Genomic DNA, 55,567 nt, shown 5'->3' with positions numbered 1-55,567 from the left:
TGCCGGGACGCGGCACGTACAACTTCTCAACTCACCTCCGCCTCGCGGGACTTCTCCCGCCGCACCTCTTGACGGCTTTGGCCTAGACCTTTAGGTTCACCAGCCAACAGGCCTTCCATGCATGCATTCGCCGCACACATATGTGAACACTCACGCTCGTGTTCGCCTCTCACCGCCCTCTCGCAGGCGGCGTCCACCCCCCACCCCAGGACGAAAGGCCCCTCCCCATGCAACGCCTCGCCCTGCGCTGCGCACTCGCCCTCCCCCTCGGCCTCATCGCCGCGGGCACGCTCGCGGCCCCCTCCGCCTCGGCCGCCACCGGGACGATCACCGGCCTGGCCGGCAAGTGTCTCGACGTGGCCGGCGCGAGTCCGGCCGACGGGACGGCCGTACAGCTCTACGACTGCAACGGCACCGCCGCCCAGCAATGGACGGTCGGTTCCGACGGGACCGTCCGGGCTCTCGGCAAGTGCCTGGACGTCACCGGGAGTTCGACGGCGAACGGCGCCCAGCTCCAGCTCTGGACATGCGGTGGCGGCGCCAACCAGAAGTGGTCGGTGAGTGCCGCGCGCGACATCGTCAATCCGGCGTCCGGCAAGTGTCTCGACGCCACCGGCAACTCCTCCGCGAACGGCACCCGCACCCAGATCTGGACCTGCACCGGAGCCGCCAACCAGAAGTGGAACGCGCCCGCCGCCGACGGCGGTACGACCCCACCCGCCTCCGCGCCGATGGCCGTGGCGCCGTACCTCTACAACGGCTGGGGCAACCCGCCCAGCCCCACGACCGTCATGAACGCGACCGGCGTGAAGTGGTTCACCCTGGCGTTCGTCCTGAGCAACGGCTACTGCAACCCGCAGTGGGACGGCGGCCGGGCGCTGACCGGCGGAGTCGACCAGCAGACCATCAACACCGTGCGCGCGAACGGCGGTGACGTCGTCCCGTCCTTCGGCGGCTACAGCGGCAACAAGCTGGAGAGTTCCTGCTCCAGCGCGGGCGAGTTGGCGGCGGCGTACCAAAAGGTCGTCAACGCCTACGCGTTGAAGGCGATAGACATCGACCTGGAGGCCGACGCGTACAGCAACGGGACCGTGCAGCAGCGGACCGTGGACGCGCTCAAGACCGTGAAGGCCAACAACCCGGGCCTCAAGGTGTACGTCACCATCGGCACCGGTCAGAGCGGCCCCGACACGAGCCTGATCAACCGGGCGGCGGCGTCCGGGCTGGCCGTGGACGCGTGGACGATCATGCCGTTCGACTTCGGCGGCGCGGGCCAGAACATGGGCACCCTGACCCAGCGGGCCGCCGAGGGGCTCAAGACCGCGCTCAAGAACGCGTACGGCTACAGCGACGACACGGCCTACCGGACCATGGGCATCTCGTCGATGAACGGCATCACCGACGACAACGAGACCGTCACCACCGCCGACTTCCAGACCATCCTCGGTTACGCGCAGGCCCATCACCTGGCCCGGCTGACGTTCTGGTCCGCGAACCGTGACCGCCCCTGCCCTGGCGCCTACCCCAACGACGACACCTGCTCGGGTGTGAGCCAGAGCAACTGGCAGTTCACCGGCATCCTCGCCCGCTACACCGGCTGACGCGCACGCTCGTCACCCGCACCTCGGGCGACCGCCCGCCGTCCCCATGGAAAGGACCGACCACGAGATGAGCACCGTCAGATCCGGCCCCACCCGCGTACTCCTGCGGGTTCTGCTCCTGTTGGCCACGCTCCTGGGCCTCGCGGCCGTACCACCCGTCGCGCAGGCGGGGCCCGCCGCGGACCCGTTCAAGGTCCTCGCCCTGTACAGCGGGACCTACGACGCGGCGCACATCGACTTCGACAAGGAGGCGAACGTCTGGTTCCCTCAGCAGGCGGCGGCAGCCGGCTTCACCTACACGGCCAGCACCGACTGGAACCTGCTCGCCAACGGCGGAGTCAACGCCTACCAAGTGGTCCTGTTCCTGGACGACTTGCCGCAGACGTCCGCACAACGCAGCGGCTTCGAGACGTATATGCGAGGCGGTGGCGGCTTCCTGGGCTTCCATGTCTCGGCGTTCACGACCGACGCGGCGAGCTGGTCCTGGTACCACAACACGTTTCTCGGCTCGGGGAACTTCGCGTCCAACACCTGGGGCCCGACCGCGGTGACCCTGAAGGTGGAGGACCGCACGACCCCGGCGACCGTGAACCTGCCGGCCACGTTCACGTCGTCGGTCAGCGAGTGGTACAGCTGGTCGAAGGATCTGCGGCAGAACGCGGACATCAAGATCCTGGCGTCGATCGACCCGAGCAGCTTCCCGGTCGGCACGGATCCCAACCAGTCCTGGTACAGCGGCTACTACCCGATCCTGTGGACCAACACGAAGTACAAGATGCTGTACGCGAATTTCGGGCACAACGCGATGAACTACACGACGAACACGCGGCTGTCGTCGACGTTCGCCAGCGCGACCCAGAACCAGTTCCTGCTGGACGGGCTCAAGTGGCTGGGCGGGGGCGGCACCACGACCCCGCCGACCGGTGACCAGATCTCCGAGACCTCCTGGTACACCGTGCAGAACGGCGGCAACGGCACCTGCGTGGACGCCCGTTCGGCGGCGACGGCCAACGGGACGGCGATCCAGCAGTACGCCTGCAACGGCACGATCGCGCAGCAGTACCAGTTCCGCTCCACCGACGGCGGATACACGCAGATCACCGCGCGCGGCAACCCGGCGCAGGCGATCGACGTGACCGACCGCTCGACGGCGGACAACGCGCCGTTGCAGCTGTGGGCCTACGGAGGCGGCACGAACCAGCAGTGGCAGCCGGTGCGTGAGTCGAGCGGGAGCTACCACTTCGTCGCCCGGCACAGCGGCAAGTGCCTGACGGCCGCCGCGGCGGCCACGAACAGCGTCCAGCTCACCCAGCGGACCTGTGACGGTTCGGCCGCGCAGTCCTTCCAGCTCACCGTGCGGTCCTGAGCCGCCGCACGGCGAGGCAGGGGCGCCCCGAGTGCCCGCCCGTTCCGCTCGGCCGGGGCGGTGGACGCGTTCCCGTGTCCACCGCCCCGGCGGCGTAGGGTCGGTGGCGTATCCCTGACGGCACAGGCCCTGGTTCGGGCACCGAGGAGTGGTCGATGCTGGACCGAGGCGGCCCGACGCGCTCGGCGCGCCTCACCGCGTACGGGCACGTGAGCACGCGGCTCTCCTTGCTGAGCGACGGACAACTCGGCGAGGTCGTGGCCGCCGCCACCCCGCTCGGTGAGGGGATCGGCGGCAGATCGGCGGAGGCCGACGTCGACGGGACGCGCGTCTTCGTCAAACGGATCCCGCTGACGGACGTCGAACTGTGCCCGGAGAACGTGAGGTCGACGGCGAATCTCTTCGGACTTCCGCTGTTCTACCAGTACGGCGTCGGCTCGGCCGGGTTCGGAGCCTGGCGGGAACTCGCCGCGCACACCATGACCACGAACTGGGTCCTGGCCGACGACTGTGCGGCGTTCCCTCTGATGTACCACTGGCGGGTGCTGCCCGACTCCCCTCCCGAGGGCTTCACCGACGCGTTCGGCGGGCTGGAGGGGGCCGTCGCCCACTGGGAGGGATCACCGGCGGTGCGCCGTCGGTTGGAGGCCATCGGCCGGTCCGCCTTCAGCCTGACGGTCTTCCTGGAACACGTGCCGCACACGCTGGCCGAATGGCTGGGCGAGCAGGACGCGTTCGGCATCCGGGGAGGCGGGGACGGAGCGGGCCACCGCTGGGCGGAAGAGGCCCTGATGGACGTGGCGGCCTTCATGAGCTCGCGCGAACTGGTCCACTTCGACGCCCACTTCGGCAACATCCTCACCGACGGACACCGGCTGTACTTCACCGACTTCGGACTCGCGCTGAGCGCGCGCTTCGACCTGTCGGCGGACGAGTCCGGCTTCCTGTCGGCCCATCTCGCCTACGACCGCCTCTACATCGCGAGCCATCTGCTCCGCTTCCACCTGCTCGACGGGGTGCGCGGTGACGCGGAACGCGATGTCTTCCTGCGCGACTGGATCGCGGGCGGGCGCCCTGACGGCATCCCACCCGCGATCACGGCCCTCCTCGACCGGCACGCACGCCGCGCCCTCGCCGTGGACGCCTTCTTCCGGCGCCTGTTGACCGAGAGCAAGCGGACGCCGTTCCCGGCCGCGGAGATCGAGCGCCGGTCCGGCTGACGGCCACGGCACGGTCAGCGTCTGCGACCGCCCCGCGACCAGCCGGTCCCCACACCCGCGAGGTGCAGAGCGAGCGCGGTCAGCCCGAGCAGCATCACGTTCGTCGAGCTGAAGACGTCGTTGGTGGAGATCTCGGCGGCGTTGATGAGGAAGGAGATGAAGAACAGCACTGCGGAGATGATGGCCAGCATGAGGGGTTTCCCTTCGCGTCGGAGCTCGTCGCCCGTGTGCCGTGCGAGTGCCCCGCCGCCGCCGGAAAACACAGCCGTGGTCGGACAAGTGTCCGGGAAGGCGTCAGGAGCACACCACGGTGTCGGAAGTGAACGTCCGGGGGTCGACCGCGAGGAAGCGGTCCACGTCCGACCGGCACGCGGAGGCCGCGACGACTCCCGCGATGTACGCCTTCCGGTAGGCGCTGAGGTAGTGCGGGTCGTCCGTCGATCCGGCCGGGTCGGCGGTGAGCCGGAAGGGACGTCCGTTGTCCTTGACGGTCTGGGTGAGCGTCTCGTCGCCGTGCGCGATCCTCAGGTCGACGCTGTACTCGCAGTACTGCCGGTTCGTCGTCGCGAGCAGCACCACGCGGATCTGCTCCCCCTTCCTGAGGGAGATCGAGTGGCTGTCGAAATAGGCCTCGTCCGGGTCGGATTCGGGATCCGTGCTCCCGATCAGCGGGAACTGCTGGTCCAGGTCGGCCGTGAGGATCACGGAGGTGTCCTGGCCCGCGTTCGGGTTGTAGAAGAGGGTTCCGTCCAGCGGCTTGCGGCACTTCTTGTCGATCTCCAGACCGACGACGCGCACGGTACGGTCGGAGTTGCCCTCCAGCAGGATCTGGTCCTGGCGCTGTCCGACCGGGACGGCGTCGCGCTCGAGGAACCAGGAGTCGTAGTGAGCCTGTGACGTCTGGTTCCCGATGGCCGCGAGGTCGTCCGTCGACAGCGTGCGGGGATCCTCGAACGCCCAGCTGTTGTTCCCGGTGTTGAGGCGCCCGACCGAGACCACCTTCACGGGCGCGCCCGCACTGTCCTTGTTCTCGACCCCGACGGCCCTGTCCTTCACGCGTGTGCTGCCGGCGTCCCCCGTCGGGTCGCGGTCGTCCGAGCCCCAGGGGTGCGTCAGCCACAGCACGCCGGCCAGTGCCACGAGCGGGGCGAGCACCAGCAGGGCGGGACGGCGCAGGACGCGTCGCCGATCCGCGACGGGAAGCACGGGTGCGCTCGGTGCGGAAGGCGGGGCGGGTACGGCGCCCACCGGCTGCTCGGGGAACGCACCCGGCCCTGGGTGCGGCGGGCCGTCGGCCTTCTCCGCGAGGCGTCTGCGCCAGGCGTCGGGCTCCGTCAGATGCGCGGGCACGCTCCGGGGCCGGTCACGCTCTCTGGCCATCCGTGTCAGCACTCTCACCACGAGCAGCAGGTGCTTCTCCCGGCGGGGGACGCGACCGTTGCGCAGCCAGCCGTCGACCGTGCTGTCCGCGGGCGGCGCGCCGAGCGCGCGGATCGATTCGTCCACCAGGCGCAGGGCCGCGGCGCGTTCCAGGATCTGGCTCGCTCGCGGCTCGCCCGCGAGTCGGTGCAGCTGTAAGAACGCCTCGGTGAAACCCGTCGGTTGCCCGTGGTCCTGGTGCGGCACGGTTCCCCCCATCGCCGGACATGACATGACTCACCCCGACTCGGCCGACTCGGGTGGTTCAACGTAGCGCCACGACCAGGCCGTTCACCCGGACATTGACGAAGTCGGCGATCCGCCGTGCCCTCGGGCTGGTCCGCTTCCGCCACCCGTCATCGGCGTTCCCGTCGCCGCGGGCCGTGTGAAAGGACCTCCATGCACCAGCACTTCACCCTCGCCCTCACGAGCGCCGGCTCGCCGGTCTGGCCCCTGACGACCGCCGTACTGATCGGCGCTCTGCTCGCGCTGGGCGCCGGTGTGCTGCATCGCGCGGGCGGTGCCACGGTCCCCGCCGCGCTCCAGCGATCCGGCGTGGCCTTCACCGCGGTCACCACGCTCACGGTGAGCGGTCTGTCGGCCTCCCGTCCCCTGCTCGTCCTGGTGGTGCTGCTCCTGGCACTGCTCGGAGGCATCGCGTACGGCACCCTGGACCGGCTGGACGGCGCTCCCCCGCACACCGCCGTGTGGCACGGCGCCGCCGCGTTCACCTCGCTCGCCCTTCTCGGCCTCGCCCTTCTCGCCACGTACGCCGAGAGCGCGGTCGGGCACTGACCACCACGGGGCGCCCGCCCCGCACCAGGGGGCGGGCCGGCCTGGCGGGGAGGACTCAGTGCTCCCGCAGCAGCACCCCGGCCCCCTCCACCCGGTCCGTGATGCCGTTGTCGCGCAGGGCCATCCACCAGGTGGCCGCGTTGATGGCGATGACCGGGAGGCCGAGCCAGCGTTCGGCTTCGTCGGCCAGGCGGACCATGGAGAGGTTGGTGCCGCACTGGACGAGGGCGTCGACGTCATCGAGGGCGGCGAGGTCGCGCAGGGCCTTGCGCAGTTCGTCCTCGGTGACGTGGGCGATGGAGACCGCGGTCGGGCAGCGGAGGCCGACGACGCCGGCCACCTCGAAGCCGAGTTCGGTGAAGAAGCGGCGGACGTTGGCGTCGCCGACGGGCTGGTAGGGGGTGACCACGCCGATGCGGCGGGCGCCGAAGAGCTTGAGGGCGCGTTCGCAGGCCTCGGCGCCGGTGGCGACGTCGAGGCCGGTGATGTCGTTGATCTGCTTGACGAACTCGCGGTTGCCCTCGACGCCGCCCCAGAAGGTCTCCGCGGACATGCCCATCACCATGTAGTCGGGTTCGCAGGTCAGGACCCGTTCGCAGGCGGCGCCGATCTCGTCGCGGATCTGTTCCAGGAGCCGTTCCATGCCGGCGTCGCCGTCCATGTTCTGGTCGCGGATGTGGATGCGGGAGAAGTGGGAGGTGACTCCGGGGACCGTCATACGGGCGAAGTCCGGTTCCACGATGGTGTTGGTGCTCGGCGCGATGACACCGAACTTGCGGCGCCAGCCCAGGGCGTCGGTCATGAGGTCACCGTCCGGTCGTCGGATGCGGGAACGGGCAGGGAGGTGTCCGGCTCCGCGGCCAGGACCGGTGCCAGACGCCAGGCGGCGAGGACGGCGGCGGCCTGGGTGAGGGTGTTGCAGGACTGTTCGATCCACTGGAGGGCCACGCTCTGGTCGGGGCGGGCGGCGAGCGGGCCGAGGACGTACATCCCCAGCAGCCAGAATCCGGCCGCCGACGCGGCGAGCGTGTCTCCCGCGGCGCGGGCCAGCAGGATCAGCCGGATCGCGCAGACGGTGACGGCGGCGATGGCCAGCACCATGACCGGTGCCGTCGAGCCGAGGGCGAGGGACAGCGCCGACACGGCCGTCCACAGTCCGGCGAAGACCCAGCGCAGGCGTGAGGTGTCGGCGGAGGCCGACACGCCCTCGGTCCGGAGCGGGAAGCGCAGCAAGGCCAGGGACAGAAGGAGGAAACCCGCCGACAGGAGGGGGAACAGGGCCTTGTTCAAGGGCTGGATGTCCGGGCCGTCCAGGGCCACGACCAGTTTCCACACCGCCTTCGACAGGCCGCCGGAAGCGATCAGCACCGTTCCCGCGAGGGCCAGGAGCCGCCCGTCGCGTCCGGTGCGGGCCGCGGGACGGACGAGCCGGGCGGCGGCGACGGCCGTCAGGAGCACCGGGACGAAGTCCTCGACGGCCAGGGACACGGGGTAGTCGACGGGGTGACTCATCGTCCGGCCTCCTCGGAACGGTGGGCGTGCGGACCGTCCGGGGCCGCGTCCGGTGGGCGCGGCGGCATGACCGAGCGGTTGCGGAAGGCCGCCGCGGCGAAGCGGGCGGCGGCCTTGCGGCGGGTCAGCCAGGCGACACGGCCACCGTTGCGGGTCCGCCCGGACAGGATGCGGTCGGCGAGCCAGGGCGTCACCGTCTCCACCCGGTCGGCGAGGATGTCGAAGACCTTGCGGGCCTTCTCGTACTCCTCGGCGGTGTAGCCGTGGGTGAGGACGTCGGTGACGACCATGCCGGGCGACAGCGCCATGGCGCGCACGTCGTGCGGCCTGCGTACGGCGTGGTCGCGCAGGTCGGTGGCGAGGGCCCGGGTGAGGTGGGTGACGGCGCGTTTGGTGGTGCCGTAGGCGCCGAGGCCGGGGAGCTGGCGGCCGTCCGAGCCGAAGCCCTCCATGTTCCAGACCTCGCCGCGGCCCAGCCGCAGGAACCCGGCGACGGCCACGGCGGCACCGTTGGCGACACCCAGGAGGTTGGCCTCCACGACGTCCCGGGTCCCGGACTCGCTCAGTTCCCACAGGGGGCGCCGGGCGGTGGCCGCGCCCGCGTTGTTGATCCAGACGTCGACGGTGTCGAAGGCCGTCTCGGTCGCGTCCCACAGGGCGGCGAGCTGCTCCCGGTCGGTGACGTCGGCCGTGCGGGCGAGCAGCCTCCCGTCGGGGGTGTCGAGCGTGGCCGCCGCGGTCTCGACCGCCTTCTCCGTGCGTCCGCACAGGGCGACGCGGCAGCCGCGGTCGAGGAAGGCGCGGGCCAGGCCGTGGCCGATGCCGCGCGTGCCGCCGGTGATGACCACCACCGGGCCGGTGGCGGGGGCGGTCATGTCGTCGTCCAGTCGAGGACCCCGTGGACGACCGCGGCGAGGCTCTGGCCGTCGAACAGCTCGTAGGTGACGGCGAGTCGGCCGCCCGCGCTCATCCCGGGGGTGGCGTCGAGGGCGTACTCGCGGGCGACGACCCGGTGGGGGGCGTCGGTGAAGTGCCAGACGGGGAAGTTGGCGCGGCCGAAGGCCTGGGCGTTGCCCCAGGCACCGGGGCCCTCCCAGAACTCGCGGGTGCCGTCCCGGCGGCGCACCACGGTGGCCTCGCGGTCGAGGCCGCCGCCGCTCCAGGTGAGGTGGTGCTCGGTGCGCAGGAGGTCGAGCGGGGTGAGCCGGTTCTCGACGCGGACGGCGCCGAGCGGTTTCTGGTCGGGGCCGAAGGCCTCGCACTCCCCCGCGAACACGCCCGCCTGTTTGGTGGGCAGGATCCACGGGACCGGGCCGTTGCGGGTCTCGGCGGCGAGGTGGGAGTCGATCATCGCCTGGGTGCCGGGGTCGGTGTCGGGGTCTGTGTCGAGGGTGCGGCGGTAGATGCCGTTGAAGCAGCCGACGACGGTCCAGCCCTGGTAGAGCATCGAGGAGTAGACCTGGACGTCGCCGTCGGGCAGGACGTGGTTCCAGGTGTTGAGGCCGACCTGCCAGCCGGGCCCGTAGTAGCGGGCATCGACGAAGGTGCCGTACGGCTGTCCGCTGCCGTGGAAGTCGGGGCCCTGGTAGATGCGGCTGCTGTCGGAGTCGGTGACGCCGAACGCGAAGGGTGCGGCGAGCCGGAAGCGGCCCGCGAGGGCGCCGCCCGCCTCCAGGCCGCCGTCCATGCGGTAGACGGTGGTGCCGTCGGTGTGTTCGGAGGAGCGGCGGATGTCCTCGTAGCCGCACCAGGTGCCGGTGGCGTCGAACAGGGAGGGCCGGCCGTGCCATTCACCGGTGATGCGCTGCTGCCAGACGCTGGGGCCGGGGGCGGCTTCGGCGGGGCGGATGCCGGTCATGCGGGGTCCTCCGGGGCGGGGCGGCCGGTGATGAGAAGGGTGCGCAGCGCGTCGGTGGTGTCCGCGCCCAGGAGGCGGTCCACCTGTGCCCAGACCGGGTCGATCTCCCGGCTGAACAGGAGGGCGCGCACCCGGCCGTCGCGTTCGGCGAGGTCGGTGTCCTTGACGTCCTCGGCGGCATCCGCGGGGAAGTCGGCGGCGAGGGCGAGCCAGTGGGTGAGGTAGGCGTCGGTGACGGGTCCGATCGCGGTGAGCGCGGCTTCGTCGGCACGGTGCACCAGCATCCACGGCGACATCAGGGCGCGCTGCCGGGGACCCACGTGGGCCGGGGTCAACCCCTCGATGGAGGCGGCCTGTTCGTGGCTCTCGGTGAGCGGGCCGTAGGCGGCGTCGGTGTAGGCGGCGTGTGGGGCGAGGTCGGCGCGCTGGACGAGGTCGAGGTGGAAGGCGTACGCGTCGCCGGTGCGCACGGCGTCGAGGGTGAAGTGGGGCAGCGGGCCGTCGGCGGTGCCGAAGGCGAACACCATGTGGCTGTCGAGGCCGATGGGCGGGACGACCAGGGAGATGTGGACGACGGAGGCGACCGGTCCGTCACCGGTGAAGCAGCGCACCGCTCCGACCGGGCCGGGGAAGGCCTGTCCGGTCAGGACCGCCCAGGGGGTGGGGACCTCCTGGACTCCGGTGGCCGCGACGAGCCGGTCCAGGACGCGTGCGGACAGGGCGGCGGGTGGGCCGTCCTGAGCGGTCGCGGGGTCCGGCGAGGCAGGGGTGTCGGGCATCGTCTCACTCGCTCTCGGACTGAGCGGCGGGCTGGTGGGCGGTGGGGTCGACGGCCTGTCCGCGAGGCTGCTCGGCGGCACGTTCGGTGGCCTGCTCGGCAACGTGCCCAGCAGCCTGCCCGGCGACCTGTTCGGCTTCCTGCTCGGCGTCCTGTTCGGCGCTTTCCACCGTGGGGTGGAACCCGTGGGCCTTCTGTTCCCAGGCGCGGGCGAACTCGGGCACCTCGCGGCGTCCCGGGGAGGCGATGACCGTGGAGGTGCGTTCGGGGACGTCGCCGGTGATGCGGTCGGCGGGGCCCACGGACCAGCCCTTGGCGGCGAGTTCCTGGCGGCGGCGCCGGTAGGCGACGGAGATCAGGTCGGAGCGCAGATGGAGTTCGGCGCCCAGGTCCGCGGGGAGGAGTTCGGGCCGGGTGGCGTCGACGACCGGGGCGTCCTGCCCGAAGATGCGGTAGACCCGTTTGCGGGTGTTGGCGTCCGCCCAGGAACCGGTGAAGAAGTCGCGCAGGGCGACCCACTTGACGAGGGTGGTGGTCTCGTCGACGGGGATGTTCGTGTCGTAGATGATCATGTTGCCGAACGGCAGCCGGACGTGCAGCTTGATCAGGTTGGGCAGCATCCAGCCGGCCGTGGTGACGACGGGCGGGCGCTCGGTGCCCTGGGACCTGCGGTCGGCGTAGAGCTTGGCCCACAGGCCCTTGGCGGTCGGCGGGTGGAGCGCGACGGTCGCGAACGCCGACCATTCGTCGGGCTGTTCGAGGGTGTACTCCTCGACCTCGGGGCGGTCGGGGTTGCCGAAGGAGCCCGCGTGGACGAACGGGGTGTGGGCGATGTCGCAGCCGTTCTCCAGCACCCGCTCGTAGTTGGAGTTCCACAGGTACTCGCCGGTGACGGCGCGGAACCGGCCGCCGTTCTCCAGGAGTTCGTCGAACTCGGGCCACACCGGGAGCGGCGGGCGCTCCCGTTCGGGCAGGTCGCCGAGGAACACCCAGACGAACCCGTACCGTTCCTGGGTCGGGTACGCGTCGACGCGGGCCTTCTTGGGGATGCCGCGGCCCGGCTGGTTGGCGGGGATGAGGGTGCAGGCGCCCTCGGCGTCGAAGCGCCAGCCGTGGTAGGGGCAGACGACCTGGTCGTCGCGGAGGGTGCCGCCGGAGAGGGCGGCCCCGCGGTGGGCGCACAGGTCGGAGAGGGCGACGGGGGTGCCGTCCTTCCTCCGGTACAGGACCAGGCTCTGGCCCAGACAGACCACCTTGACGGGCTTGCGCCCGACGCGGTCGCAGAACTCGACCGCGTACCAGAAGTTCTTGAACATGGCGGGGAAGGCACTCCTCGGTCGTTCGGGGCGGTGAACGGTCAGCGGCGGCGTACGGCCGCGAGGCCCGGGTGCGGAGGGGCGAGCAGGTCGTCCAGGCGCCGGCCCGCGGCGGGGTCGTCGCGCAGCCGGGACACGCAGAACTCGGTGACCAGGCGGCCCAGCAGGGCGCGGGGTGCCGTCGGGTCGGACGGCGCTCCGGAGGGCGGGGTCTCCAGGAAGCCCCGGCCTCCGGTGGGGTCGTGGGGGTCGCAGGCGGTGAAGTGGTTCGCGCAGGACAGCCGGGCCCAGGCGCTGGCACCGCCGCTGTCCGGGACGGCCTCGTCGAAGGTGCGCAGCACCGGGTCGGCGGGCGCCCGGCCGCTCTCGGGGGCGTAGCGGTCGGTGCTGGAGGCGATGACGCCGTCGTGCTCGCCGGACAGCAGCAGCACCGGGATGCCCGGGCCCACGGGCAGGACGGTGCCCTCGGGCCAGCCGAGCATGGTGGCGACCAGGGTGTGGGCGGCGTAGGCGAACACGGCCCGTACGCCCGGGGTGTGGGCGGCGGACTGGAGGACGACGGTCCCGCCGGCGGAATGCCCGCCGAGGGCGATCCGGTCCAGGTCGAGGAGCCCGGCGAGCGGGGACCGGCGGTCCAGGTCGCGCAGGGCGTCCAGGAGAGCGCCGATCAGCGGGGTCGTCGGGCGTGAGCCCCAGCCCTGCGGGGAGGCGGCGTCCAGGTCGATGGCCGGGGTGAGGCCGTGACTGCCCGCGAAGAGCTCGCCCACCAGGTCGGCGGTGACCGCGACGAGTCCCGCGCGGGCCAGCTCGATGGCCAGCCAGCGGTAGGAGTCCTGGCCGACGTTGATGCCGGGCAGCAGCAGGACCACCGGGTACGGGGCGCCGTCCGTGTCGGCGGGCAGCTCACCGCTCAGGCGCTCGGCGTCCGAGCCGGTGGGCCGGGACGGGTAGAACACCCGCAGGTGCGCGGTGTCGAAGGGTTCCTTCAGCCCCGGCACCCGGCAGGCCCACCACAACGCCCGTACGGTCGGCTCCGATTTCGCCGCCGGTTCCGGTCTCTCCGTCGTCACCGGGGCCTCGGCAGTTCCCGGTCGCCGCCCCACAGGGCGCGCACCAGCTGCTCGGTCTTGGCCTCGCCGAAGTAGCGCACGCCCATCACGTTGGCCGGGTCGCGTTCGGCGATGTTGCGGCGGGTGGCGAGGTCGGCGGCGGCGAGGGCGTCCCGTTCCGGTTCGGGGACCGGCTCGGCGGCGTCGACCCAGCCCAGCCAGCGGTCCACATGGGCGTGGGTGAGCCTGCGGACGAGGTCGATGTGCTCCTCGTCGCGGGGCAGCGAGTAGCAGTAGGCGGTGGGCGAGAGACTGGCGCGGATGAACCCGGCGCGGCTGGTGAACCAGTCGAGCTTCGGGTGGCTCTCGCGGACCTTCAGCCACTCCTCGTCCAGCGGGGCGTAGTAGCGGTCGTAGGCGTCGCCGTCGGCCAGCAGGTTGCTGCGGGGCACGGAGTCCAGGTAGAACCAGCCGCCCGGCCAGCACAGCAGCGCGATGGCGAGATGCGGTACCCGGATCCGCGGGCCCAGCCAGACGGTCAGATGGAGGTTGGCGAAACCGTGGGTGGGGTTGCCGAGCCAGGAGTGGACCATCCAGTCGACCTCGGGCCCGCTGTAGGCGGCGAGGGAACCGCCGGGGCTCTGCGGCGGGTTGCCGTACGAGTCGAGGGCGAGGGTGGAGGGGTCGCGGGTGAGGTCGAACCGGTTGTCGATCTTCGCTTTGAGTTCGGCGAGCAGCTCCTGCCACTGCTGGAAGGTCTCGGTGACGTCGGTGACGGGAGCCGCGTCCGTCATGTCCTGCACGGCCTTGAGTGTCTCGGCCATGGCGCTCCTCGGGATGCTGGATACGAGGTGGTGGCGTGGAGGGGCTTGCGTGTGCCGTCGCGGTCGCTCGCGGGTCCGGTCGCGGTCGCTCGGGTGTTCCGTCGGGTGTTCCGTCGCGGTCAGGCGGGGACGGCGCCGGAGTCCGGGGCGGTGAGCGCGCCCGGGTCGGGTGACGTGAGCGCTCCGGACAGGCGCCAGGGGCGGCCGTCGACAAGGTCGGTGTTGCGGGAGACCATGCGGCGGAGGGCCTGGGCGGGGTGGATGGGCGCGAGGGTGAGGGGGCCGCTCGCGGTGGTGACGAGGGGGTGGCTGATCCGGCCGGTGAACCCGCCGTCCCGGCTCTGCCAGAGGCCGAAGTCGCCCGGCAGCGCGTGGATCGCGCCTTCGCCGTGTCCGGCGGCGACGACGTTGACGCGGTTCTCGGCGGCGCGTTCGGGCAGGCCCAGGGTGCGTTCCCAGGGTTCGGCGCCGCTGTAGCAGACGGCGACGGTGTCGGCCCCGGCGAGGGCGGCGAGCCGGAAGGTCTCGGGGTAGAGGGTGTCGTCGCCGACGACCAGCGCGACACGGCCCCAGGGCGCGTCGTGGGTGACGGGGGGTGCCGGTTTCTCGGTGGCCCAGGCGGAGTGCCGTGCGCTCGGGTGAAGTTGGGGCATCCTCAGGACCGGCCCGTGGGCGCCGATCAGGAATCCCGTGTGGACGCCCGCCTCGGGCAGGGTGCAGGCGATCAGCGCGTCGGTACCGGTGAGCGCGTCGGCCAGGTCACGGACGGCGGTGGCCGCGAGGCCCTCGTCCGGGGCGGTGTCCACGGGTGCGGTGCCGCCGGGGCAGAGGAACAGTTCCGGCAGCACGAGCAGCCTGGCTCCGCGCGCCACGGCCTCGGCGGCCCCGGCGACGGCTTCCCTGAGGGCGTTGGGGCCGTCGCCGTCGGGGCGCAGGACCGCCGCGGTCACGGTGTCCGCCCGCCGCGCGGCGAACGGCGGCGCCGGTCGCGGCGGGCGGGCGACGGGGCCGTAGAGCCAGGGGCGCCGGGCGGCGAACAGGTCGGTGCCGTCGGGGCGTCGCTTGTCGTCGGCAGCGGCCGGTTCGATGTCGGCGACCACCACGGCCTCCCCGATGGCGGGGGCTTCGGCGGCGACCGTGCCGTCGGGGCGGACGATCTGGCTGCCGCCCGCGCCGTGCAGCGCCTCGGGCGGGATGCCCAGGCCGGAGGCCACGGCGGCGAGATGGTTCTCGGGGATGAGCGGACCGACCTTGTTGGCGGCCACGACCCACACCTTGTTCTCGGCCGCGCGCACCGGTATGTGGAGGGAAGCCTCGTCCACGGCGAAGGAGTTGAGGCTGTTGAGCAGGACCTGGGCGCCGCGCAGGGCGAGTCCCCGGCACACCTCGTTGATGACTCCCTCCATGCAGGAGTACAGGCCGAGGCGGCCGAGCGGGGTGTCGAGCACCGGGCCGACGGTGTCCGCCGGGTCGAGGTGGTCGTTCTCACTGCCCATGAGGGTCTGTTTGTCGGCGCGGCCCAGCAGTCGCCCGTCGGGGCCGATGAGCAGGCTCGCGGCGGTGATGCGCATGCCGTCGTCGCGGACGGGGGGCCCGATCGTCCCAACTGCCCCGTCCGACCCGGTTACTTCGGTGAAACCGGCGGATCCGTCGCTCCCGCTACCTTCGGCGTCCAGGGCGGTTCCGGGTGCCTCGGTGGCCAGGGTTACGTGCACCTTGACGTAGATCCGGTGGCCGGCCGCGGCGCCCGCGACCGCGCTGAGGAAGGTGTCCCCCAAGCGGCACGCCTCACGCAGCGCGTGGGCGCGGTCGCGGTACCAGGAGAGGTGGTTGCAGAACTCGGGCAGCACGACGAGGTCGGCTTCGCGGGCCGCCGCCGCGTCGATCGCGCGGAGCACGGCGGCGAGATTGGCCTTCCTGTCCTCCCCCACTGCGAACTGGGCCGCGGCCACCCGTACGGAGCCGGCGACGAGGGCCATGGCTTCCTCCTGTGGTTCCTCTAGCGGAACAGCGTTTCCCAAACATACACTCGCAACCGCCCCCGCGACAGAGGGGATTGCCGATCCGACCACCGGAGGCTCCGCGGTGCTCACCCATGTCGTCCTGATGCGGTTCACCGACCCGGCCGACGCGCCCGAGGCCGCACGCCGGCTGGCCGAACTCGCGCCGCTGGTACCGGAGATACGCTCGATCGAGCTCGGCCTGGACGTCGTCGGTTCACCGGTGTCGTACCACCTGAGCATGGTCACGCGGCACGACGACGCGGACGGGCTGGGCGCCTATCAGCGGCATCCGCTCCACCTCGAACTGGCCTCATGGCTGCGCCCCCGGCTCGCGGACCGCGCGGTGGTCGACCATGTCGGACCGGCCGACTGACCCGTACCGCGACGGAGTCGCCGTCGGTCAGGCCGGTGGGAGGGGTGCCGTGCGGCGCCCCTCCCACCGGCGTTCTCGTCTGCGCGCGTCAGCCCCCGGCGCCCGCGAGGGTCTCGATCGTGCCCGCCTGGAGCAGCGACTGGTAGTAGGTGCCGCCGGGATAGTAGGTGGCGGTCGTGGTGCCGTCGAACGCGTCCGCGGCCCAGCCCACGGCCAGGGTCTGGAGGGCACTGATGTTCTTGGCCTGGGAGGTGCCGCAGGCCAGCGATCCCGCCGCGTCGACGCTCGCGCCCTCGGCATCCACGTGGGACCCGGAAGTGAGCTCCACTCCCACGAACGGCGTTCCGGCGTAGACCTCTTGGAGCGCGGTGGTGCCGCTGGCGCTGCTGTTGCACAGGTACGGCGGCGAGGAGACGGTGCGCACCGGCAGCGAGGTGGTGGCGAGCCCGGCCAGGGAGGCGGCGGTGTTGTCGCCGATGGCGGAGGCCACCGGGTCGAGCAGGACAAGCCCCTTGAGCTTGGCGAAGGTTGCCGGTGAGCTGCCGCGCAGGCGCTGGGCCACGTACTCGACGGCCTCACCGCCCGCGGAGTGGCCGGAGAAGAGGAACGTGGCGGGCAGTGCCGTGCCGGTACGCCCGGCCAGGGCGGCGGCGCGCGCGTAGCTGGTGGCGAGTTGGCCCGAGGCGTTCGCGGCGCCGCTGAACCAGGTCGCCACGTTGTTGAGGAACGGCTTGTTGTTGCCGAGGTTCTGGAGAGTGCAGCCGAAGATGTCGGCGCTCGGCAGGGTGGGCACGAAGACGAGGTAGCCGGCGGCGGCGTAGTGCTCGGCCAGGTCGGCCATGTTGACGCCGGAGCGGGCGAAGCCGTGCTGGAGCCAGACAAGCCCCTTGGGGGTGCCGGCCGGGAAGTACCAGTCGGCGTCGGGGTGATAGGTGAAGGCGGCACAGGAGACGTCGACGGTGGTCGACGCCGAGGTGACCGCCGTGGCCGCGGGGGCGGTCGAGGGGGTCGCGAGGACGCACAGGGCCGCGGCGACGGCCGGGCAGAGGTGTCTCAGTCGGGACAGCGCGCGCATGGGGGCCTCCGAGTGCGGACGGATGTTTCCACTGTGGAAACTTCGTTCCGTCCCAGCAGTGAGGGAGATGACAGCGAAGACACCGTCGACTGTCAAGTACGCAGCACAGACGTCGAGTTGGCGGTCACGGCGATACGGCGAGGACAGTCGGGGGCGGCACGGATTTTCCGAGACGTACGACGGAACCCCTGGCGTTCATGTCACCTTGAGTGGAACTCTGTTTCCCATAAAGGAACTTCTCTGTTCCTCCCTCCCCTTCCGGAGAGCCCGTGAGAATCCGCAGAGCACATCTCCTGATTCCCCTCCTGGCCCTGCTGTCCGCCCTGTTCGCCGCCCCGTCCACGGCGGTCGCGGCGACCGGCGTCGCCGCCTACCAGACCTCGGTGAACGGCGACAGCGCCGACGTGTACTACCCGACCGGCACCTCCAGCGGTCTGCCGGTGGCCCTGATCCTCCAGGGCGCCAAGGTCGACAAGGCCCAGTACGCGAAGTACGCCTCGGCGATCGCCGCGCAGGGCTTCGTCGTCGTGGTGCCCAACCACTACCGGCTGATGATCTTCGAGTACGAGCGGTACGCCGCCGAGAACCAGGTCACCGACACCGTCGCCTGGATGAAGGACGAGAAGTACAACTCCGCCTCCCCGCTGTACAAGCGCGTCAGCAGCACCAAGCTGGGGCTGCTCGGGCACTCCTTCGGCGGTGCGGCGGGGCTGGCCGCCGCCGAGGACACGTGCAGCCTGGTCTTCTGTCCGACGCTGAGCTTCAGCCTGCCCAGCCAGGTCAAGGCCGCGTCCTTCTACGGCACCAACAACGAATTCCTCGGCATCTTCGCCGACGTCGACAACCAGATCCCCGTGCAGCTGGTGCAGGGCACGGTCGACGGCATCGCTCCCCCGGCCGACGCCGAGCAGACGTACACGCATCTGCTGAACGCGCCCCGACAGATCGTGCGGGTCTCCGGCGCCAACCACTACGGCATCACCGATGTGCAGAGCCCGTCGCCCGCCGAGGCGGAGACGACCACGCAGTCCCTCTCGCAGGACGCGAGCGTCGAGGTCGCCGCACGCTGGGCGGGCAGGTTCCTGCTGGCCGAACTCGGCGACGACGCGGCGGCCGACTACGTGTGGCACACCGGCGACGCGTCGGACCCGCAGGTGACGGTCACCGGCGTCTCCTGAGCCGGCCGGACGCCCGGTGCCGGACCGGTCAACGGCCCGGCACCGGGTACGCTCCGGGCGCCATCCCGCCACCGCCGCGGCGGAAGGCGCCCGGCGCGTGCACGACGCACGGCTGCACGTACTCCGCCAGCCCTTCGGCGCCGTACTCACGGCCGTGCCCGCTGCGTTTCACGCCGCCGAAGGGGGCCCTCAGGGACATCCCGGTGCGGTTGTGCGTGTTGACGAAGCAGAAACCGGCGTCGAGGCGGGCGGCGAACGTGAACGCCCGTTCCTCGTCGGCGGACCAGACCGACGCCCCGAGGCCCAGTTCACCGGCGTTCGCGCGCTCCACGACGTCGTCCTCGTCGTCGTAGGCGAGCACCGGGACCAGGGGGCCGAACTGTTCCCCGGCCACCACGGGCATCCGGTCGTCCACCCCGGTGAGCAGCAGGGGCCGCACGAAGTGGCCCGCCGTCAGATCGGTGTCGGGGCAGGCGGTGCCGAGCGGGATCGCGCGGGCCCCGGCACGCACGGCGTCCGCGGCGAGCGCGGTGAGCCGGTCGGCGGACCCGGCGGTGACGACGGGGCCCACACTCACGCCGGGGCGCAGCGGGTCGCCGAGCCGGACGACCCGGTCGGCCGCCGCGGTGAAGGCGGTCACGAAGCCGTCCAGGGCGGAGCGCGGGACGTAGACGCGTTTGACGGCCATGCAGACCTGGCCCGCGGTTGCCAGGCAGGCCATCACCAGCCGGTCCATGGCCTGGTCGGTGAGGTCGGCGTCCTCGAGGAGGATCGCGGGGTCGTTGCCGCCGAGTTCCATGGTGGTCGGGGTGAGCGCGGCGGCGGCGAGCGCGCCGACGGCACGGCCGGCCCTCTCCCCTCCGGTGAACGCGACCTTGAACACGCCGCTGTGTCCCACCAGGGCGGCGGCGGTGTCCTCGTGGCCGTGCAGGACGTGCAGGAGCCCTGGCGGGAAGTGGCCGGCGCACTCGCGCAGCAGGCCGTCCACGGCGAGCGGGGCCAGCGGCGACGGCTTGACCAGCAGCGCGTTGCCCGCGACGAGGGCGGGCGCGAGTTTGAGGAGGGTCAGGACGACCGGCGCGTTCCACGGGGTGAGCGCGGCGACCGGGCCGTAGGGGCGCTGCCGGACGGTCAGCCGCCCGCGTGCGTCGTCGGTCTCCCGGTCGGCGAGGAGGCCCGGCGCCGCGTCGGCGTACCAGCGGGCGACGGCGGCGGAGAAGAGCACCTCGCCCCGCGCGTCGGCGAGCGGCTTGCCGGACTCACGGGCCAGCAGGACGGCGGTGTCCTCGGCCCGGCGTTCCAGCGTGCCCGCCACGGCGCGCAGCGCGTCGGCGCGACGCCCGACCGGTTCACGGACCCAGTCCCGGGCGGCCGTGCCCGCGGCGGCCACCGCCCGGTCCACGTCGTCGGCCGTGGCGATCGGCACCGAGCCGACACGGTCGGTGGTCCGGGCTGGGTTGTGGCGGTCCAAGCTGTCCCGGTCGGTCACGGGCTCTCCTGAGGTGGTCGCCGCCGGCCGGTCAGGAGACGGGCCTGGACGGGTGGCTGATCGGGGTTCGCGGCACGGTGCGGCGCATCTTCACCGAGTGGTGTGCGAGGCAGCGCGGTTCGCCCGGCGACGCGGCCCGCGGCGGCAGGCCGTGGCCGTGCCGGTCACGGGCTTTCCTCGATCAGGGCGCCGCCGGCCGGTCAGGAGACGGGCCGCAGGGAAGCGATCATCGAGGTGCGCAGCAGGGTGGCCCGCGCCTTGGCCGGGTCGGCCGCCGTCGCGCGCAACTCCGCTATGAGTTGCGCCCGTTGTCGTGGGTCGCGGGCGCGCAGGCGTTCCCAGTTGCGGTGGGTCTGGGCGCCGACGTAGGTGAGGGCGCAGTCGCGGCGGGCTGCGGCGACGCGGTCCAGGGCGGCGTCCGCGTCCGGCTCGTCGTGCGCCAGGTCGGCGAGGGCGGTGCCGAGGAGGACCGCGTCGTGGATGCCGCTGTTCATGCCCATGCCGCCGAGGGGGTTGTTGACGTGGGCGGCGTCGCCGCAGAGCAGGACGCGGGCCTGCCGGAAGGTGGCGGCGACGCGCTGATGGACGCGGTAGAGGCTGGCGTGGGCCACGCGCCAGGGAGAGCCGGAGCCGCCGGACTCCGTGCGCAGAGCCGTCAGGCGCGTGTCCAGACGGGCGAGTTCGGCCGCGTCGGAGGTGCCCTCCGGGGTGGGCAGCAGGACCCGCCAGTGGTCCGGGGTGCGGAGCAGGACGAGCCATTCGTCGGGGTCGAGGACGTAGGCGATCGGTGCGAGACCCGGCAGGTCGGCGGTGAGGTCCGCGTCGAGGGAGGCGACGAGGAAGCGTTCGGGGTAGGTCATGCCGTCGAAGCCGACGCCCAGGCCGCGGCGTACGGCGGAGTGGGCTCCGTCCGCGGCCACCAGGTGGCTGCCGCGCACGGTACGGCCGTCGGCGAGGACGGCGGTGACGGAGTCGGCGTCCTGGCGGACCCCCGCGACCTCGCATCCGAACCTCACGTCGGTGTGCGGCAGTCGGGCGAGCGCCTGGGCCAGGAGCGGGGTGAGTTTGTGCTGTTCGCACTGGACGCGGTACGGGTACGGGGTGTCGCCGTCGAGGACGCCGAGGTCGAGTTCGGCGAGGGGGCCCTCCTGGCGGTCGCGGTACTGGAAGGTGCGGGCGACGAGGCCGCGGTCGATCAGCGCGGGGGCCACGCCGAGTTCGGCGAGCATCTCCAGGGTCGGCGGATGGAAGGTCGAGGCGCGGGACTCGCCGGAGAGCGCGGCGCCCGCCTCCAGGACGGTGACGGGCACGCCGGCCCGGGCCAGGACCAGGGCTGCGGTGAGTCCCACGGGTCCGGCACCGGCGACGAGGACGGGATCGGCGGCCCGGGGCGCGGCGGTCATGCGAAGTCGCCCGTGTGCAGGGCGAATCCGGCCTCCACGCCGGTGACGCGGGCGCCGGTGAAGTGCAGCAGCGTCTCGTCGGTGCCCTCGTCGACCAGTCCCGACAGGCCCCAGGCGGGGCGGGGTGTGTCCATGTGGAGGCTGAGCACGGAGGAGCCGTTGACCTTGACCTCTCCGGCTCTGATGCGGGTGGCGACGGCGAGGGCGGCCTCCTCGTCGGTGCCCGCGACGTACGCCTCCAGGCCGTAGCCGGTGGAGTCGGCGAGGGCGACGGCCTCGTCGAGGGTGGTGTAGGGGTGGACGGTGGCGACGGGTCCGAAGATCTCGTGCCGTGCGTGTTCCTCGGGGACGCCGGTGAGCAGCAGCGGGGCGAGCCAGTTGCCGTCGTCGGGCACGGCGGTGAAGGTGTGCGCCTTGCCGCCGAGGGCGGTGAGCGCGTCGGCGGCGGAGCGGGCGGTGTCGCGGTGCCGGGTGTGGGCGAGGGGGCCGTATCCGGTGGCGGGGTCGAGGGGGTCGCCGGTGCGCAGCGCGGCGAGCGACTCGCCTATCGCGTCGAGGAGTTCGTCGTGCCGGGCGGCGGGGACGACGAGCCGGCCCAGGGCGCGGCACCACTGGCCGTTGAGGGTGGTGAGCAGTTCGGTGGCGATCCGGGCGACGGTGGCGGTGTCGGCGTCCGGCAGGACGACGAGGGGGTTGTTGCCGCCGAGTTCGAGCTGGGCGGGTTTGAGGGCGCGTCCGCAGACGGCGGCGACCTCCCGGCCGGCGGGGGTGCCGCCGGTGAAGGACACCGCGCGCACCCGGTCGTCGGCGACCAGCCGGGCGCCGGTGGCGGCGTCGCCGTGCAGGAGCTGGAGCAGGGCGGGCGGCGCTCCCGTCGCGGCGAGCGCCTCGGCGGCGGTCTCGACGAGCAACTGGGTTCCGTAGGGGTTGAGTTCGGGTGCCTTGACGAGGACGGGGCAGCCCGCGGCGAGGGCGGAGGCCGCCTTGTGGGCGGCCATGGGGGCGGGCGCGTTGTACGGCACGACGCACAGGGCGGGGCCGAGGGCGGCGCGGCGTACGGTGACGGTCCTGCCGTCGGGGCGTACGGCGGTGCCGCGCAGCACGGAGGCCCGCAGGCGGGCGGCGGCGAGGCGGAAGGCGCCGCCGAGGATGACGCCGAGGACGGCGGTCTGCGCGACGGGGACACCGCTGCCGAAGGATTCGAGGCGGGTGATGTCGGCGGCGCGGGTCTCGACGGCGTCGGCAGCGGCGTCGAGCGCGTCGGCGCGGGCCTCGTCGGGGAGTCCGGACCAGGCGCCGGAGCGGTGCACCCGGTCGGCGGCGGCGAGGGCAGCCGTGACGCGGGCCTCGCCGCTTTCCCGTACGGGGTCCAGGGGTTCCCCGGTGGCGGGGTTCTGCCGGTGGAGGCCGTCGGGCAGCGGCGAGCAGGGCGTCGAGTCGCCGTCGACGAGGTCGGCGACCGGCGCGGGCACGCACGGTCCGGCTTCCGGTCCTTGCCGGTGGGGGGCGGTCATCGGCCGGTCTCCACGGTGGCGAAGAGGGCGTTGGCGCGTTCGTCCGTGGCGAGCTTGGCGACTTCGAGGCGTCCGCGTTCGGCGGGGAACGTCATCACGAGCCCCATGGCGAGGTCGCGCAGGGTGCGGCCGATCAGCCCGTCGAGGGTGGCTCCGGAGGTGCCGCAGGCCTTGAGGGCGCCGAGGGCGACGTCGAAGCAGGCTTCGGTGACGGAGCCCTTGCCGAGGCGCCACTGGCTGAACACCTCGGGCTTGGGGCGCAACGGCGGCTCCGAGGTCTCCAGTTCGAGCTGGCGGCGCAGCCAGAGGTAGGCGGTCTCCAGGCGCTGGGTCATGTCGCCGATGAGCACCTGGTGCATGGGGCTGGAGGCGATCGGGGCGCCGGTGTCGGCGAAGGTCCTGGTGGTGAGCCGGTCCAGGGTGTGGTCGTAGACGGCCTGGGCGGCGCCGGTGTAGACGGCGGCGATGGCCAGTTGGTTGCCGACGAAGCTGCCGCGGCTGACCTTGAGCATCCGGGTGAAGGCCCCGGGGACGGTCAGGGCGTCCTCGTCGGCCACGGTCACGCCGTCGAGGCGGATGCCGTGGTTGGCGCTGCCGCGCATGCCGATGCCGTTCCAGGGCTCGCGGGAGGAGACGCCGGGGGCCTCGCGGGGGACGAGGAAGAGGGCGAGTCCGTCGAGTCCGGTGACGCCGTCGAGGCGGGCGGTGACGAGGTAGGTGTCGGCGATGCCGGTGGCGCAGCCGAAGGACTTCTCGCCGTCGAGGCGCCAGCCCTTCTCGGTGCGGTGGGCGGTGGTGGCGATGGAGATGTTGGCACCGGAGCTCTTGACGGACTCGCTGGCGAAGTTGCCGAGCCAGGAGCCGCCGGACATGGTGCGCAGGACGCGCTCGGCGAACGCGGTGACCTCGGGGATCTCCGTCTCCTCGAAGAGCCCGGCCTTGATGGCTTCGAGGGGCAGCAGGCCGCGGGAGGCGCTGGTGTTGTGGAAGAAGTAGGCGAGCGCGGTGGAGGGGCAGGCGGTGCCCATGGCGTAGGTGGCGGCGGCGAGGTCGCGCAGTCCGCCGCCGAGGCCGCCGTACTCCTCGGGGACCACCAGGCCGAGCAGGCCCGCCTCCCGCAGGAGGTCGATGTGGCCGCGGGGGAACTCCCCGTCGGCGTCGGCCCGGGCCGCGGCCTCGCGCAGGGCGGGCAGGACGGACTCGACGCGTCGGGCCCGGTCCCGCTCCTCGGGGGTCATGACGTCGATGAGACGCTCGCCGGTCAGGGGCGGTGCTGTCATACGGGGGCTCCTCGTGCGGGCGGTCCGGAAGGGAAACGGTGCGGGGAAGGCTGCGCGCCGGGCGGGAGGGCGGAGGTGCCGCGAGGCGGGCCGAGGCAGGGAACGGCCAGGTCAGGCCGGTCTGCGGGTGCGTCGGCGGCGGACGAGGCGGTTGAGCTCGGCGCGGCAGGCGGCCAGCGGGGCGGATTCGACGGGCACCCCCACACCGAGGCGGGAGCAGAGCAGCAGGAGCCGCTCCGGGTCGAGTGTGCCGTCGCAGCCGGCGAGCGCGGTGTCGAAGTGGCAGATGCCGCTCTTCATCGCGGTGAGCGCGTTGACGAGGCCGAGGCCGTGGTCGTCGCGCAGGGACAGCCGCAGCGGCACGACACCGGCGAGCTGGACGGCGTCCTGGAGCAGTCGGCGCAGGTGCAGCGGTGAGCTGCGGGCGGGTGAGGAGCCGCCCGTGGGGTCCGGGGACTCCTCCAGGGCGATCTCGTCGCAGCCCGCCGCCGCGAGTGCCGCGACGAGGTCGAGGACGCGGGCGGTGCGGGCGGGGTTGAGGGCGTCGTCGATCCGGGCGACGGCGGTGGCCCTCCCGGCCACGGCGGACAGCAGCGCGGGGAGGTCGGCGAGGGGGACGCCCCGGCCGCCGGAGCGGTCGGCGACGGTGAACTCGACGGCTGTCGCGCCCGCGGCCACGGCCGTCGCCGCCCCGGTGGTGTCGGTGACCTCCACGGAGACCGTGCGCGCGGTCCCGGTCACGGCGCGGGCGTCGAGGGTGCGGCCGTGGGTCGTACGGACCCGTACGCCGGTCTCGGCGAGGCCGCCCAGCAGCCGGGCGGAGGCGCGGCGGGAGACGGCGGCGAGGGCGAGGCGTCCGGCGGCGCCGGTGTCGGCGAGGGTGACGTGCTCCGGGAGGGGGTCGGCGATCTGTCCCCAGGAGCGGGAGTGGAACAGCAACGGGGTGACCAGGCGCGGCACTTGGGCATCGACGACCTCGCCGACGAAGATGGTGTGGTCGCCTCCCGGGTAGACGTGGCGGACCTGGCAGTCGACCCAGGCGGCGGCGTCCCCGAGGACGGGGCTGCCGGTGACCCGGGTCTCCCAGCGTCCTTCCGTGAAGCGGTCCTTGACGCCGGGCTCCATGCCCGCGAAGCGGCGGCCCAGGGCGATGTGGTCGCGGCCCAGCATGTTGACCGCGAAGACCCCGTGCTCCTCGATCATGCGGTGGGAGCGCAGGGTGCGGTCCAGGCAGACCAGGACGAGGGGCGGGTCGAGGCTCAGGCTGCAGAAGGAGCTGGCCGTCATGCCGTGCCGGCCGAGGGTTCCGTCTGTCGTGACGATGGCGACCCCGCTGGGCCAGCGTGCCAGGGTCTGCCGGAAGAGCGACTCGTCGACGGCGGCTCGCATCACGCCTCCCGGCGGTGTCCTCGTGAGCGGCGGGACCTCCCGGACGGATACCCGTCGGAGCGTTTCCCGTAGCGGAACGATGTCTCGATGAGCGTAACGAGGCCGTTCATCGGGTGTCAATGCCGGACCGTCCACGGCCGGGCGACCGTGTTTCCCTTGGGGAAATCGCGGCCCTATGCTGGGCCGCGGCCGGAGGAGTCGCCCCGGCCGGCCCCAGGGCCCCGCACCGCAGAAGGAACGTCGTGAGCGAGGAGAACAGCAGCAGGTCGATCGCCGCCGTCGAGCGGGCCATGGACGTACTTCTGCTCTTCGGCCGCAGCGGCCGGCCCGATCTCGGGGTCACCGAGATCGCGCAGGAGCTGGACATCACCAAGGCCGTGGTGCACCGCATCCTCACCGCGCTGCGCAACCGGGACCTGATCATCGCCGACCCGGTCACCCGCCGTTACGCGCTCGGCCCGGCCGCGATCTCGCTGGGCCGCGCCTATCTGGCCCGCACCGATCTGCGGGCCATGGCAGCGCCCGAGCTGCGCCGGCTGGCCGCGCAGTGCGGCGAGACGGCGACCCTGTCGATCCGGCGCGGGGACACCCGCCTCTACGTCGACCAGGTCGTCCCGCAGCACGAGTTGCGCATCGAGGTCTCGCTCGGCATCCCGTACCCGCTGCACGCGGGCAGTTCCTCCAAGTCCGTGCTGGCCTTCATGCCGGAGCACGAGATCGACGAGTACCTGGGCCGCCACGAGCTGGAGGCGCTGACCGACCGGACCATCACGGACGTCGCCAAGCTCCGCAAGGAGCTCGCCACGATCCGCCGCCGGGGCTACGCGACCTCCGCCGGTGAACGCGAGGTCGGTTCGGTCTCGGTCGCCGCGCCGGTGCTCGGTCATGACGGGCACGTGGTGGCGGCGCTGAGCGTGGCGGGCCCCTCGATGCGGTTCAAGCCGCGGATGGCGGAGTGCGTGCCGCTGGTGGTCTCCGCCGCGGAACGGCTGTCGGCGGAGTTCGGCCACCGTCCCGGCGCCGTCTGACGCTCCGGCACCGATCCGGTCGGGACGGGGGGCCTCCCCGCGCGACGGGAGTCCCCCTGATCGTCCGTCAGAGCGCCGCGCCCGGCTTGAACACCCCCAGGGCCGCGGCGCTCAGGACGCACCCCCAGATCCCGAAGACGTACGGCACGCAGCCGTCGACCGCCCGCTTGAGCGCCGCCTCGGTCCCGGGGGTGGACCCCTCGCGGGCGAGGGCGGCGAACGCGGCGCCGAAGGGACGCAGGGTGAGGCGGATGCCGAGGCCGCAGGCGATGGCGAGCGCGTAGAGCATCACCTTGGCGCCCAGCCAGCCGGGGCGGGTCGTGACGCCGAAGGGCTCGTCGGCGGCGATCGTGTACCCGCCCACCCCGAGCAGCAGCGCCGTCAGTCCGATCCGTGCGGACCAGTCGGCCCGGCGGACGAACGGGCGGCGGCCCGGGTGGTGATGGTCCGAGATCGTCAGCCACAGCCAGACCAGCGCGCCCGCCCAGGCGGCACTCGCGGTCCAGGCGTTCAGCAGGGTGGCGCCGTGGGGTTCGAGGGCCATGAGGGTGACCCCGCTGGGCAGGAAGAGGACGAGGCAGATCTTGGGACCGAGGTCGAGCACGCCCATGATGCGCAGGGCTGTGGCACGGGCCTCGAAGGACAGGTCGGGCCTGAGGACGGAGCGGCTGGAGACGTAGACCCCGAGGTCGCCGCCGAGCCAGAAGACGAACAGCACCAGGTGCAGCAGGATCCACCAGCCGTGCGTGTGGGCGCCCATGACGAACCCTCAGCTCTCTTGTCCGGCAGGGACGTTCGACGAGGACACGGCAGGTGACGGGAAGCCGCCCGCGCGGCCCAGCAGGGCGGGCACCGGTTCGCCGAGGCGGTCGCCCAGCGTGCGGCCGATGGCCGCGGCGATCTCCAGCGTGATGCCGGTGCTCACGCCCATCCGCTCCATCAGGTAGACGAGGTCCTCGGTGGCGATGTTGCCGGTGGCCGCGGGGGCGAACGGGCAGCCGCCGATGCCGCCGAGCGAGGCGTCGAGCCAGGTGGCGCCCGCGTGCAGGGCGGCCACCGCGTTGGCGTAGCCGGTGTTGCGGGTGTTGTGGAAGTGGCAGCGCAGCCGCACCCCGGGCGCGACGTCGGCGACGGCGCGCAGCAGCCGGGTCACGGCGTCCGGGGCGGCGACGCCGATGGTGTCGGCGAGGACGATCTCCACCGCGCCGGTGAGCGCCGCACGGCGGGCCAGTTCGACCACCCGCTCCTCGGGCACCTCGCCCTCGAAGGGGCAGCCGAAGGCGGCGGCGAGGGTGAGGGACGGTTCCACTCCGGAGGCGTGGGCGTCGGCGGCCACGGCCTCCCAGACGGTGAACGCCTCCTCGGTGCCCACCCCCTGGTTGCGGCGGCAGAAGGTCTCGGTGGACACCACCACGCAGTTGACCTCGTCGAGGCCGGTGCCCAACGCCCGTTCCATACCGCGCCTGTTGAGCACCAGACCCGAGTAGCGCACCCCTTCGGCGCGCGGCACCAGGGCCATGACCTCCTCGGCGCCGGCCATCTGGGGCACCCGGCCGGGGTGGACGAACGCCACGGCCTCCACCCGGCGGGCCCCGGCCTCGACGGCACGGGTCACCAGGCGGGCGCGCTCGGCGGGGGTGAGGATCCGGGACTCGTTCTGCAGCCCGTCGCGCGGGGCCACTTCGACTATGCCGACGGCGCCCGGGGCCGTGTCGGCGGGTCTGCTCTCCATGACCGCCATTCTGCCTGTCCGGTTCCTCTGGCGGAACAGCGTTTCCCGAATCTACACTCCGCAGCATGACTGGACCCCTCACCGACGTCCGCGTGGTCGAGACCGGGACACTGCTCGCCGGACCGTTCTGCGGCCAACTCCTCGGCGACCACGGCGCCGAGGTCATCAAGCTCGAAGACCCCTCCCGCGGCGACCCGATGCGTCAGTGGGGCCGCGAACGCCCCTACGGCACCTCGCTGTGGTGGCCCGTCGTCGCCCGCAACAAGAAGTCCGCCACCTGCAACCTCCGCCACCCCGAGGGCCAGCGCCTGGCCCGCGAACTCATCGCCACCGCCGACGTGCTGGTGGAGAACTTCCGCCCCGGCACCCTGGAACGCTGGGGGCTGGACTACGCGACCCTGTCCGAGCTCAATCCGCGGCTGGTCCTGGTCCGGGTCACCGGATACGGCCAGAGCGGGCCCTACGCGCCCCGGGCCGGCTTCGGCTCCATCGGCGAGGCGATGGGCGGCATCCGGCACATCACCGGCGAACCCGACCGACCGCCGTCCCGCACCGGCGTCTCCCTCGGCGACGCGCTGGCGGGCACGATGGCCGCGTACGGCGCCGTCATGGCCCTGCACGCACGCGAGCGCACCGGACGCGGGCAGATCGTCGACTCCGCGCTGTACGAGGCGGTCCTCGCGTACATGGAGTCGCTGATCCCGGAGTGGGAGATCGGCGGCTACCGCCGTGAGCGCACCGGGGCCGTGCTGCCCAACGTGGCGCCCAGCAACGTGTATCCGACGGCGGACGGCGCCGACGTGCTCATCGCCGCCAACCAGGACACGGTCTTCTCCCGGCTCACCGAGGTGATGGGCCGCCCGGACCTGTCCGCCGACACCCGCTACGCCACACACGGCGCGCGCGGCGCCCATCAGCCCGAACTCGACGAGGTCATCGCCGAGTGGACGGCCACGCGCACCTCCGACGCCCTCCTCGCCGAGCTGCACGAGGCGGGGGTGCCCGCCGGGCGCACCTACACGGCCGCCGACATGCTCAAGGACCCGCACTTCGCCGCCCGTGAGGCCATCGTCCGTCTCCCCCATCCCGACTTCGGGGAGTTCCCCATGCAGAACGTGACCCCCCGCCTGTCCGACACGCCTGGTGAAGTGCGCTGGGTGGGAGCGGAGTTGGGCGCGCACAACGAGGAGGTCTGGGGCGGCGTGCTGGGTCTCGACGCGGACCGGCGGGCGCAGCTCGCGAAGGACGGGGTGATCTGACGGTGCCCGCCCGTCTCGACGACGACTACGCGGCGGCCGGGTTCGGCCGCCGTGTGGGCTGGGGCGAGCGTCCCGCGGTGCTCCTGGTCGACGCGGTGCGCGCGTACGCCGACCCCGCCTCGGGGCTGTGGCTGCGCACCGCCCAAAAGGCCCTGTCGGCCATGGCCGCGCTCGCCTCGGCGGCACGGGAGGCCGGCGCGCCGGTGGTCTTCACCGCCGTCCACTACGAGGGCGACCCCGCCCTGGACGCCCCGCACTTCCGGCGCAAGGTCCCCGGCCTCGACGCGTTCCGCGCGGGCGGTCCCTTCGCGGGGTTCACGGAGCTCTGCGCGCCCGCCGAGGGCGATCTCGTCGTCCGCAAGCACTACCCGAGCGCGTTCTTCGGCACCGGCCTCGACCGGCTCCTCGCCGACCGGGGCGTCGACACGGTGGTCGTCGGGGGCTTCTCCACGAGCGGCTGCGTACGGGCCAGCGCGCTGGACGCCCTCCAGTACGGCTTCCGCCCGCAGGTGGTGCGCGAGGCGTCGGCCGACCGGGACCCGGAACCGCACGAGGCGAACCTCTTCGACCTGGACTCCAAGTACGCGGACGTGATCCCGCTCGCGGAGGCGCTGGCCCGCCTGGCCACGGGCCGCTCCGGTTAGGCCCTGACGACCGGCGTCGAAGCGGGGTGGGGCCACCACAACCGCGGTGGCCCCACCCCCACCTCGACGCGCGCGTCCGGATCGGCCCTCACCCCTGCCGGCGCCGCCTGCGCGGCATCAGCAGCTGCGCCGACGTCCCGACCAGTGTCAGGGTCCCCGCCCCCAGCAGCCCGACCGGGATGCCGTCCAGGGAGCCGGTCTGCGCGAGGGAGTCGTCGGTGGACGACCCGCCGGACGTGCCGGAGCCGCTCGAACCGGAGCCGCCGGTGGAGGCCGACGCACTGGCCGAGGGGTCGGCCGAAGTGCTGGCCGACGCGCTCGGCGACGAGCCGCCGCCGCTCGCGGACACCGTCAGCGGCTGCTGGACGAGCTCCTCGGTGGCGGTGATGAAGACGGCGATGACACAGGCCCCGGCGGAGGCGGTGCAGTCCGCGCCGCCCGCCTTCGCCTTGATGGTGATCTTGGCGGTGGTGGAGTCGTCGGACGAGCTGTGCCAGACGCCGCTCGCGTCGGTCTTGCCGATGACGGCGGAGTCGGCGGAGGTGTCGCAGTCGGTGGGCCCGGCCGGGTCGGGCTTGCACAGGCCGAGCGGCACGAAGGGCTGACTGGCGCTCAGCCCCTTCGCCGACACCGTGACGGTGTCACCGACCGCGAGTCCGGTGGTCTTGCTCACCGTCAGGGTGCCGGCGGCCGAGGCGGGCGGCACGGTCAGGAGGGCGACGGCACAGGCCGTCACCCCGGTCCAGGCCACGGCCGTGGACCGGCGCAGCGGTTGACGCATCAGGGGGTACCTCCGGTGTGGGAGAGCGGAACAGGGTCCGTCCGGCGCGGGCGGCGGGACAGTCGGGCCCCGACGGCCGCGCAGAGCACGACCGAGGCGAGGGAGGCGGCCCACAGCGGTGTCGAGGGGCCGTCCCAGTGCGGATCGGCCGCGCCCTGGGCGGCCGTGGCGGTGTCGGCGTGGCCGACGCCGCTGGTCGAACCGGTCACCGTGCCGCCCTCGAGGCCGATCGGCACGTCGACGGTGTTGGCGGGCCGCAGCGCCGCCGGGGTGCCGGTGGGCAGCGGGGACACCCCGACGACGCACTGGCTGGTACGGCAGTCCGTGCCGGCGACCGTGCGGTGCACGGTGAGCGTGACGGTGGGCAGCCGCCCGTCGGCGTCGATGTTGACGAGGGCGGCGCCTCCGGTGAGGTCGCAGTCGGTGTTGCTGGTCCAGCCCTTCTTGCACAGCCCGACCGCCACGGAGGTGAGCCCGGGCCGGAACCCCTCACCGGTGACGGTGATCTTCTGCCCCTCGACGAGCGCGGTGGCCCGGGAGACGGTGACGGTCGCACCGGTGTCCGCGGCGGCGGCCGGGGTCGCGGACCCGAGGAGAAGCGGAAACAGAAGCGACCCGCCGAGCCCGAGCACGACACGCCGCACCCGCGGCCGGATCGAGGTGGTCATACCGGTTTCCTCTCGGTCGATACGCCCAACGGCGCGGAGCAGGTCGCCCCGACAGGCCCACCCCGCCGAATACGCCGCCGCGTCCGTGGCGAGCGGCGCTCGACGAGTTCCAGCCCACGGCCACCGAGCAGCTCGGCGCCAGCGCCCGGCGCGGCCCTTCGCCGCACCAGACGCACGAGTCGAGGACCATCCACAAGGGCGGTCATGCCGGGCTCCTCTCCACCGAGCCGCTCGGCGACATGACGCCGGTCGCCCCGACGGGCCCGACCCACCGGATACGCCGGGTCCACGACAGGCCGGGTTCGATGGGGACCAGCACACCGCCACCGAGCGACCCGGCGGCAACGCCCAGCACGGCCAATCGCCGCACCAAACAGACGAGTTGAGAGCCATCCACGAGGACGCTCATGCCGGGTTCCTCTCCGTCGATGCGCCCAGCGGCGCGGAGCCGCCGGTCTTGCCTGGGGGTCCGCCTCGCCTGCCGAGCAGGCCGCCGCGTGCGCGGCGGGTCCGTGGTGGGCGGCGTTCGGTGAGGTCCAGCACCCGGCCGCCGAGCGGTTCGGCGGCGCTGCCCGCCGTGGCGACCAGGACGGCAGTCCCCTGTGCGGCGATCCGCCGTATCAGGTCGGCGAGTTGAGGGTCGTCGGCCAGGGCCGCCGCGGCGGGGGCGGTCAGGTCGAGGAGGAGCAGCCGGGGGCGGGCCAGGAGGGTCTGTGCGAGGCCGAGGACGCAGCGTTCGGCGGGTTCGAGGTCGCGGGGCGGGTCGTCGAGCCGCCGCCACACGGCGGGGAACGCGGCGAGCGCGGCGCGTTCGGCCTGGTCGGCGCGGTCGGTACCGAGCCGTGCGGCGGCGGCGCGGAGCGCCTCGCGGACGGTGGTGTCGGCGGCGAGCTGCGGCAGGAGGGCGGGGTCGGCTGCGGCCGTGGGTTCCAGCGCGGCGGACAGGCCGAGCAGCCAGCGCGCACGCGGGCCGGTCCTGGCCACGTCCTCGCCGTGCAACCGGTAGCCGCCGCGGGCGGGCCTGGTGGCACCGGTCAGGACTCCGAGCAGGGCGGCGGCGCGTTGCCCGGCCCGTTCGTCGCGCAGGACCAGCACCTCGCCGGGGGCGGCCTCCAGGCACAGTCGCCGGATCTCGGTGCGCCCCCGTCGCCGTACCGTCAGGTCCTCGACCCGCAGCAGCGGTCCCGCCGCCGCGGCGACCGTGGCCCGGCGGGCGGTGCGGGCCAGCAGGACGGTTCCGGCCAGGGGCGGCAGGGCGCAGAGCGTGAGGGCGTCGCCGACGTTGAGGGCGCTGCCGACTCCGGCGACGGTACCGATCCCCACGAGCGCGCCGAGCAGCGTCCACCAGCCGCCGGCATCGGGCCGCTCCTCGGGGGAAGCCGCGTCCAGGAGTACGGCGGTGAGGGTGCCGCAGGCGAGCAACGCCGCCAGCGCGAGGGTGAGTTGAGCCGGACCGGTGGCGGTGCTCTGTGCGGTCAGCGCGGCGCAGGTCGCGGCGAGGAAGAGGGCCGCGCCCCCGCGGGCGGTACTGTCCTGAGCCCGCGCGAGGACGGCCCGCGCGCCGAGCCAGACCAAGGCGGCGCCCGTGGCGGCCAGGGCGATACGGCCCGCCGGGGCGGCGCCCACCAGCGAGAAGCGGAACGTGTAGAAGTCCTGCGCGGCGAAGGCACCGGCGCCCACGGCGAACCCGAGTCCCGCCCGGGTCAGCCGTACGCCCCGCACGGCCCGGACCGGTTCGGCGGTCCGCACCGTCGCGCGGGTGAGCGCGGCCGGGGCCAGCAGCAGCGCGCCGGCCGCGCCGCAGAGCAGCAGGGCGAGTTCGGGCCGGTCCGGCAGCCCTGCGGTGAGGGCCGCGCCCGTCGCGAGCCCGCCGAGCGCGCCGGGGTACCAGGCGGGTCCGGTGCGCAGGGCGAGGGCGGCGGCGCCGAGGGGCGCGCACAGGACGACGGCACCGCAGAACACGGCGACCGTCGGTACGGCGCCCGCGAGCGCGATCAGCAGACAGGCGGCGAGGGCGAGGCGGGCGGCGCCGACCCGGGCCGCGGCCTTCCGGGCGAGCGGCGTGAGGGCGAGGGTCAGCAGGGCGGTGGTGAGCAGGACGTAGCGGACGGCGGCGCCGGGCATGCCGACGACTCCGCCGAGTTGCTGCGCCCCGAGGGCGAGGGCGCCGGGCGCGAGGCCGGTCGCGGCTCCGGCGGCGGCGCTCGTGCGTACGGTCGCGGGGCGGGCGGGGCTGGTCATCGGGGTCCGCCCGTCTCGCTCACGGCCCCGGTCGCCGGGCCGGGGACCGGCGCCTGCGGGTCCGGGACGGCCGCCGTGGGTGCGCCCGCGTCGGGTGGGGCGGGCCACGGGGTCAACAGGGCCTCCAGGGCGTCGAGTCGGGCGCGGTCGATGAGCGCCGGCCGGTTGGTCAGGTGCCGCAACAGGCCTTCCAGGCCCAGGACTTCGGGGTCCGGGAAGGGGGTGCCCGAGGTGTCGTCGGTGAGGGCGAGGGAGGTGATCAGGGCGTGCAGGCCCTCGGGGGTGACGGGGACGGCGGCGGGGGCGGGGAAGGCCGCCGGTGCGGGGGCGGGGACCGGGGCCGGGGGGCGGTTGAGCCGGCGGCGGACGGCCCAGCCGATCGAGAACACCGTCAGCAGCGCGGAACCGCCCGCGACGGCGATCAGGCCCCACGGGTAGAGGTCGGTGGTGACGAGGAACGTCTCGCCGGCGTACCGGCCGCCCACGGAGTAGCGGCCGAAGGAGGCCAGCGGCATGGACACGTTGACCTGGTAGCGGGCTGTCGTGCCCGGGGGCAGCGGCTCGGTGGCGGGGGCGGCGGCGTCGACGTCCGCGATGCCGCCCGAACCCCAGCGGACGATGAGCGGGGTGCGGCCGAGCGCGGAGTTGCCGGTGTTGCGGACGGTCACGACGAGGGTGCGGTGGGGCCGTCCGCCGAAGAGTTCGGCGGGTCCGGGGCCGCCGGTGAGTTCGGCGTCGACGATCTGGACGCGCGGGGCGACGTCCTCCAGGACGGGCACCTTGCCGTCGGACACACCGGCCACCTCGACGTCGATGGTCGCGGTGCGGGCGGTGTCCCCGGCGCCGGTGGTGGTGCGCACGACGCAGGGGCAGTCGACGGGCGGTGCGCCGACGACGAGGGAGACGCGGAAGCCGCCGTCCGTGGTCACGAGGGCTACGGCGCCGCGCACGGTGTCGCAGTCCGCGCTGCCGTGGACGGCGTCGAGACCGCAGACCTCGGTCTGGACGGCGGCGCCGACGGGCCAGCCGGTGCCGCTGACGGTGACGGGGCGGCCGGGGATCAGCCGGGTGGCGTCGGTGCTGATGGCGGGCGCGGGCTCGGCGGCTGCCGCGCCGAGGGCGCCGGGTCCGCAGACGGTGCCCAGCGCGGCCAGGGCCAGCGCGCCCCGCAGCGGCGCGGAGGCCCGGAGGGCGCGGGGACGGCGGACGCTCATACGTGCTCCCGCGCGAGGGTGCGGCGCCTGCGCCGTATCTGGGAGAGGCCCGCGGCGGCGAGCGCCATGACGGTGACCAGGACGGCGACGGTGGCCCAGGACAGGGCGAGCCGCTGGACCCGGGCGGTGGTGGCGGGGGTTCCGGTGCCGGAGACGGTGACCTTGGCGGTGAGGAGGTCGAGGGGCGGGGCGCGGCCGATGTCGAGGGTGAGTTCGGTGTGCTGGCCGGGGAGGACGAGCGGCAGGTCGCGGGTCCTGGCGGCGATGGCGCGCCCGAACAGGCCGGTGACGTCGACGGCGGCCGTGCCCTCGACGGGGGTGTTGCCGGTGTTGGTGACGGTGTACCGGACGACGGCCCGGCCGCTGCGGAAGGGGACGGAGTCCGCGATGTGGTCCAGGCGCACCCCGGAGACCGACAGACCGGGGGTGAGCGGTCCGGCGACGGTGAGTTCGAGGCGGACGGCGATGGCCCGCTGGATGCTGACGTCGACGCCGGAGTCGGTGGTGCCCGCGTCGCGCAGCGCGTTGTCGAGGGCGACGATGCCGCCGGTGTGGGTGCCGGGGGTGGCGTCCTTGGGCACGGTGACGGTGAACGGGATGTCGGCGGCCCGGCGTTCGGGGATGACGAGGGCGTTGGTGCCGAGCTGCACCCAGGCGCCGATGTCGCGCTGGGCCTCTCCAGCCTGCCGGTAGGCGAGGCCGCCGTCGCGGGGGGTGTTGTAGGCGTCGGCGCCGTACACCTGGAAGGAGAGGGGTTCGGTGGAGAGGTTGCTGACGCGCACCGAGTCGTGGATGACGGTGCCCGGGCGGGCGTCGAGCTGGAACGCGAGGCGTTTGGAGGCGGCGCCCTTGGTCTTGTCCGTGGGCTGCACCGACCATGCCTGGGGGCCACCGGTGACGGCCTTGCCGGAGCCGTCGTCCGCCGCGGCCGGGGCGGCCGGCAGCCAGGCGGTCAGGGCGAGGAGCACGGCGAGCACGGCCCGGGGTGTGCCGCGACGGGTGCGGACGGGTGCCGTCGTCGTGGTCCGGGTGGTGGTGACGGATCGGAGGGCGGGGCGGCCGGGGGCTGTGACACGCATGGGTCTCTCGGGTTCCTCGACGGCTGCGGGCTGACCGCCGCGGGCCCGGGTGCGCGGGCCCTCGGCGGTGCGGTGGTCCGTCCCCTGGGGTCCGGGGACGGTCCGCCGTGCGGTGCCGGCCGGGATGGCCTCCCGGCGGCGGTTCAGGAGAGCGTCAGCCGCAGCACGGCCGCGTACTCGCCGGCCTGGGTGATGGCGGGGACGGTGAGGTCGAGGGCGGCTCCGGCGGTGAAGTCGCCGCCGGTGACGGAGGTCGGGTCGGCGCTGGCGGCCTGCGTGCACAGCGGTGCGGCGGTGGTGGAGCTGAGGGCGCCCGCGCTGCCCGGGGTGACGGTGGAGGCCGCTGCGGCCCCGGCGGCGACGCCGCAGCTCGGCGTCCACGCGAGGTTCCCCGCGGGCAGGACGGCTCCGGCGGCGTTGGTGAAGTCGGTGACGGTGCCGACGAGGGACCAGCCCCGGGTGCTGCCGCGGAAGTCCTTGACCGCTACGGCGTTGAGGTCGCCGGTGGAGGTGTGCTCGGTGCCGTCGACGGTGACCGGGGAGAGGGTGACCTCGCCCGCGGCCTGGGACATGGTCAGGGCGCCGCCGGTGACGACGACCTTCAGGGTCTGCTCGGCGCTGCCGCCGTCGGCGGTCGCCGTCCAGGCGGCCTCGGCGGAGTCGGCGGCGGTGCCGTCCTTCTCGGTGGCGGTGATCTTCACGGTGCCGTCGGCGGGCGTGAGGCTCGCGGTGAAGCCGCCGCGGGCGTTGACGGGCGCGGTGAGGGTGTCGCCGACGGGGTTGCCGTCGGCGTCGACGCCGGTGACGGTGACCTCGTCGCCGGGGTCGAAGGAGGCGCCGGTGACGGTGGTGATCGTGCCGGGGCCGCCGCCGGCCGGGCTGAGCTGGAGGGCGCGGGTGCCGAGGACACCGAGGACGACGGTGGCACCGAGGTCGCCCTGGGTGATGACGAGGCTGTGCGGTCCGGGCGTGGCCGCGGCGCCGATCAGGACGGTGCCGGTGAGCTTGCCGTCGCCGTCGACGGTGAGGTCCGGGCTGAGGACGTCGGTGGCGCAGGCGGTGGTGCCGTCCAGGGCGCACAGGGCGACCGAGTCGACGGGGGTGTTCTCGTCCCAGCCGGTGCCGCTGAGGGTGACGGTGTCGCCGGGGCGGGCGCCGGTGGTGTCGGCGGCGGGCCGGCCGGAGATCGACTCGACGACGGCGGCGGCGCTTCCGGTGGAGCCGTCGGTGACGGTGACGGTCGCCAGGACGGGCGCGTCGGCCTGTGCCGTACAGGCGATGGTGAGGCCGTAGTTGGTGATGTTCAGGGTGAGGTCGCCGGGGGTGAGCTGGACGGTTCCGGGCTGGGACACCGTCAGCGAGCCGGTGAGGTCGGGGATCGGGATCTCGCCGTAGGCGGGCACGGCCGCGTTGGAGGCGGGCGCGCTCACGGTGACGGCGTCCTGGCCCGAGACGCCGACCTTCGCGGAGACGGCGACGGTGTTGGCGGCGAGGGCGACGGGGCCGTTGGCCGGGCCGTCGGCGAAGCTCAGGGTGAGGTCGATCGGGGTGCCGGGGGTGGTGGTGGCGTCGGCGGTGAGGGTCGCCGTGGTGGTGAACACCGAGTGGGACGAGGCGAACACGCAGTCGTAGGTCACCTCGGCGCTGCCCGCGTGCGCCGCCTGGGCGCCGCCGAGCACGAGGGATCCGGCTGCCGCGACGACGATCGCGGCGAGCGCCGCCGCCGTGCGTGACGGGCACGGTGCGATGGTCTTGGATCTCATACCGGGACGCTGCCCTCTCCGTGATGCGACGTGTGCGACGGCACGCGCCGTGGGACCGGGCGCCGACGACGCCCGGAGCGATGCCTCCCGTTTCCGTGATGGAAACAGCGTTTCAAATTCAGTGCGTCACATGGAGCCACCGCCACGTCCCGGTGTCAAGGGCGGAGCCGCCCGCACCCGGTAAAACCCCTGTTTCCGAACGGCATCCACCGCATATCCGAAAAGGGAAACACGGGACCGCAGAGGGAAACAGAACCCTTGACGGGCAGGTCGGCGCGCTCCTAGGGTCGGTCCGCGGCGCCGCCCCGCCCCGCGAGATCCTCCGTCGCCCCGGCGCGCCCGGGTCCCCGGCGGCCTGCCGGAGCCCGCATCCGAAAGAGGACGCCATGAGTTCCCCCGCCGAGCCCGCCACAGACCCGACGACCGGCACGGCCCCGGCGTCCGGTACCGGCCCCGAGACGGTCGTCCGCCCCGGCTGGGCCGGCCGCTTCTACGAGGACTTCACCCCCGGCGACCTGTACGAGCACCCGCTCGGCCGCACGATCAGCGAGGCCGACAACACCTGGTTCACGCTGCTGACGATGAACACCAGCCAGATGCACTTCAACGCCCAGTACGCGGAGCACAGCGAGTTCGGCCGCCCCCTGGTGGTGTCCACGCTGACGGTGGCGATCGCCGTGGGGCAGAGCGTCACCGACCTCACCCAGAACGCGTTCGCCAACCTCGGCTGGGACGACATCAGGATGACCGCGCCGGTCTTCGCGGGCGACACCCTGTGGTCGGAGTCGGTGGTGCTCTCCACGCGCGCGTCGGCCTCACGGCCCGAGGCGGGGATCGTCACCGTGCGGACCCGGACCGTCAACCAGGACGGCACGGAGGTCTGTTCGTTCCTGCGCACCTTCTACGTGCACCGGCGGGGCGCCGCACGCCTGCGGAACATCCGCCCCCGCCCCGCCACCCCGCCGAGCACGCGGTGACCACCGCCTCCGTGCCCGTCCGGCCGCGCCTGGGGTACGCGCCCTGGGGCGAGGACCTCGCCGAGCTGACGGCCGCCGGACGCGCCGCCGAGGACGCGGGCGCCGACACCCTGTGGGCCTCCGAACTGCACCGCAGCGCCACCGTGACGGCCGCCGCGCTGGCCTGTGCGACGACGGCACCCCGCATCGGCACCGCCGTCGCGCTCGCCTTCGTCCGCTCCCCCATGATCTGCGCCCTGGAGACCATCGACCTCGACGAGCTCTCGGCCGGGCGTACCGTCCTGGGCCTCGGCACCGGGGTGCGTCGCCTCAACGAGGAGTGGCACGGCGCCGCGTTCGGGCATCCGGTCCAGCGGCTGCGCGAAACGGTCGACTGCGTCCGGGAGTTCATCGCCCGGTGCGCCGACGGCGAGCCGATCGAGGCCGGTGGCTCCCTGGCCTCGCTGCGCGTCCGCGGCTACCGCAGACCGCCTCCGCCGCGCACCCGCGTACCGGTCCATCTCGCCGCCGCGGGACCGCTGCTGACGCGCCTCGCGGGTGAGATCGCGGACGGCTGGATCGGGCACGAGCTGGGGTCACCGGCCCACGTCCGGGACACCGTGCTGCCCGCCCTGCGCACCGGTCTCGACACGGCGGGGCGCGAACGGGGACAGCTGGAGGTCGTGGCGTCCGCGTGCGTCTCGGTGCACCCGGACCCCGCCGAGGCGCTGCGCCGGGCGTCCGGGAACGTCGGCTTCTACGCCTCGGTGCGCACCTACGCCCCGCTGTTCGCCGCGCACGGCCTGGCCGAGCCGCAGGGCCGGGTCGCCGAGTGGTTCCGCGCGCCCGGCACCGGCGCGGGCGATCTCGCCGGAGCCGTCGACCCCGCGATGACCCGCGCGCTCACGCTCTGCGGCACCCGCGAGCAGGTCGCCGCGCTGCTGTCCGGCTACGCGGGGATCGCCGACAGCCTCAAACTGACCCCGCCCGTGCACGGTCTGACGCCCCGTGAGATCCGTGAGTCGCAGGCCCTCGCCCTCGAACTGATCCGGGAGCTGAACGGATGACCGCTCTCCCCGCACCGCCGCCGCTTCCCGGCCCCCCGCCCCTTCCCGCACCCCCGCCGCTCCCCTCCCCCGCGCCGGGGCGCCGCCCGCTGGAGGACGTCCGGGTGGTGGCCGTGGAGCAGTACGGCGCGGGCCCGTTCGGCACCTGGCATCTGGCGGAGCTGGGCGCGGAGGTCATCAAGATCGAGGAGCCGTACTCCGGCGGGGACGTGGGCCGTTACGTGCCGCCGTACCAGGGCGGTGAGGACTCGCTGTTCTTCGAGACCTTCAACCGCGGCAAGCGCAGCATCGGGCTCGATCTCGCCAGTCCGGCGGGCCGCGAGGTCTTCGAGGACCTCGTGCGGCACAGCGACGCGGTGTACTCCAACCTGCGCGGCGACGTCCCCGCCCGGATCGGCATCACCTACGCCGACCTCGCCCCGCTCAACCCGGCCGTGGTCTGCTGCTCGTTGACGGGTTTCGGGATGACGGGCCCGCGGGCGGCACAGCCCGGGTACGACTACATCCTCCAGGGGCTGGCGGGCTGGATGGACCTCACCGGTGAACCGGGCGGGCCGCCGGCGAAGTCCGGGCTGTCGCTGGTCGACTACTCCGGAGGGTTCGTCGCCGCCCTGGCGCTGCTGGCCGGACTGCACGCGGCCCGCCGGGACGGCGTGGGCTGCGACTGCGACGTCTCGCTGTACGACACCGCCCTCTCGATGCTGACGTATCCGGCGGTCTGGCATCTGTCGGCGGGCTTCGAACCGGCCCGCACCCGTCACTCGGCACATCCCTCGCTGGTGCCCTTCCAGGCGTTCGAGGCTCGGGACGGCTGGCTGGTGGTGGGCTGCGCGAAGGAGAAGTTCTGGCGCCGTCTGGCACCTCTGCTGGGCCACCCCGAGTGGGCCGAACCGGGCCATCCCTACGGCGACTTCGCGGGCCGCCGGGAGCATCGGGAGCGGCTGATACCGGAGTTGGAGAGCCTGTTCGCCACACGCACGGTCGCCGAGTGGCTGGCGGTGCTCACCCCGGCCGAGGTGCCGTGCGGTCCGGTGCACACCGTCGCCGAGGCCCTCGCCGACCCGCACGCGGACGCCCGCGGGCTGATCGTCGAGAGCGAGCATCCGAGGTTCGGCACGGTCCGGGCTCCGGCCAGCCCCGTCAGGGTCGGCGCGAGCCCGTCCGGCCCCCGGCCCCGGGCGCCACAACGCGGCGAGCACACCGAGAGCCTGCTGCGCGAGCTGCTCGGCTACGACGACGACCGGGTGGCCCGGCTGCGCGCGAAGGGAGCGTTCGGTGACTGACCCCACGGCGAAGACCGCCACGCCGCACGGTCACCACGACCACGATCATGGCCATGGCCATGGCCACCATCATGGGCACGCGCCGGGCGAAAACGCCCCGGCCGCCGTGGAACTCGCGCACTGGGCATCCGAGTTGACGCCGGCCAAGGTGCCCAGCGTGGTGCGGCGCGCGGTCGGCCGTCAGCTGCTGGACGGGCTCGGCTGTGTGCTCGCCGCCGCCCGTACCGGACAGGCCGCGCCCGCGCTGGCGGTCGCCGCGGGGCTCGGCGGGCCGGCGGAGTGCGCGGTGCCGGGGCTCGCGGAGCCGGTCGGCGCACCGGCGGGAGCGCTGGCACTGGGCGCCCTGGTGCACGCGCTGGACTACGACGACACGCACCCTGGGGCGCTGGTGCACGCCACGGCGGCCGTCCTGCCCGCGCTGTTCGCCGCGGCGGGCCCCGCCGCGGCCGACGGCCCCACGCTGCTGGTCGCGGCGACCGCCGGGTACGAGACCGCCGTGCGGATCGGGCTCGGCGCCCCCTACCGGTTCCACGCCCGGGGCCTGCACGCCACGCAGATCGCGGCGGTGTTCGCCGCCGCGGTCACCGCCGCGGTCCTCGACGGCCGTCCCGCGGACGTCACCGCGCACGCGCTCGGGATCGCGGGCAGCGGCGCGGGCGGACTGCTGGAGTTCCTCGACGCGGGCAGCGACACCAAGACCCTGCACCCCGGACTCGCCGCGCACACCGGCCTGTTGGCCGTCCGGCTGGCGGCGGCGGGCGCCGAGGGCCCGGCGACCGTCCTGGAGGGCCGCAACGGCGTGTACGCGGCGCTCGCCGACCAGCCGGTGACAGCGGAGCACCTCATGGGCGACCTCGGGGAGATGTGGCACGTCACCGCCGTCGAGAGCAAGCTCCACCCGTGCTGCCACCTGCTGCACCGCACGCTCGACGCGGCGGCCGTGCTGCGCGACCGGCTGACCGGGCACGGGGGCCCGCGGTCCCTCGCCTCGGTCGTCGCCCAGGTGCCGCCCGGCACCGTGCCCGTGGTGTGCGAGCCGCGCCCGCACCGGGTCGCGCCGCGCACACCGTACGAGGCCAGGTTCTCGCTGCCGTTCAGCACCGCGCTGATGCTGTACGACGGCGCGCTGACGCCCGGCGGCTTCGCCCGCGAGGCTCTGGCCCGCCCCGAGGTCGCCGCTTTGGCCGCCCGGATCACGCACACCGAGGTCCCCTACGACGGTGCGGACGCCGAGGCCCCGGGGGTGCTCCGGGCGGTCACCCGGGACGGCACACGGCTCGATGCCCGGATCGACGGCGGCCCGGTCCGGCCACCGGACACCGCGCGGGTCATGGCCAAGTTCCACGCCAACGCGGGAGGCGAGACCCCCGCCACCCGTGAACTCGCCGAACGCGTCCTGCGGTTGGAGCGCGAGAGGGACCTCACCGCCGTACAGAACCTCGTCGCGCGGGTACTGGGCCCCGCAGCCCGGCCCGGCGCCCCCTGATCCTTCCGGGGATCCCCTCCGCCTCATCCGCCCCCTCACCCTCCCCGGAGGCCTCCGTTGACCGCCGCATCCCCACCGGCACCGCGCCGGGCCGCCGTGACCGTCCTCGGGCGCGGCCATGGCGCCGCCGCCCAGGCCCGCGCCGCCTATGGCGCGCTGCGCGCACGTGTCGCCGACCCTTCGGGGGTCCGGTTCACCGAGTACGTCACGGTGGCCGCGCCCGAAGCCCACTTCGAGCTGGCGGCGGCCAGGGCCGCGATGTTCCCGCAGGCGTCCGGCGTCCCGCGGATGGTCGTCGTCGAGTCGCTGCCCGACGACCGCGCCCTGCTCGCCGTGCACGCGTCGCCCGGCGCACCGGACGCGAGGCCGGACGGCTCGGTGCGGCTGCCCACCGTGCTGCCCCTGGACGGGCACGGGACGGTGGTGCACCGCGACGACTTCGTGGGGCAGTACGCGTACTGCCTGCGCCGGGCCGGGAAGTTCCTCAAGGGCGCCGGGCTGAGCCTGGACCACGCGGTGACCACCTTCGACTACACCACCCCGGCGACCCGCCGCGCCTACCCGCAGTGCGCCGGGCCGCGCCGTGAACTCCTGGGCGGGGCAGGGGTGTTCCCCGGGGCGGGCGGCATCCTGATGAGCCGCCTGCACGCGCCGGGCGTCCTGGTCGCCCTGGACGTCACGGCGTCCCGGCATCCGCTGACCGCCGTCAACCCGGGCTGGCGGCGCTACGACACGCTGACGTACAGCCCGGGGGTGCTGGCCGGGCGGACCCTGTACATGTCGGGGTTCGCGGCGCTCGACATGGAGACCCAGCAGGCGCTGCACGCGGGCGATCCGGTCGCGCAGACGGAGACCGTGCTGCGGGCCGTCCTGGAGGTGGTGGCCGAGGCGGGCGGCACCGCCGCGGACCTCGCCTCGCTGGAGGAGTACCTGTGCCCGCCCGCGTGGGGCGCCCGCCCCGCGCTCGCCGCGGCCCGCGCCCGGGTCCTGGGCGCCGCGGCCCGGCCCGCCCTGACCTCCGTCGGCTGCGCGACGCTGCTGCGCCGCGAGTTCCTCACGGAGGTCTTCCCGACGGCCGTGCTGGCGGACGCCCCCGATCCGGCGGAGGAGGCCACCCGATGACGACCCCGACCCCCACGTCCCTGCTCACCGACGAGCTGCGGGCCGAACTGACCGGCCGCACCGCCGTCTACACCGCGCCGGAGGAGCTGGGCCGCGCCGCGATCCGCTACTTCGCGCTCGCCACCGGCAACCCGGACCCGCTGCACCACGACCCCGAGTACGCGCGCGCCCACGGTCACCCCGACGTGATCGCCCCGCCCACCCTGGTCTGCGAGACGAACCAGTACGCCGGCCTGCCCCCGGACGAGGACGGTTACCCCGGCCACACCTGGGGGATCCGGCTGCCCGGCACCCGTACCGTGCGCGGCGGCAACGCGTACACGTTCCACCGTCCCGTCCGGCCCGACGACGTGATCACCGCGACCTGGACGGTGACCTCCGTGACGGAACGCGTCACCGGAGCCGGTCTGCCGATGCTGGTGGTGCGCTCGCACTGCGCGTACACCTCCGGGAACCACGGCGGTGAACTCCTCGCGGAGAACGAGGAGACGGTCCTGCACATCGCCCTCGCGCCCACCGCCGCCGCATCCCCCGAGGAGACGCCGTGACCGGCCCTCAGCTGCTGCCCGGGTCCGTGGTGCCCCCGCTGCGCCGCGACTTCCCCCTGACCCGCATGGTGGCGTACGCGGGGGCCACCTGGGACTGGCACCGTCTGCACTACGACCCCGCCTACACCGCCGCCCGCGGCCTGCCCGCCCCGGTGGTGGACGGGCAGGTCTTCGGCGCGCTGCTCGCCGAGCAGCTCCAGCGCTGGCTGGGCCCTCAGTGCACGCTGCGCACACTCCGCTTCCGGTTCGCGCACCCGGTGTTCGCCGGGGAGAGCGTGCTGTGCACCGGCCGGGTGACGGAGGTGGACGGCGCGCTGGTGACCGTCGAGCAGCGCGTCGAGGTGGTCGGGGAGAACGGCCGTACGGCGGTGGCCCCGGCGGGCGCCACCTTCACCCTCGCCGCCCCGCCGGACAACACTCGTACCCGGCCCGGGCCGTGACGGCGGCGATCGTCGGCGCGGCCACCTCCGACCTCGGCGTCACCGGGCTGCCCGCGACGGCGCTCCTGGCGCAGGGCGTGACACGGGCGCTCGCCGACGCCGGGCTGACCCTGGCCGACGTGGACGGTCTCGCGACCTCCGGGATCGGCCGGTTCCCGGCCACGCAGGCCGCCGCCTACCTGGGCATCCGGCCCGCGTGGACGGACTCGACGTTCGCTGGCGGCAGCGCCTTCGAGATGTATGTGGCGCGCGCCGCACAGGCGTTGGAGGCCGGGCAGTGCCGTACGGTCGTCATCGCCTACGGCTCCGACCAGCGTTCGGCGCGGCGCCGTTCCCTCACCGGGCCGCACGACACGGCCGTACCGGAGGCGCAGTTCGAGGTGCCCGCCGGGCCGCTGTACCCGGCCTCGCACTACGCGATGGCCGCGCGCCGCTATCTGCACGAGTTCGGCCACGGCCGGGAGGTGCTGGCCTCGGTGGCGGTGGCGGCCCGGGAGTGGGCGCTGCTCAACCCGGAGGCATACCGGTACGCGTCGGGCCCCCTGACGGTGGATCAGGTCCTGTCGGCGCCGATGCTGTCGAGCCCGCTGACGACGGCGGACTGCTGTCTGGTGACCGACGGCGGCGGAGCGATCGTCCTCACCACCGCCGAACGCGCCCTCGATCTGCCCCGCCCGGCCGTCCTCGTCCTCGGCTACGGCGAGGCGACCGGCCACACCGGCTCCGCGGGGCCGCCCGACCTCCTCGACAACGGCGCGCGGGCGTCCGCCGACCGGGCCTGGGCACGCTCGGGGCTGGGCCCGCGGGACATGGACGTCGTGCAGATCTACGACTCGTTCACCATCACCACCCTGCTGTCCCTTGAGGCCCTCGGATTCTGCCCGCCGGGCACGGCCGGGGCGTTCGTCACCAAGGGCGCCATCGCGCCGGGCGGCGAGCTGCCCGTCAACACCTCGGGCGGCGGCCTGTCGTACGGCCATCCCGGGATGTTCGGGCTGTTCCTGCTGATCGAGGCGGTACGGCAGCTGCGCGGCGAGTGCGGTGCGCGGCAGGTCCCCGGAGCCCGCACGGCGGTCGCGCACGGCACCGGCGGCATCCTGTCCAGCCACGCCACGGTGGTCCTCGCCCGGGACGACGCCCGGTGAGCGGCCAGGGAGCGGAGGCGGGCATCCCGGAGGCCCTCCTGCCCGCCGCCCCGGACGCCGTGACCGCGGCCTACTGGGAGGCGACCCGGGACGGCACGCTCACCGTGCAGCACTGCCCGGCCTGCGGTGCGCACCAGCATCCGCCACGGGTGCTGTGCACGGGGTGCGGCGGGACGGAGGGGCTGCGGCAGGTCCCGGTGACGGGGACGGCGGTGCTGGACACCTTCACGACCGCGCACCGGGCGCCGGACGGCCGCCCGCTGCCGCACACCCTGGGCCGGGTGCGGCTCGCCGAGGGCCCGGTGCTGCTGGTGCCGCTGCTCGGCGACCCCGGTTCCCTCTCCTGCGACCAGCCGGTACGACTGGTGTGGCTGCCCCTGCCGGACGGCCGCCGCCAACCCGCCTTCGCCCCCGCGCACATCGCCCCTCCCGAGCAACCGGAGCCGTGAACCGTGGACTTCACCCTCAGCCCCGAACAGGAGCTGTACCGCCGCACGTTGCGCGACTTCGTCGCCAAGGAGATCGATCCGGTGGCCCGGGAGTGGGAGGAGTCCGGCCGGTATCCCACGGAGATCGTCGAAGTGATGCGCGCGATGGGCCTGTTCGGGCTGACCGTGCCCGAGGAGTACGGAGGCCTGGAGGTCGACATGGTGTCGTTCGCCCTCACGTTCGAGGAGATCTCCCGGGGCTGGATGGGCATCGCCGGCATCCTCGGCTCGCACTCCCTGGCCTGCCTGCTGATCGCCCGGCACGGTACCGAGGAGCAACGGCGGCGGTGGCTGCCGGGGATGGCGAGCGGGGAGACGCGCAGCGGTATCGCCCTGACCGAGCCGGACGCCGGCACCGATCTCCAGGGCATCCGCACCACCGCCCGTCGCACGGACGGCGGTTACGCGATCGACGGGGCCAAGACCTGGATCACCAACGCCCGTCACGCGGGCGTCCTGCCGGTGCTGGTCAAGACCGACCTGACGGCCGAACCCGCGCACCGGGGCATGAGCATCCTGCTGGTCGACACCGGGACCGAGGGGTTCACCGTCACCCGGGACCTGCCCAAGCTCGGCTACCGGGGCACGGAGACGTGCGAACTCCTCCTGGAGGACGTGCGGGTGCCCGAGGAGGCGCTGCTGGGCGGGGTCGAGGGGCGCGGGATGCAGCAGGCGCTGTCGGCGCTGGAGACGGGCCGGATCAACGTGGCGGCCCGCTCGGTGGGGATCGCCCAGGCAGCGCTGGACTCGGCCCTCTCCTACACGGCGCACCGGCACGCGTTCGGGCGTCCCATCCACGACTTCCAGGCCGTCCAGCTCCGCCTCGCGGACATCGCGACCCAACTCCAGGCGGCCCGGCTGCTGGTGTACTGGGCGGCCTCCCGGGCGGACGGCGGCGCGCGGGTGGACACGGAGTCCGGGATGGCGAAGCTGTTCGCGTCGGAGACGGCCATCACGGCCGCGCTGGACGCGATGCGGCTGCACGGCGGATACGGCTACTCGAAGGAGTTCGTGGTGGAACGGCTGTACCGGGACGCGGCGTTGATGAGCATCGGCGAGGGCACCAACGACATCCTGCGCACGGTCATCGCCAAGCGGCTCAGCTCCGGCGCGACGAGGATCGGCTGACGTGGCCGCCCGCTCCTACCTGTACGTCCCGGCCGACCGCCCTGCCATGCTGGCCCGTGCCCTGGAGCGCGGGCCGGACGCGGTGATCGTCGACCTGGAGGACGCCGTCGCCCCGGACGCGAAGGACGCGGCGCGGAGGGCCGCCGCCGACTGGCTGGCCGGACTGGACCCGTCCGGCCCCACGGAGGTGTGGGTCCGCGTCAATCCGGGCCGCACGGGCCTGCTCGACGCGACGGCGGTGGCGTCTCCCGCCCTGCACGGCCTGTGCCTGGCCAAGTGCGAGACGCCCGACGAAGTGGCGGGGGTCGATTCGCTCCTCGCCGAACGGGAGTTGTCACTGGGCCTGCCGCCCGGTGCCATCCGCCTGTCACCGCTGCTGGAGTCGGCGGCGGCGGTCCTCGCCGCCCCCGCCCTGGCGGCGGCCCCGCGGGTGGCGCATCTCCAGGGCGGCGAGGCCGACCTCCGGGCCGACCTCGGCATGGATCCCGACCCGGTGGACGAGCGCGAGATGCTCCCGATCCGGGTCTCCCTGGTCCTGGCCTGCGCGGCGGCACGCGTGGGACCGCCGGTCGGCCCCGTCAGCACGGACTACCGCGACACGGACGCCCTGCACCGCTCCACCCTCGCACTGCGCCGCCTCGGCTACCGCTCCCGCGCCTGCATCCACCCGGCCCAGATCCCCGTGATCCACGAGGTCTTCACCCCCTCGCCCACCGAACTGGCCGCCGCCCGTGCCCTGGTGACCCGCTTCGACACAGCCGTCCGCAACGGCACTCCCGTCCTGGTCGGCCCTGACGGCCGCATGATCGACGAAGCGGTGGTAAGAGCGGCCCGCCGCCTCCTGACAACACCGAACGCCTGACACCGCGCCCCGCCAGGAACACACAGAACCGCGCAACCGACACCCGAGGGACCACTCCTCCAGGGGCGCGGGGAACTGCGCGACCACCCCCCCCCCCACCAGCCGGCACCCGACACCCAAGGGGCCACCCCCTCAGGGGCGCGGGGAACTGCGCAACCAGCCCCCACCGGCCGGCACCCGACAGCCGAGACCAGCTTCCCCAGGGGCGCGGGGAACTGCGCAAATAACCCCACCCCCGGTCAGCCGACCAACTCCCCTCACCCCCGCCGCGTCAGCGCCAGAAGCCTCCGAACGCACCCCGCCCCCGCACCCCCGAGCCCATCGACCTCCGCCGCCAGCACACCCACCCCCGCACCCCCGAGCACCGGCTCAACGGCCCGCCGGAACTTCCCCTCCCGCGCCTCCCGACCCAGCGGAGCGCCCGGCCCGCCCCGCGACCCGGCAACCCGGTGCTCCCACCGCGCACCGTCCTTCGTGAGAATCCTCAGCACCGCACTGAACGCATGCGGAAACTCGTCGTCGCACACGGCGTCCCGCACCACCGTGACCCGCTCGGCGAGCGCCCGTCGCGCCGGATCCCCGAACGCCGCAGGGGTGAAGTCCCCCAGGTGGAGGCCGAGTTCGGGTTCCCCCTCGGTCAGCAGCGCGGCAGCGACCGTGTACGGCCCGGAGAACTTCGCGTGGTACGGGGTCCGCGGCCGGACCTTCTCCTCGCGGGGTTCCCCGATGGTCCGGCGGGGCGCCTCGGCGACACCGAGTTCGACGGCGGCGATGTCCCGCGGATCGAGCCCGCGTGCCCGCAGGGCCAGCGCGCAGTCGATGCCGGGATGGGTGAAGTGGTTGGACGGGTACGGCTTGTAGACGGTCCGCGGGTACTGCCACGACCGCACGTCGTGGGGCGCGTCGAGCCCGTCGGTGAGCGGCCCGGCATGCCAGTGCTCACCGAGGAACGCGGTGAGGAACCCGAAGCGTCCCTCGACGACGGTGGGCGGTCCGGTGACGCCTTCGGCGGCGAGCTGCGCCGCCGTCACCCCGCAGTGGGCGGCCCACCCGCAGTGCACCCGTTTCACGCTTCCGCCGGTGCGGTTGGCCTCGATGACGCCGGCGCCCATGGAGCAGGCGATGCCGATGGCGTCGGCGACGCGGGCGGCGGGGAGGTCCATGAGGACGGCGGCGGCGACGGCGGCGCCGACGGTCCCGCAGATCGAGGTGGCGTGCAGGCCGCGTTCGAAGAAGGACGAGTTGCGCAGGCCGGGGTCGTAGGAGGCCATGCCGAGCCGTACGCAGACCTCGCCGCCCGCGGCGAGCGCGGCGAGCAGCGCGGGGCCGTCGGCGTCGCGGGCCTCGGCGACGGCGAGGGCGGCGGGCAGGACGGCGGCGGTGGGGTGCAGGACGGACGGCAGGTGGGTGTCGTCGAAGTCGAGGGCGTGCGCGAGGGTGCCGTTGACGAGGGCTGCGCGGTCGGCGGGCAGCCGGTCGCCGCTGCCGATGACGGTGGACTCGGCGCGGCCACCGGCGTGCCGGGCCGTGCGCAGAGCGGCCTGGTGGGGTGCGGCAGGTCCGTTCTCGCCGGTGTCGGGGCCGAGGGCGGCGAGGCAGTTGCCGAGGAAGTCCAGGACCCGGTGGGCGGCGTCGGCGGCGACGGCCTCGGGCAGGCCGTCACGGCAGCCGGCGGCGAAGGCTGCGAGCCGGGCGGCGATCGCGGGCTCGGTGCCCGGGGAGGCGGGGGCGAAGGGCGGGGTCACGCGGTGGGGCCTTCGGGCAGGAGGGCGAGCGGGCGTACCGGTGCTCCGGTCGCGCCGACGAACGGCAACGGCGCGAGGACGAGCAGGAATTCGGCCGCGCCGGACGCGGCGAGCGCGTCGAGCCGCATGGTCTCCACGATGTTGATCCCGGCCTCCACGAGGAGCGTGCGGTGCACGGGCAGGGTGGCGTGGCCGCGGCCGGGCGCGATGTGTTCGAAGGCGATGGTCTCGCCGCCCGCGAGGGCGGGGGTACGGTCGGCGAGCCACTGCCCCGCGGCGGCGCCGGGGCCGGGGGCGCCGCCGGTCTGGCCGGTGAAGACCGCGGGGTCGGCCCAGTGCCGGGTCCAGCCGGTGCCGATGAGGACGGCCTCGCCGGGTGCGACGGTGACGCCCGCGGCGCGCTCGGCGGCCTCCAGGTCCTCGGGGGTGATCTCGTATCCGGCGGGCAGGACGGGGACGTCGTGGAGGCGGGCGATGTCGAGGAGGACGCCGCGTCCGACGTACGGGGTGAACTCGTCGATGCCGAGCCGGGCGAAACCCTCGTGGCTCTGCACCTCGTGCGCGGGCCGGCCGCCGTGCAGGAGGCCGTCGTGGGAGACGTGGGCGAGGGCGTCGACGTGGGTGCCGACGTGGCCGCCGGTGATGACGATCTCGTTGGCGGCGGACCCGCCGTCCTCGCGGACGAGGTCGCCGTGGCGGCGCTCCAGCAGCATGCGGTACGGCGGGTGGTTGGGCGACTGGGGCATGCCGCGCCGCATCGGCTGGGCGAGGTCGACGACGCGGGCCCCGGCGAGGGCCTGCCAGGGCGGCGCGGGGAGGACGCCGGGGGCCGGTGTCATGGGGGCCTTTCCTCGGGCATGGGGGATGCGGGCGGGGACGTCCGTCGTGGTCCGCGCGCCCTCGGTCATACGGTGCCTTCCTCGGCGAGCGCCCGGAGTTCGTCGTCCGTGAGGCCCAGCCGGTCCCGGTAGACGGCCGCGGTGTCGGCGCCGTGGGGGCGGCCGGTCCAGCGGATGGAGCCGGGTGTGGCGGAGAGCCGGTAGAGGACGTTCTGCATGCGCAGCGGGCCGAGTTCGGGGTCCTGGACGGTGGTGATGGAGTCCAGTGCCCGGTACTGGGGGTCGGCGAAGACGTCGCGGATGTCGTAGACGGGGCAGATCGCGGCGTCGGCCTCGGTGAAGGACTTGACGACGTCGTCGAGGTCGCGGGCGGCGATCCAGTCGCCGACATGCCCGTCCAGGAGGTCGGCGTGGGCGGCGCGTCCCGATCCGGTGGCGAACCAGGGTTCCTCGGTGACCTCGGGGTGTCCGACCAGCCGCAGCACGCGTTCGGCGACGGACTGCGCGGAGGTGGAGACGGCCACCCAGCGGTCGTCGCGGGTGCGGTAGGTGTTGCGGGGCGCGTTGTTGGCGGAGCGGTTGCCGGTGCGGGCGGGGACGGTGCCGAGCTGGTCGTAGGCGGTGGCCTGCGGGCCGAGGAGGGTCAGCAGGGGTTCGACGATGGCGAGGTCGACGACCTGTCCCCCGCCGTCCCCGCCTTCGGCACGGTGGCGGGCGCGGTGCAGGAGCGCAGTCTGCACGGCGGAGGCGGTGACGAGGGCGGCGACGCCGTCGGCGAGGCCGAAGGGGGGCAGGGTGGGCGGCCCGTCGGGTTCCCCGGTGATGGCGGCGAAGCCGCTCATCGACTCGGCGAGGGTGCCGAACCCGGGCCTGCGGGCGTAGGGCCCGAACTGGCCGAATCCGGTGACCCTGGCGATCACCAGGCCGGGGTTGGTCTCGTGGAGCCGCTCGGGGGACAGCCCCCAGCGTTCCAGGGTGCCGGGGCGGAAGTTCTCGATCAGGACGTCGGCCTGTGCGGCGAGGCGCAGCAGGATGCGCGCGCCGGCGGCCCGGGACAGATCGAGGGTGACGGTGTGCTTGTTGCGGCCGAGCATCTTCCACCACAGGCCGGTGCCGTCGCGGGCGGGGCCGTGGGTGCGGGCCGGGTCGGGGCGCCCGGGGTGCTCGATCTTGATGACGTCGGCGCCGTAGTCGCCGAGCACGGTGGCGGCGAGGGGCCCGGCGAACAGGGTGGCGCAGTCGAGCACGGTCAGTCCGGCGAGCGGTCCGGGTGGTGCCACGGGCCCGGCCGGGAGGGGGACTTGGGAGGGCACAGCGGCTCACACCTCTTCAGTGCAGCATGTTTCTCCTTGTGGAACACAGTTACCAAAAGCTAGCATGCGCCTCGCCGACGCAAAAGAGAAACGACGTTTCCTCAAGGGGAACTCGGGACCGGAAGGCGGTACGTGGGCATGGCACGCTACGACCTGCTCGTGAAGAACGGCACCCTGGTCCAGCCATGGACCGGGGAGATACGCGCCGACCTGGCCGTACGCGACGGGGTGGTCGCCGCGATCGGCACCGACCTTCCCGCGTCCGACGCCGACGAGGTGCTCGACGCCACCGGCAGGGCGGTCCTGCCCGGCGCGGTGGACGCCCACTTCCACCTCGGCATCTACCGGCCGCTGGACGTGGACGCCGCCGACGAGACCCGCTCCTCGCTGGTCGGCGGCGTCACCAGCGTGCTCTCGTACTTCCGCACGGGCGAGCACTACCTCAACCGCACCGGGCCCTACGCGGAGATCCTGCCGGAGGTGCTGAAGGCGGTGGAGGGCCGCGCCCACACCGACTACGGGTTCCATCTGGCGCCGATGGACAGCGCACAGATCGGCGAGGTGCCGGACCTGGTCGCGGACGCAGGGGTCAGCTCGTTCAAGTACTACATGTTCTACAAGGGCTTCAATCTCTCCGCCGACTCACGCGACGCGCGCGGGTTCCGGATGACCGGCGAGGGCGAGGAGTACGACCTCGGGCATCTCTACCAGCTGATGGAGGCGGTGGCCGCGGCGGACGCCGGCACCGACCGGCGGGTGTCGCTGTCGCTGCACTGCGAACAGGCGGAGCTGATGCGGCTGTTCATCGACCGGGTGCGCGCGGCCGGCGATCCGCAGACCCTGCGCGCCTACAGCGAGGCCCGCCCGCCGCTGACCGAGCGGGTCGCGATCGGCGAGGCGGCGACGCTGGCGCACGCGACGGGCTGCCCGGTCAACCTGCTCCATCTGTCGAGCGAGGCGGCCCTCGACGCGGCGCGCGCGGCCCGGGCGGCGGCCCCCGGAGTGGATCTGCGCACCGAGGTGACGCTGCACCATCTGTGCCTGGACCACGACACCCTGGACGCGTCGGGCTCCGGGCTCGGCGGCAAGGTCAATCCCCCGATCCGCACGGCCGCCGACAACGAGGCGCTGTGGACGGGCGTCCTGGACGGCTCGGTGGACTGGGTGGCCTCCGACCACGCCTGCTGCATGGAGGAGAGCAAGGGGGACGCGCTGTGGCCCGCGCTGCCGGGGTTCGGCGGGACCGCGCTGCTGTATCCGCTGCTGCTGTCCGAGGGGTACCACCGGCGGGGTCTGCCGCTGCGCAGGGTGGCCGAGCTGGCGTCCGGTTCCCCGGCGGCGGCGTACGGACTGGCGGGGCGCAAGGGGTCGCTGATGGTGGGGCATGACGCGGACCTGGTGGTCGTGGACCTGGAGGCGGAGCGCACGGTCACGCCCGAGCTGCTGCTGTCGGGGCAGGACCACTGCCCGTTCGCCGGCCGCACCGTGCGCGGCTGGCCGGAGGCGACGGTGCTGCGCGGGCGGATCGTCTACCGCGACGGCGAGACCGTCGACGCGCCGCAGGGCCGCTATCTGCCCCGCTGATCCGCACCCGCGACCGGCAGGGGCCGGGCCCGTCGCACGACGGACCCGGCCCCTTCACCGTTCACCGTTCGCCGGGGACGGCGTTCACATGCCGTCGCGGCTCCAGTCGCCGCGCGAGCGCGAGCGCAGGGGCATGGTGGAGGGCTGGGGCGCCTGGTGCGGCTCGTAGTTCTCCGCCTCGCCGCCCCAGTTGATCCATTCCTCGGTCGTGTACCAGTTGATGAGCTCGCCGTCCGAGCGGATGATCCACTCGGTGTCCTCCTCGGCGATGAAGTGACCGTGCTTCACGAACGGCGGGCGGAAGCAGTACGTGCCGGGGTCGATGTCGCCGAAGTTGTAGGTCATCCGCCCGCTGAGTGTGTAGAACTCCTCGTAGCAGGGGTGGTGGGCGAGCCGGTGGTCGGTCCAGCCCTTCGGGGCGAGGATCAGCCGGGTGTAGAAGCCGGTCTTCTCGTTCCGGTGCAGCAGCTTGATGTAGAGCGGGCTGATGGGTCCGACGGTGGGCGCCGCGGTCCAGTCGAGGCTCTCGGGGTCCCGTACGGTCGCCTCGCCCTCGGCACCCGGGGTCCGCTCACCGCCGAGCAGGAAGTCGGCGGGGCCGTACTCGCGCCAGTGCAGGACCTTGCTGCCCGCGGTGACGGAGACGGCCTCCATGGGCACTCCGGTGGGGACGTGGACGTAGCCGCCCGCGCCCAGGGCCTGTTCTCCGTAGACGAGTCGGCCGGAGAGGACGAAGAACTCGGTGTCCGCCGAGGGCACTCCGGCGGCGCGGGACCAGTCGGTGTCGAAGACGAGGGAGAGGGCACTGGAACCGTCCTCCTCGTCCGTGCTGAGGCGGCGTTCCCGCACCTCGCCCTCGCCGCCGGGAAGTTCGGCCGGATGCCAGACGTAGTCGTCCTCGTGGATCAGTTCCACATGCGGGCGCACCGCGCCACCGCCTTTCGTTCGTCATGCCGTGCGTTGGTCGGGACGTGCGTTGGTGGGATGTGAGGTCGCCATGCCGTCCGTCGGTCAGGCCGTGGAGGGGTCCTGCTCCGCCCGTGACGGCGGGGTCCGCTCGCGCAGTTCGCGTTTGAGGACCTTGCCCGCGGAGTTGCGCGGCAGCGCCGCCACGGTCTCCGTCCGCCGCGGGAGTTTGTAGGGGGCGAGGCGGGCGCGCAGGAACTCCCTGATCCCGTCCGTGTCCAGGGGCGGCGCGCCCGGCGCCCAGACGACGAAGGCGGTGACCGCCTCGCCCCACACGGGGTCGGCCGTGCCCGCGACGGCGCACTCGCGCACGGCGGGGTGGGCGAGGAGGGCCTCCTCGACCTCGCGCGGGTAGACATTGAGCCCGCCGGAGACGACGACGTCCTTCTTGCGGTCGACGATGGTGACGTATCCGTCGGCGTCCACGGTCGCGACGTCACCGACCGACAGGGCTCCGTCGGGGGCGCGGCAGGCGCCGGAGGCGACAGGATCGTCGAGGTAACCCGCCATCAGGAAGGGCGACTTGCTGAAGAGCTCGCCCGGCTCCCCGGGCGGCAGGGACACTCCGTCGTCGTCCACGACCCGCACCTCGGTGAGATACCAGGCACGCCCCACCGAGCCGGCCTTGCGGCGCGCGTCGACAGGGCGCAGATCGGTGACGACGCCGCCCTCCGTGGAGCCGTACAGCTCGTGCACACCGCAGTGGGGGAAAGCGTCGAGGACCCACTCCTTCAACGGGACCGG

At 73.8% G+C, this 55,567-nt stretch carries 52 protein-coding genes (1 of these 52 running past the window's edge); 21 read left to right on the top strand and 31 right to left on the bottom strand.

Annotated elements, in window-relative coordinates:
- The first annotated feature begins 227 nt into the window (after positions 1 to 227).
- From ACIPSE_RS10705 to ACIPSE_RS10695, 3 genes are all read left to right on the top strand, one after another.
- Positions 228 to 1,601, top strand: a complete 1,374-nt coding sequence (locus ACIPSE_RS10705; protein ID WP_401660194.1) for a ricin-type beta-trefoil lectin domain protein — start codon at positions 228 to 230, stop codon at positions 1,599 to 1,601.
- Between the two features lie 67 nt (positions 1,602 to 1,668).
- Positions 1,669 to 2,967 carry a ThuA domain-containing protein gene (locus ACIPSE_RS10700; RefSeq protein WP_401660191.1) on the top strand — a complete coding sequence of 433 codons (1,299 nt, stop codon included), beginning with the start codon at positions 1,669 to 1,671 and terminating at the stop codon, positions 2,965 to 2,967.
- A gap of 155 nt (positions 2,968 to 3,122) precedes the next feature.
- Positions 3,123 to 4,187, top strand: a complete 1,065-nt coding sequence (locus tag ACIPSE_RS10695) for a protein kinase family protein (protein WP_401660188.1) — start codon at positions 3,123 to 3,125, stop codon at positions 4,185 to 4,187.
- Positions 4,188 to 4,201: 14 nt separating this feature from the next.
- On the opposite strand, the gene ACIPSE_RS10690 is transcribed toward ACIPSE_RS10695, so the two are convergent.
- A complete protein-coding gene (locus tag ACIPSE_RS10690) occupies positions 4,202 to 4,378 on the bottom strand; it encodes a hypothetical protein (protein ID WP_401660185.1) in 177 nt (58 codons plus the stop codon).
- 103 nt (positions 4,379 to 4,481) lie between these two features.
- Positions 4,482 to 5,813 carry a hypothetical protein gene (locus ACIPSE_RS10685; RefSeq protein ID WP_401660182.1) on the bottom strand — a complete coding sequence of 444 codons (1,332 nt, stop codon included), beginning with the start codon at positions 5,811 to 5,813 and terminating at the stop codon, positions 4,482 to 4,484.
- Positions 5,814 to 6,005: 192 nt separating this feature from the next.
- Between ACIPSE_RS10685 and ACIPSE_RS10680 the strand changes: the two genes are divergently transcribed.
- Positions 6,006 to 6,401, top strand: a complete 396-nt coding sequence (locus ACIPSE_RS10680) for a hypothetical protein (RefSeq protein ID WP_401660179.1) — start codon at positions 6,006 to 6,008, stop codon at positions 6,399 to 6,401.
- A 55-nt stretch (positions 6,402 to 6,456) separates the two neighbouring features.
- Here ACIPSE_RS10680 and ACIPSE_RS10675 read toward each other — a convergent pair whose 3' ends face one another.
- The 9 genes from ACIPSE_RS10675 to ACIPSE_RS10635 form a co-directional block, all read right to left on the bottom strand.
- Positions 6,457 to 7,203 (bottom strand): arylmalonate decarboxylase, encoded by a 747-nt coding sequence (locus tag ACIPSE_RS10675; protein WP_401660177.1) that lies wholly within the window; start codon positions 7,201 to 7,203, stop codon positions 6,457 to 6,459.
- Entirely contained in the window at positions 7,200 to 7,913 is a 714-nt protein-coding gene (locus tag ACIPSE_RS10670) for a hypothetical protein (RefSeq protein WP_401660174.1), read from the bottom strand. The genes ACIPSE_RS10675 and ACIPSE_RS10670 overlap by 4 nt, the downstream gene beginning before the upstream one ends.
- The gene (locus tag ACIPSE_RS10665; protein ID WP_401660172.1) at positions 7,910 to 8,788 is read right to left on the bottom strand and encodes an SDR family oxidoreductase; all 879 of its coding nucleotides are present in this window, start codon (positions 8,786 to 8,788) and stop codon (positions 7,910 to 7,912) included. Before ACIPSE_RS10665 ends, ACIPSE_RS10670 begins: the two co-directional genes overlap by 4 nt.
- Positions 8,785 to 9,771, bottom strand: coding sequence for a hypothetical protein (locus ACIPSE_RS10660; protein ID WP_401660170.1), 987 nt, complete (start codon positions 9,769 to 9,771; stop codon positions 8,785 to 8,787). Before ACIPSE_RS10660 ends, ACIPSE_RS10665 begins: the two co-directional genes overlap by 4 nt.
- Complete coding sequence (locus ACIPSE_RS10655) at positions 9,768 to 10,550, bottom strand: hypothetical protein (RefSeq protein ID WP_401660167.1); 783 nt, start codon at positions 10,548 to 10,550, stop codon at positions 9,768 to 9,770. Before ACIPSE_RS10655 ends, ACIPSE_RS10660 begins: the two co-directional genes overlap by 4 nt.
- Before the next feature lie 4 nt (positions 10,551 to 10,554).
- Positions 10,555 to 11,865 carry a Rieske 2Fe-2S domain-containing protein gene (locus ACIPSE_RS10650; protein WP_401660164.1) on the bottom strand — a complete coding sequence of 437 codons (1,311 nt, stop codon included), beginning with the start codon at positions 11,863 to 11,865 and terminating at the stop codon, positions 10,555 to 10,557.
- Between the two features lie 41 nt (positions 11,866 to 11,906).
- Positions 11,907 to 12,935 (bottom strand): alpha/beta hydrolase family protein, encoded by a 1,029-nt coding sequence (locus tag ACIPSE_RS10645; RefSeq protein WP_401660161.1) that lies wholly within the window; start codon positions 12,933 to 12,935, stop codon positions 11,907 to 11,909.
- Positions 12,932 to 13,738, bottom strand: a complete 807-nt coding sequence (locus ACIPSE_RS10640; RefSeq protein ID WP_401660159.1) for a hypothetical protein — start codon at positions 13,736 to 13,738, stop codon at positions 12,932 to 12,934. The genes ACIPSE_RS10645 and ACIPSE_RS10640 overlap by 4 nt, the downstream gene beginning before the upstream one ends.
- A 119-nt stretch (positions 13,739 to 13,857) precedes the next feature.
- Entirely contained in the window at positions 13,858 to 15,717 is a 1,860-nt protein-coding gene (locus ACIPSE_RS10635) for a nitrilase-related carbon-nitrogen hydrolase (RefSeq protein ID WP_401660156.1), read from the bottom strand.
- A 106-nt stretch (positions 15,718 to 15,823) separates the two neighbouring features.
- Here ACIPSE_RS10635 and ACIPSE_RS10630 point away from each other — a divergent pair, with 106 nt between their 5' ends.
- A complete protein-coding gene (locus ACIPSE_RS10630) occupies positions 15,824 to 16,114 on the top strand; it encodes a Dabb family protein (RefSeq protein WP_401660153.1) in 291 nt (96 codons plus the stop codon).
- A gap of 88 nt (positions 16,115 to 16,202) precedes the next feature.
- Here ACIPSE_RS10630 and ACIPSE_RS10625 read toward each other — a convergent pair whose 3' ends face one another.
- A complete protein-coding gene (locus ACIPSE_RS10625; protein WP_401660150.1) occupies positions 16,203 to 17,189 on the bottom strand; it encodes a hypothetical protein in 987 nt (328 codons plus the stop codon).
- A gap of 269 nt (positions 17,190 to 17,458) precedes the next feature.
- Between ACIPSE_RS10625 and ACIPSE_RS10620 the strand changes: the two genes are divergently transcribed.
- On the top strand, positions 17,459 to 18,367 hold the full coding sequence (locus ACIPSE_RS10620; RefSeq protein WP_401660147.1) for a dienelactone hydrolase family protein: 909 nt from the start codon (positions 17,459 to 17,461) through the stop codon (positions 18,365 to 18,367).
- Positions 18,368 to 18,395: 28 nt separating this feature from the next.
- On the opposite strand, the gene ACIPSE_RS10615 is transcribed toward ACIPSE_RS10620, so the two are convergent.
- From ACIPSE_RS10615 to ACIPSE_RS10595, 5 genes are all read right to left on the bottom strand, one after another.
- Entirely contained in the window at positions 18,396 to 19,856 is a 1,461-nt protein-coding gene (locus tag ACIPSE_RS10615; RefSeq protein ID WP_401660145.1) for an aldehyde dehydrogenase family protein, read from the bottom strand.
- A 200-nt stretch (positions 19,857 to 20,056) separates the two neighbouring features.
- A complete protein-coding gene (locus ACIPSE_RS10610) occupies positions 20,057 to 21,259 on the bottom strand; it encodes an FAD-dependent oxidoreductase (RefSeq protein ID WP_401660142.1) in 1,203 nt (400 codons plus the stop codon).
- Positions 21,256 to 22,773, bottom strand: coding sequence for an aldehyde dehydrogenase family protein (locus ACIPSE_RS10605; RefSeq protein WP_401660140.1), 1,518 nt, complete (start codon positions 22,771 to 22,773; stop codon positions 21,256 to 21,258). The genes ACIPSE_RS10610 and ACIPSE_RS10605 overlap by 4 nt, the downstream gene beginning before the upstream one ends.
- Complete coding sequence (locus tag ACIPSE_RS10600) at positions 22,770 to 24,053, bottom strand: acyl-CoA dehydrogenase family protein (protein ID WP_401660137.1); 1,284 nt, start codon at positions 24,051 to 24,053, stop codon at positions 22,770 to 22,772. Before ACIPSE_RS10600 ends, ACIPSE_RS10605 begins: the two co-directional genes overlap by 4 nt.
- A gap of 111 nt (positions 24,054 to 24,164) precedes the next feature.
- Positions 24,165 to 25,442, bottom strand: a complete 1,278-nt coding sequence (locus ACIPSE_RS10595; RefSeq protein ID WP_401660134.1) for a flavin reductase — start codon at positions 25,440 to 25,442, stop codon at positions 24,165 to 24,167.
- Between the two features lie 242 nt (positions 25,443 to 25,684).
- Between ACIPSE_RS10595 and ACIPSE_RS10590 the strand changes: the two genes are divergently transcribed.
- Positions 25,685 to 26,470 carry an IclR family transcriptional regulator gene (locus ACIPSE_RS10590; RefSeq protein WP_401660131.1) on the top strand — a complete coding sequence of 262 codons (786 nt, stop codon included), beginning with the start codon at positions 25,685 to 25,687 and terminating at the stop codon, positions 26,468 to 26,470.
- Positions 26,471 to 26,537: 67 nt separating this feature from the next.
- On the opposite strand, the gene ACIPSE_RS10585 is transcribed toward ACIPSE_RS10590, so the two are convergent.
- Together ACIPSE_RS10585 and ACIPSE_RS10580 are read right to left on the bottom strand one after the other, a co-directional pair.
- Positions 26,538 to 27,230 carry a hypothetical protein gene (locus ACIPSE_RS10585; protein WP_401660128.1) on the bottom strand — a complete coding sequence of 231 codons (693 nt, stop codon included), beginning with the start codon at positions 27,228 to 27,230 and terminating at the stop codon, positions 26,538 to 26,540.
- Positions 27,231 to 27,239: 9 nt separating this feature from the next.
- Positions 27,240 to 28,202, bottom strand: coding sequence for a hydroxymethylglutaryl-CoA lyase (locus tag ACIPSE_RS10580; RefSeq protein ID WP_401660126.1), 963 nt, complete (start codon positions 28,200 to 28,202; stop codon positions 27,240 to 27,242).
- 65 nt (positions 28,203 to 28,267) lie between these two features.
- Between ACIPSE_RS10580 and ACIPSE_RS10575 the strand changes: the two genes are divergently transcribed.
- Positions 28,268 to 29,461: a CaiB/BaiF CoA transferase family protein gene (locus ACIPSE_RS10575; RefSeq protein WP_401660123.1), complete on the top strand. Its 1,194-nt coding sequence runs from the start codon at positions 28,268 to 28,270 to the stop codon at positions 29,459 to 29,461.
- A 2-nt stretch (positions 29,462 to 29,463) separates the two neighbouring features.
- Positions 29,464 to 30,105 carry an isochorismatase family protein gene (locus ACIPSE_RS10570; protein WP_401660121.1) on the top strand — a complete coding sequence of 214 codons (642 nt, stop codon included), beginning with the start codon at positions 29,464 to 29,466 and terminating at the stop codon, positions 30,103 to 30,105.
- 88 nt (positions 30,106 to 30,193) lie between these two features.
- Here ACIPSE_RS10570 and ACIPSE_RS10565 read toward each other — a convergent pair whose 3' ends face one another.
- The 7 genes from ACIPSE_RS10565 to ACIPSE_RS10535 form a co-directional block, all read right to left on the bottom strand.
- Positions 30,194 to 30,886 (bottom strand): neocarzinostatin apoprotein domain-containing protein, encoded by a 693-nt coding sequence (locus ACIPSE_RS10565; protein ID WP_401660118.1) that lies wholly within the window; start codon positions 30,884 to 30,886, stop codon positions 30,194 to 30,196.
- Positions 30,886 to 31,554, bottom strand: coding sequence for a neocarzinostatin apoprotein domain-containing protein (locus tag ACIPSE_RS10560; protein WP_401660116.1), 669 nt, complete (start codon positions 31,552 to 31,554; stop codon positions 30,886 to 30,888). Before ACIPSE_RS10560 ends, ACIPSE_RS10565 begins: the two co-directional genes overlap by 1 nt.
- A gap of 202 nt (positions 31,555 to 31,756) precedes the next feature.
- Entirely contained in the window at positions 31,757 to 31,963 is a 207-nt protein-coding gene (locus ACIPSE_RS10555) for a hypothetical protein (RefSeq protein WP_401660113.1), read from the bottom strand.
- Complete coding sequence (locus ACIPSE_RS10550; protein ID WP_401660111.1) at positions 31,960 to 33,795, bottom strand: hypothetical protein; 1,836 nt, start codon at positions 33,793 to 33,795, stop codon at positions 31,960 to 31,962. The genes ACIPSE_RS10555 and ACIPSE_RS10550 overlap by 4 nt, the downstream gene beginning before the upstream one ends.
- Positions 33,792 to 35,009, bottom strand: a complete 1,218-nt coding sequence (locus ACIPSE_RS10545) for a hypothetical protein (RefSeq protein WP_401660110.1) — start codon at positions 35,007 to 35,009, stop codon at positions 33,792 to 33,794. The genes ACIPSE_RS10550 and ACIPSE_RS10545 overlap by 4 nt, the downstream gene beginning before the upstream one ends.
- Entirely contained in the window at positions 35,006 to 36,088 is a 1,083-nt protein-coding gene (locus ACIPSE_RS10540) for a WxL protein peptidoglycan domain-containing protein (RefSeq protein WP_401660107.1), read from the bottom strand. Before ACIPSE_RS10540 ends, ACIPSE_RS10545 begins: the two co-directional genes overlap by 4 nt.
- Before the next feature lie 143 nt (positions 36,089 to 36,231).
- Positions 36,232 to 37,851 carry a hypothetical protein gene (locus ACIPSE_RS10535; protein ID WP_401660105.1) on the bottom strand — a complete coding sequence of 540 codons (1,620 nt, stop codon included), beginning with the start codon at positions 37,849 to 37,851 and terminating at the stop codon, positions 36,232 to 36,234.
- Between the two features lie 386 nt (positions 37,852 to 38,237).
- Here ACIPSE_RS10535 and ACIPSE_RS10530 point away from each other — a divergent pair, with 386 nt between their 5' ends.
- From ACIPSE_RS10530 to ACIPSE_RS10480, 11 genes are read left to right on the top strand one after another with little or no spacing between them, the layout of a single operon-like run.
- Positions 38,238 to 38,828, top strand: coding sequence for a MaoC family dehydratase (locus tag ACIPSE_RS10530; protein WP_401660103.1), 591 nt, complete (start codon positions 38,238 to 38,240; stop codon positions 38,826 to 38,828).
- A complete protein-coding gene (locus ACIPSE_RS10525) occupies positions 38,825 to 39,874 on the top strand; it encodes an LLM class flavin-dependent oxidoreductase (RefSeq protein WP_401660100.1) in 1,050 nt (349 codons plus the stop codon). The genes ACIPSE_RS10530 and ACIPSE_RS10525 overlap by 4 nt, the downstream gene beginning before the upstream one ends.
- A complete protein-coding gene (locus ACIPSE_RS10520; protein ID WP_401660097.1) occupies positions 39,871 to 41,157 on the top strand; it encodes a CaiB/BaiF CoA transferase family protein in 1,287 nt (428 codons plus the stop codon). The genes ACIPSE_RS10525 and ACIPSE_RS10520 overlap by 4 nt, the downstream gene beginning before the upstream one ends.
- On the top strand, positions 41,150 to 42,643 hold the full coding sequence (locus ACIPSE_RS10515) for an MmgE/PrpD family protein (protein ID WP_401660095.1): 1,494 nt from the start codon (positions 41,150 to 41,152) through the stop codon (positions 42,641 to 42,643). Before ACIPSE_RS10520 ends, ACIPSE_RS10515 begins: the two co-directional genes overlap by 8 nt.
- 57 nt (positions 42,644 to 42,700) lie before the next feature.
- The gene (locus ACIPSE_RS10510; protein ID WP_401660092.1) at positions 42,701 to 43,765 is read left to right on the top strand and encodes a RidA family protein; all 1,065 of its coding nucleotides are present in this window, start codon (positions 42,701 to 42,703) and stop codon (positions 43,763 to 43,765) included.
- Positions 43,762 to 44,313: a MaoC family dehydratase gene (locus ACIPSE_RS10505; RefSeq protein WP_401660090.1), complete on the top strand. Its 552-nt coding sequence runs from the start codon at positions 43,762 to 43,764 to the stop codon at positions 44,311 to 44,313. The genes ACIPSE_RS10510 and ACIPSE_RS10505 overlap by 4 nt, the downstream gene beginning before the upstream one ends.
- Complete coding sequence (locus ACIPSE_RS10500; protein ID WP_401660087.1) at positions 44,310 to 44,753, top strand: MaoC/PaaZ C-terminal domain-containing protein; 444 nt, start codon at positions 44,310 to 44,312, stop codon at positions 44,751 to 44,753. Before ACIPSE_RS10505 ends, ACIPSE_RS10500 begins: the two co-directional genes overlap by 4 nt.
- Complete coding sequence (locus ACIPSE_RS10495; protein WP_401660085.1) at positions 44,750 to 45,898, top strand: acetyl-CoA acetyltransferase; 1,149 nt, start codon at positions 44,750 to 44,752, stop codon at positions 45,896 to 45,898. Before ACIPSE_RS10500 ends, ACIPSE_RS10495 begins: the two co-directional genes overlap by 4 nt.
- Positions 45,895 to 46,347 (top strand): Zn-ribbon domain-containing OB-fold protein, encoded by a 453-nt coding sequence (locus tag ACIPSE_RS10490; RefSeq protein ID WP_401660082.1) that lies wholly within the window; start codon positions 45,895 to 45,897, stop codon positions 46,345 to 46,347. Before ACIPSE_RS10495 ends, ACIPSE_RS10490 begins: the two co-directional genes overlap by 4 nt.
- A 3-nt stretch (positions 46,348 to 46,350) precedes the next feature.
- A complete protein-coding gene (locus ACIPSE_RS10485) occupies positions 46,351 to 47,514 on the top strand; it encodes an acyl-CoA dehydrogenase family protein (protein ID WP_401660080.1) in 1,164 nt (387 codons plus the stop codon).
- A 1-nt stretch (position 47,515) separates the two neighbouring features.
- Positions 47,516 to 48,376, top strand: coding sequence for an HpcH/HpaI aldolase/citrate lyase family protein (locus ACIPSE_RS10480; RefSeq protein WP_401660077.1), 861 nt, complete (start codon positions 47,516 to 47,518; stop codon positions 48,374 to 48,376).
- Positions 48,377 to 48,633: 257 nt separating this feature from the next.
- Here the strand turns inward: ACIPSE_RS10480 and ACIPSE_RS10475 are convergent, their stop codons facing one another.
- The 3 genes from ACIPSE_RS10475 to ACIPSE_RS10465 all read right to left on the bottom strand — a co-directional run bounded on the left by ACIPSE_RS10475 (position 48,634) and on the right by ACIPSE_RS10465 (position 52,273).
- Positions 48,634 to 50,121 (bottom strand): MmgE/PrpD family protein, encoded by a 1,488-nt coding sequence (locus ACIPSE_RS10475; RefSeq protein WP_401660075.1) that lies wholly within the window; start codon positions 50,119 to 50,121, stop codon positions 48,634 to 48,636.
- The gene (locus tag ACIPSE_RS10470) at positions 50,118 to 50,960 is read right to left on the bottom strand and encodes a cyclase family protein (RefSeq protein WP_401660073.1); all 843 of its coding nucleotides are present in this window, start codon (positions 50,958 to 50,960) and stop codon (positions 50,118 to 50,120) included. Before ACIPSE_RS10470 ends, ACIPSE_RS10475 begins: the two co-directional genes overlap by 4 nt.
- Positions 50,961 to 51,025: 65 nt before the next feature.
- Positions 51,026 to 52,273 (bottom strand): CaiB/BaiF CoA transferase family protein, encoded by a 1,248-nt coding sequence (locus ACIPSE_RS10465; protein ID WP_401660070.1) that lies wholly within the window; start codon positions 52,271 to 52,273, stop codon positions 51,026 to 51,028.
- Positions 52,274 to 52,411: 138 nt separating this feature from the next.
- Here ACIPSE_RS10465 and ACIPSE_RS10460 point away from each other — a divergent pair, with 138 nt between their 5' ends.
- Complete coding sequence (locus tag ACIPSE_RS10460; RefSeq protein WP_401660067.1) at positions 52,412 to 53,857, top strand: dihydroorotase family protein; 1,446 nt, start codon at positions 52,412 to 52,414, stop codon at positions 53,855 to 53,857.
- A gap of 84 nt (positions 53,858 to 53,941) precedes the next feature.
- Here ACIPSE_RS10460 and ACIPSE_RS10455 read toward each other — a convergent pair whose 3' ends face one another.
- Complete coding sequence (locus ACIPSE_RS10455) at positions 53,942 to 54,784, bottom strand: DUF4437 domain-containing protein (RefSeq protein ID WP_401660064.1); 843 nt, start codon at positions 54,782 to 54,784, stop codon at positions 53,942 to 53,944.
- Positions 54,785 to 54,868: 84 nt separating this feature from the next.
- A protein-coding gene (locus ACIPSE_RS10450) for a class I adenylate-forming enzyme family protein (RefSeq protein ID WP_401660062.1) crosses the window boundary here: on the bottom strand, positions 54,869 to 55,567 show its final stretch. It continues 915 nt past the right edge of the window; the window shows 699 of its 1,614 coding nt (coding positions 916-1,614); its start codon lies off the right edge, out of view; the stop codon is at positions 54,869 to 54,871.

The organism is Streptomyces sp. NPDC090106, from assembly GCF_044747265.1.
GTDB lineage: Bacteria > Actinomycetota > Actinomycetes > Streptomycetales > Streptomycetaceae > Streptomyces.
This window is presented reverse-complemented; position numbering and strand designations above follow the sequence as displayed.

Coding starts and splice junctions, on each gene's coding strand:
- ACIPSE_RS10550 (WP_401660111.1), bottom strand. CDS start 33,795: ATGACCAGCCCCGCCCGCCCCGCGACCGTACGCACGAGCGCCGCCGCC.
- ACIPSE_RS10595 (WP_401660134.1), bottom strand. CDS start 25,442: ATGCGAGCCGCCGTCGACGAGTCGCTCTTCCGGCAGACCCTGGCACGC.
- ACIPSE_RS10520 (WP_401660097.1), top strand. CDS start 39,871: ATGACCGCTCTCCCCGCACCGCCGCCGCTTCCCGGCCCCCCGCCCCTT.
- ACIPSE_RS10650 (WP_401660164.1), bottom strand. CDS start 11,865: ATGTTCAAGAACTTCTGGTACGCGGTCGAGTTCTGCGACCGCGTCGGG.
- ACIPSE_RS10625 (WP_401660150.1), bottom strand. CDS start 17,189: ATGCGCGCGCTGTCCCGACTGAGACACCTCTGCCCGGCCGTCGCCGCG.
- ACIPSE_RS10565 (WP_401660118.1), bottom strand. CDS start 30,886: ATGCGTCAACCGCTGCGCCGGTCCACGGCCGTGGCCTGGACCGGGGTG.
- ACIPSE_RS10505 (WP_401660090.1), top strand. CDS start 43,762: ATGACGACCCCGACCCCCACGTCCCTGCTCACCGACGAGCTGCGGGCC.
- ACIPSE_RS10665 (WP_401660172.1), bottom strand. CDS start 8,788: ATGACCGCCCCCGCCACCGGCCCGGTGGTGGTCATCACCGGCGGCACG.
- ACIPSE_RS10470 (WP_401660073.1), bottom strand. CDS start 50,960: ATGACACCGGCCCCCGGCGTCCTCCCCGCGCCGCCCTGGCAGGCCCTC.
- ACIPSE_RS10555 (WP_401660113.1), bottom strand. CDS start 31,963: ATGAGCGTCCTCGTGGATGGCTCTCAACTCGTCTGTTTGGTGCGGCGA.
- ACIPSE_RS10560 (WP_401660116.1), bottom strand. CDS start 31,554: ATGACCACCTCGATCCGGCCGCGGGTGCGGCGTGTCGTGCTCGGGCTC.
- ACIPSE_RS10545 (WP_401660110.1), bottom strand. CDS start 35,009: ATGAGCGTCCGCCGTCCCCGCGCCCTCCGGGCCTCCGCGCCGCTGCGG.
- ACIPSE_RS10610 (WP_401660142.1), bottom strand. CDS start 21,259: ATGACCGCCGCGCCCCGGGCCGCCGATCCCGTCCTCGTCGCCGGTGCC.
- ACIPSE_RS10575 (WP_401660123.1), top strand. CDS start 28,268: ATGACTGGACCCCTCACCGACGTCCGCGTGGTCGAGACCGGGACACTG.
- ACIPSE_RS10655 (WP_401660167.1), bottom strand. CDS start 10,550: ATGCCCGACACCCCTGCCTCGCCGGACCCCGCGACCGCTCAGGACGGC.
- ACIPSE_RS10605 (WP_401660140.1), bottom strand. CDS start 22,773: ATGACCGCCCCCCACCGGCAAGGACCGGAAGCCGGACCGTGCGTGCCC.
- ACIPSE_RS10585 (WP_401660128.1), bottom strand. CDS start 27,230: ATGGGCGCCCACACGCACGGCTGGTGGATCCTGCTGCACCTGGTGCTG.
- ACIPSE_RS10535 (WP_401660105.1), bottom strand. CDS start 37,851: ATGAGATCCAAGACCATCGCACCGTGCCCGTCACGCACGGCGGCGGCG.
- ACIPSE_RS10680 (WP_401660179.1), top strand. CDS start 6,006: ATGCACCAGCACTTCACCCTCGCCCTCACGAGCGCCGGCTCGCCGGTC.
- ACIPSE_RS10580 (WP_401660126.1), bottom strand. CDS start 28,202: ATGGAGAGCAGACCCGCCGACACGGCCCCGGGCGCCGTCGGCATAGTC.
- ACIPSE_RS10695 (WP_401660188.1), top strand. CDS start 3,123: ATGCTGGACCGAGGCGGCCCGACGCGCTCGGCGCGCCTCACCGCGTAC.
- ACIPSE_RS10690 (WP_401660185.1), bottom strand. CDS start 4,378: ATGCTGGCCATCATCTCCGCAGTGCTGTTCTTCATCTCCTTCCTCATC.
- ACIPSE_RS10675 (WP_401660177.1), bottom strand. CDS start 7,203: ATGACCGACGCCCTGGGCTGGCGCCGCAAGTTCGGTGTCATCGCGCCG.
- ACIPSE_RS10540 (WP_401660107.1), bottom strand. CDS start 36,088: ATGCGTGTCACAGCCCCCGGCCGCCCCGCCCTCCGATCCGTCACCACC.
- ACIPSE_RS10700 (WP_401660191.1), top strand. CDS start 1,669: ATGAGCACCGTCAGATCCGGCCCCACCCGCGTACTCCTGCGGGTTCTG.
- ACIPSE_RS10635 (WP_401660156.1), bottom strand. CDS start 15,717: ATGGCCCTCGTCGCCGGCTCCGTACGGGTGGCCGCGGCCCAGTTCGCA.
- ACIPSE_RS10660 (WP_401660170.1), bottom strand. CDS start 9,771: ATGACCGGCATCCGCCCCGCCGAAGCCGCCCCCGGCCCCAGCGTCTGG.
- ACIPSE_RS10600 (WP_401660137.1), bottom strand. CDS start 24,053: ATGACAGCACCGCCCCTGACCGGCGAGCGTCTCATCGACGTCATGACC.
- ACIPSE_RS10640 (WP_401660159.1), bottom strand. CDS start 13,738: ATGGCCGAGACACTCAAGGCCGTGCAGGACATGACGGACGCGGCTCCC.
- ACIPSE_RS10670 (WP_401660174.1), bottom strand. CDS start 7,913: ATGAGTCACCCCGTCGACTACCCCGTGTCCCTGGCCGTCGAGGACTTC.
- ACIPSE_RS10530 (WP_401660103.1), top strand. CDS start 38,238: ATGAGTTCCCCCGCCGAGCCCGCCACAGACCCGACGACCGGCACGGCC.
- ACIPSE_RS10460 (WP_401660067.1), top strand. CDS start 52,412: ATGGCACGCTACGACCTGCTCGTGAAGAACGGCACCCTGGTCCAGCCA.
- ACIPSE_RS10705 (WP_401660194.1), top strand. CDS start 228: ATGCAACGCCTCGCCCTGCGCTGCGCACTCGCCCTCCCCCTCGGCCTC.